The 57671-nt window shown below is 69.5% G+C and carries 49 protein-coding genes and 1 riboswitch (2 of these 50 only partly in view); of the genes, 26 read left to right on the top strand and 23 right to left on the bottom strand.

What is annotated here, in order from left to right; translation table 11 throughout:
- Together EV648_RS23805 and EV648_RS23800 are read right to left on the bottom strand one after the other, a co-directional pair.
- Positions 1-919, bottom strand: partial view of an O-antigen ligase gene (locus EV648_RS23805; RefSeq protein WP_132295852.1) — the 5' portion only. The gene continues 383 nt to the left of window position 1, outside the view; only the first 919 of its 1302 coding nucleotides appear in the window; the start codon lies at positions 917-919; the stop codon falls past the left edge of the window.
- Positions 920-929: 10 nt separating this feature from the next.
- Positions 930-2552, bottom strand: coding sequence for a Wzz/FepE/Etk N-terminal domain-containing protein (locus EV648_RS23800; protein WP_132295849.1), 1623 nt, complete (start codon positions 2550-2552; stop codon positions 930-932).
- Positions 2553-2829: 277 nt separating this feature from the next.
- Here EV648_RS23800 and EV648_RS23795 point away from each other — a divergent pair, with 277 nt between their 5' ends.
- The 3 genes from EV648_RS23795 to EV648_RS23785 all read left to right on the top strand — a co-directional run bounded on the left by EV648_RS23795 (position 2830) and on the right by EV648_RS23785 (position 8927).
- Positions 2830-5028, top strand: coding sequence for a LamG-like jellyroll fold domain-containing protein (locus tag EV648_RS23795; protein WP_132295846.1), 2199 nt, complete (start codon positions 2830-2832; stop codon positions 5026-5028).
- Positions 5029-5153: 125 nt separating this feature from the next.
- The gene (locus tag EV648_RS23790) at positions 5154-6674 is read left to right on the top strand and encodes a fibronectin type III domain-containing protein (RefSeq protein WP_132295843.1); all 1521 of its coding nucleotides are present in this window, start codon (positions 5154-5156) and stop codon (positions 6672-6674) included.
- 75 nt (positions 6675-6749) lie between these two features.
- Positions 6750-8927, top strand: a complete 2178-nt coding sequence (locus EV648_RS23785) for a LamG-like jellyroll fold domain-containing protein (protein ID WP_241995589.1) — start codon at positions 6750-6752, stop codon at positions 8925-8927.
- 44 nt (positions 8928-8971) lie between these two features.
- On the opposite strand, the gene EV648_RS23780 is transcribed toward EV648_RS23785, so the two are convergent.
- Genes EV648_RS23780 through EV648_RS23760 form a run of 5 tightly spaced genes read right to left on the bottom strand, consistent with a single transcriptional unit; the run spans position 8972 to position 14570 of the window.
- Positions 8972-10228, bottom strand: coding sequence for a hypothetical protein (locus EV648_RS23780; RefSeq protein ID WP_132295837.1), 1257 nt, complete (start codon positions 10226-10228; stop codon positions 8972-8974).
- On the bottom strand, positions 10225-11037 hold the full coding sequence (locus tag EV648_RS23775) for a WecB/TagA/CpsF family glycosyltransferase (RefSeq protein WP_132295834.1): 813 nt from the start codon (positions 11035-11037) through the stop codon (positions 10225-10227). Before EV648_RS23775 ends, EV648_RS23780 begins: the two co-directional genes overlap by 4 nt.
- A 4-nt stretch (positions 11038-11041) precedes the next feature.
- Positions 11042-12025: a GDP-mannose 4,6-dehydratase gene (gene gmd / locus EV648_RS23770; protein ID WP_132295830.1), complete on the bottom strand. Its 984-nt coding sequence runs from the start codon at positions 12023-12025 to the stop codon at positions 11042-11044.
- Positions 12022-12966 (bottom strand): GDP-L-fucose synthase, encoded by a 945-nt coding sequence (locus EV648_RS23765; RefSeq protein ID WP_132295827.1) that lies wholly within the window; start codon positions 12964-12966, stop codon positions 12022-12024. Before EV648_RS23765 ends, gmd begins: the two co-directional genes overlap by 4 nt.
- Complete coding sequence (locus EV648_RS23760) at positions 12966-14570, bottom strand: sugar transferase (protein ID WP_241995540.1); 1605 nt, start codon at positions 14568-14570, stop codon at positions 12966-12968. Before EV648_RS23760 ends, EV648_RS23765 begins: the two co-directional genes overlap by 1 nt.
- Positions 14571-14951: 381 nt before the next feature.
- On the opposite strand from EV648_RS23760, the gene EV648_RS23755 reads away from it, so the two are divergent.
- Complete coding sequence (locus EV648_RS23755) at positions 14952-15638, top strand: phosphatase PAP2 family protein (RefSeq protein ID WP_132295821.1); 687 nt, start codon at positions 14952-14954, stop codon at positions 15636-15638.
- A gap of 107 nt (positions 15639-15745) precedes the next feature.
- On the opposite strand, the gene EV648_RS23750 is transcribed toward EV648_RS23755, so the two are convergent.
- The 11 genes from EV648_RS23750 to EV648_RS23700 form a co-directional block, all read right to left on the bottom strand.
- Positions 15746-16690, bottom strand: a complete 945-nt coding sequence (locus tag EV648_RS23750; RefSeq protein WP_199234781.1) for a phytanoyl-CoA dioxygenase family protein — start codon at positions 16688-16690, stop codon at positions 15746-15748.
- Between the two features lie 120 nt (positions 16691-16810).
- Entirely contained in the window at positions 16811-18136 is a 1326-nt protein-coding gene (locus tag EV648_RS23745) for a glutamate-1-semialdehyde 2,1-aminomutase (protein ID WP_132295818.1), read from the bottom strand.
- Positions 18133-18681 carry a dTDP-4-dehydrorhamnose 3,5-epimerase gene (rfbC, locus tag EV648_RS23740; protein ID WP_132295815.1) on the bottom strand — a complete coding sequence of 183 codons (549 nt, stop codon included), beginning with the start codon at positions 18679-18681 and terminating at the stop codon, positions 18133-18135. The genes EV648_RS23745 and rfbC overlap by 4 nt, the downstream gene beginning before the upstream one ends.
- Positions 18681-19943, bottom strand: coding sequence for a polysaccharide pyruvyl transferase family protein (locus EV648_RS23735; RefSeq protein ID WP_132295812.1), 1263 nt, complete (start codon positions 19941-19943; stop codon positions 18681-18683). The genes rfbC and EV648_RS23735 overlap by 1 nt, the downstream gene beginning before the upstream one ends.
- Before the next feature lie 2 nt (positions 19944-19945).
- A complete protein-coding gene (locus tag EV648_RS23730) occupies positions 19946-20887 on the bottom strand; it encodes a glycosyltransferase family 2 protein (protein ID WP_132295809.1) in 942 nt (313 codons plus the stop codon).
- Positions 20884-22185, bottom strand: a complete 1302-nt coding sequence (locus EV648_RS23725) for a hypothetical protein (protein ID WP_199234780.1) — start codon at positions 22183-22185, stop codon at positions 20884-20886. The genes EV648_RS23730 and EV648_RS23725 overlap by 4 nt, the downstream gene beginning before the upstream one ends.
- Before the next feature lie 2 nt (positions 22186-22187).
- Positions 22188-23312 (bottom strand): class I SAM-dependent methyltransferase, encoded by a 1125-nt coding sequence (locus tag EV648_RS23720; protein WP_158294055.1) that lies wholly within the window; start codon positions 23310-23312, stop codon positions 22188-22190.
- Between the two features lie 26 nt (positions 23313-23338).
- Complete coding sequence (locus EV648_RS23715) at positions 23339-23986, bottom strand: PIG-L deacetylase family protein (RefSeq protein WP_132295803.1); 648 nt, start codon at positions 23984-23986, stop codon at positions 23339-23341.
- The gene (locus EV648_RS23710; protein ID WP_199234779.1) at positions 23986-24927 is read right to left on the bottom strand and encodes a glucose-1-phosphate cytidylyltransferase; all 942 of its coding nucleotides are present in this window, start codon (positions 24925-24927) and stop codon (positions 23986-23988) included. Before EV648_RS23710 ends, EV648_RS23715 begins: the two co-directional genes overlap by 1 nt.
- A 40-nt stretch (positions 24928-24967) precedes the next feature.
- On the bottom strand, positions 24968-26200 hold the full coding sequence (locus EV648_RS23705) for a class I SAM-dependent methyltransferase (RefSeq protein ID WP_132295800.1): 1233 nt from the start codon (positions 26198-26200) through the stop codon (positions 24968-24970).
- Positions 26200-27276: an NAD(P)-dependent oxidoreductase gene (locus EV648_RS23700; RefSeq protein WP_132295797.1), complete on the bottom strand. Its 1077-nt coding sequence runs from the start codon at positions 27274-27276 to the stop codon at positions 26200-26202. The genes EV648_RS23705 and EV648_RS23700 overlap by 1 nt, the downstream gene beginning before the upstream one ends.
- 162 nt (positions 27277-27438) lie before the next feature.
- Between EV648_RS23700 and EV648_RS23695 the strand changes: the two genes are divergently transcribed.
- From EV648_RS23695 to EV648_RS23645, 11 genes are all read left to right on the top strand, one after another.
- A complete protein-coding gene (locus EV648_RS23695; protein WP_132187822.1) occupies positions 27439-28761 on the top strand; it encodes a nucleotide sugar dehydrogenase in 1323 nt (440 codons plus the stop codon).
- Entirely contained in the window at positions 28758-30002 is a 1245-nt protein-coding gene (locus EV648_RS23690) for a glycosyltransferase family 4 protein (RefSeq protein WP_158294054.1), read from the top strand. The genes EV648_RS23695 and EV648_RS23690 overlap by 4 nt, the downstream gene beginning before the upstream one ends.
- Position 30003: 1 nt before the next feature.
- Positions 30004-31914: an asparagine synthase (glutamine-hydrolyzing) gene (gene asnB / locus EV648_RS23685; protein ID WP_132295791.1), complete on the top strand. Its 1911-nt coding sequence runs from the start codon at positions 30004-30006 to the stop codon at positions 31912-31914.
- A 37-nt stretch (positions 31915-31951) separates the two neighbouring features.
- Positions 31952-34150, top strand: a complete 2199-nt coding sequence (locus EV648_RS23680) for a bi-domain-containing oxidoreductase (RefSeq protein ID WP_241995539.1) — start codon at positions 31952-31954, stop codon at positions 34148-34150.
- Between the two features lie 41 nt (positions 34151-34191).
- The gene (locus EV648_RS23675) at positions 34192-36111 is read left to right on the top strand and encodes an alginate lyase family protein (protein ID WP_132295788.1); all 1920 of its coding nucleotides are present in this window, start codon (positions 34192-34194) and stop codon (positions 36109-36111) included.
- A 79-nt stretch (positions 36112-36190) separates the two neighbouring features.
- Positions 36191-37408, top strand: coding sequence for a Wzz/FepE/Etk N-terminal domain-containing protein (locus tag EV648_RS23670; protein ID WP_132295785.1), 1218 nt, complete (start codon positions 36191-36193; stop codon positions 37406-37408).
- Positions 37405-39039 (top strand): hypothetical protein, encoded by a 1635-nt coding sequence (locus EV648_RS23665; protein ID WP_132295782.1) that lies wholly within the window; start codon positions 37405-37407, stop codon positions 39037-39039. The genes EV648_RS23670 and EV648_RS23665 overlap by 4 nt, the downstream gene beginning before the upstream one ends.
- Entirely contained in the window at positions 39036-40271 is a 1236-nt protein-coding gene (locus tag EV648_RS23660; protein WP_199234778.1) for a hypothetical protein, read from the top strand. The genes EV648_RS23665 and EV648_RS23660 overlap by 4 nt, the downstream gene beginning before the upstream one ends.
- A complete protein-coding gene (locus EV648_RS23655) occupies positions 40268-41470 on the top strand; it encodes a glycosyltransferase (RefSeq protein ID WP_132295779.1) in 1203 nt (400 codons plus the stop codon). The genes EV648_RS23660 and EV648_RS23655 overlap by 4 nt, the downstream gene beginning before the upstream one ends.
- Positions 41471-41505: 35 nt before the next feature.
- Positions 41506-43131: a right-handed parallel beta-helix repeat-containing protein gene (locus tag EV648_RS23650; protein WP_132295776.1), complete on the top strand. Its 1626-nt coding sequence runs from the start codon at positions 41506-41508 to the stop codon at positions 43129-43131.
- Positions 43132-43136: 5 nt separating this feature from the next.
- Positions 43137-43514 (top strand): hypothetical protein, encoded by a 378-nt coding sequence (locus tag EV648_RS23645; protein ID WP_132187814.1) that lies wholly within the window; start codon positions 43137-43139, stop codon positions 43512-43514.
- Between the two features lie 135 nt (positions 43515-43649).
- Here the strand turns inward: EV648_RS23645 and EV648_RS23640 are convergent, their stop codons facing one another.
- From EV648_RS23640 to EV648_RS23625, 4 genes are all read right to left on the bottom strand, one after another.
- Positions 43650-44234 (bottom strand): RNA polymerase sigma factor, encoded by a 585-nt coding sequence (locus tag EV648_RS23640; protein WP_132295773.1) that lies wholly within the window; start codon positions 44232-44234, stop codon positions 43650-43652.
- Between the two features lie 121 nt (positions 44235-44355).
- The gene (locus tag EV648_RS23635) at positions 44356-45798 is read right to left on the bottom strand and encodes a sugar transferase (RefSeq protein ID WP_241995538.1); all 1443 of its coding nucleotides are present in this window, start codon (positions 45796-45798) and stop codon (positions 44356-44358) included.
- Positions 45799-46120: 322 nt separating this feature from the next.
- Positions 46121-46396, bottom strand: a complete 276-nt coding sequence (locus tag EV648_RS23630; RefSeq protein WP_132187811.1) for a hypothetical protein — start codon at positions 46394-46396, stop codon at positions 46121-46123.
- Positions 46396-47205, bottom strand: a complete 810-nt coding sequence (locus tag EV648_RS23625) for a PspA/IM30 family protein (protein ID WP_132295767.1) — start codon at positions 47203-47205, stop codon at positions 46396-46398. Before EV648_RS23625 ends, EV648_RS23630 begins: the two co-directional genes overlap by 1 nt.
- Before the next feature lie 204 nt (positions 47206-47409).
- On the opposite strand from EV648_RS23625, the gene EV648_RS23620 reads away from it, so the two are divergent.
- From EV648_RS23620 to EV648_RS23605, 4 genes are all read left to right on the top strand, one after another.
- Entirely contained in the window at positions 47410-48000 is a 591-nt protein-coding gene (locus EV648_RS23620; protein WP_132295764.1) for a DUF3043 domain-containing protein, read from the top strand.
- A gap of 88 nt (positions 48001-48088) precedes the next feature.
- Positions 48089-48778, top strand: a complete 690-nt coding sequence (locus EV648_RS23615; protein ID WP_132295761.1) for a TetR/AcrR family transcriptional regulator — start codon at positions 48089-48091, stop codon at positions 48776-48778.
- A 38-nt stretch (positions 48779-48816) separates the two neighbouring features.
- Positions 48817-49908, top strand: a complete 1092-nt coding sequence (locus tag EV648_RS23610) for a hypothetical protein (RefSeq protein WP_132295758.1) — start codon at positions 48817-48819, stop codon at positions 49906-49908.
- Positions 49909-50178: 270 nt separating this feature from the next.
- Complete coding sequence (locus EV648_RS23605; RefSeq protein ID WP_241995537.1) at positions 50179-50958, top strand: inositol monophosphatase; 780 nt, start codon at positions 50179-50181, stop codon at positions 50956-50958.
- A gap of 38 nt (positions 50959-50996) precedes the next feature.
- Here the strand turns inward: EV648_RS23605 and EV648_RS23600 are convergent, their stop codons facing one another.
- Complete coding sequence (locus tag EV648_RS23600; RefSeq protein ID WP_132295752.1) at positions 50997-51341, bottom strand: YciI family protein; 345 nt, start codon at positions 51339-51341, stop codon at positions 50997-50999.
- Between the two features lie 196 nt (positions 51342-51537).
- Between EV648_RS23600 and EV648_RS23595 the strand changes: the two genes are divergently transcribed.
- From EV648_RS23595 to EV648_RS23565, 7 genes are all read left to right on the top strand, one after another.
- Positions 51538-52551 (top strand): aldo/keto reductase family protein, encoded by a 1014-nt coding sequence (locus tag EV648_RS23595; protein ID WP_132295749.1) that lies wholly within the window; start codon positions 51538-51540, stop codon positions 52549-52551.
- Positions 52548-52757: a hypothetical protein gene (locus tag EV648_RS23590; protein ID WP_132187801.1), complete on the top strand. Its 210-nt coding sequence runs from the start codon at positions 52548-52550 to the stop codon at positions 52755-52757. The genes EV648_RS23595 and EV648_RS23590 overlap by 4 nt, the downstream gene beginning before the upstream one ends.
- Positions 52758-52884: 127 nt before the next feature.
- Positions 52885-52952, top strand: a riboswitch (cobalamin riboswitch).
- Between the two features lie 116 nt (positions 52953-53068).
- A complete protein-coding gene (locus EV648_RS23585) occupies positions 53069-53797 on the top strand; it encodes an SCO2322 family protein (protein WP_132295746.1) in 729 nt (242 codons plus the stop codon).
- The gene (locus EV648_RS23580; RefSeq protein ID WP_132295743.1) at positions 53797-54894 is read left to right on the top strand and encodes an energy-coupling factor transporter transmembrane component T; all 1098 of its coding nucleotides are present in this window, start codon (positions 53797-53799) and stop codon (positions 54892-54894) included. Before EV648_RS23585 ends, EV648_RS23580 begins: the two co-directional genes overlap by 1 nt.
- Positions 54891-56501, top strand: coding sequence for an ABC transporter ATP-binding protein (locus EV648_RS23575; protein WP_132295740.1), 1611 nt, complete (start codon positions 54891-54893; stop codon positions 56499-56501). The genes EV648_RS23580 and EV648_RS23575 overlap by 4 nt, the downstream gene beginning before the upstream one ends.
- Positions 56498-57328 (top strand): ECF transporter S component, encoded by an 831-nt coding sequence (locus tag EV648_RS23570; protein ID WP_132295737.1) that lies wholly within the window; start codon positions 56498-56500, stop codon positions 57326-57328. The genes EV648_RS23575 and EV648_RS23570 overlap by 4 nt, the downstream gene beginning before the upstream one ends.
- Positions 57321-57671, top strand: partial view of a bifunctional adenosylcobinamide kinase/adenosylcobinamide-phosphate guanylyltransferase gene (locus EV648_RS23565; protein WP_132295734.1) — the 5' portion only. The gene runs 348 nt beyond the window's last position; the window shows 351 of its 699 coding nt (coding positions 1-351); it begins with the start codon at positions 57321-57323; its stop codon lies beyond the right edge, outside the window. The genes EV648_RS23570 and EV648_RS23565 overlap by 8 nt, the downstream gene beginning before the upstream one ends.

Below are 57671 nucleotides of genomic sequence, written 5' to 3'. Positions count from 1 at the left end.
TCTGCAGCGACACCTCTTCGTCGAGCACGTACTGCCAGCTGGTGGTCCGGCCGCTCAGCGAGCTGATCTGCTTCGCGCCCTGCCCGCGCAACAACCAGGTGTGCAGCGAAGGGATGATCAGGAACGCCAGCCCCATCAACGCCGGCACGGAGATCGACGCTATTCGCCCCCACCAGGTCTTCCGGGTCAGCAGCAGCGCGAGCACCAGCCCGAAGGCGACGGCCGCGGCCGCGGTACGGGTGCGGCTCAGCGCGACCAGTACCAGGCCGAGGCCGATGCAGGCGCTCGCCGGAAAGAAGGTCAGCTTGCGGGACACGAATGCGATGATCGCCAGGCCCAGCAGGATCGCGCCGACCTCGCCGACGCGCGGCGGCAGCATCGGGATGAGGACGCCCTGCAGGCGGTAGCCGGTGCCGAAAGCGCTCAGCGGCCGCCAGGCCACCTCCGGTCGCCAGATCAGGCTCAGCACGACCGTCAGTGCCAGCAGCAGATGAGCCAGCAGGTGGGCCCGGATCAACCGCTCCGGCTCCCGGATCAGTGGCCGCCACAGCATGAACAGCAGGAACAACCCGATCATCAACCGCGCCAGCCGCAGCAGCGGACCACCCGGATCGGCCAGCAGGAAGGCCGTGGCGCTCGCGAACAGCACATAGCCGACGTAGATGCTCGTGGTCGGGCTCAGGCGGGTCCGGAAGCCCGGCTTGGTCGCCGCCAGCGTGACCAGGAAGATCACCCCGAGCAGCACGCCCTTCATCAGGCTGTTGGTCGACCCTGTCGTTCCTTGCGGAGTAGCGGCCCTGGACGACCACGGCTGCACGCCGAGCACCAGCAGGCACCACATGACCATCCACAGCCAGCTCGACTTGTCGCCCTCGGCCTGGGGTGTGGTTCCCGGCACCGGCGGTGCCGTCAGGGTCATCGGCGCACCGTCAGCGGATCGGCGGCGCGGCGGGCTCGGCCGGGCTGAAGTTCAGCGGGATACCCAAGGTCTCGTCGTGCCGCGAAGCACCGATCAGTACTACGCCCAGGACCGGCGCGCCCGCGAACTTCAGGGCGGCGGTGAGCCGGGACAGGTCGGTCTCCTTGTCGTGGCCGACCTGAACCACCAGGACCGAGGCATCGACGGCGGCGGCCAACGGAGAGATCCCGTGCCTGCCGACAGAGGCCGGGCCGTGGATCACGACGGAGTACCCCGGGGGTAGGTCCGCCACGATGCCCGGCACCAGCGACGGGCCGACGGCGAGCGCCGACTCCTCCTGGCTCAGACCGGGCGGCAGCACGTAGAGGTCGGCCACCGTGCCCGGGCGGAACAGCTTGCGCGCCCGGACCGCACGGGTCGCGGCCGGCTCGGTGACGAGGTCGGTCAGGCCCTCGTGGTCGGTGACGTGCGAAAGCAGCGGCGTGCCGCGCAGATCGGCCAGCACCAGCAGGGTTTCCCGGCCGTCGCGGGCACTCGCCTCTGCCATCGCGAGCGCGATACCGGCCGAGTTCGGCGTCGGCGAGGCCGACACGACGAGCAGTGCGCCGGCGCCACTGGCACCGATCCCGCGTGGGTTCAGCTCGCGACGCGCCAGCGCGCCACTCGCCTCGGTGCCCAGCGAGGTGACTTCTGAGGGCGGCAGTTGCGGCGCGGCGCGGCGCCAGAACCGGCGGCGCCCGATGGAGGCGGTGATGACCGGCGAGCCGGCGGCGCGGGCGGCCTGGTCGCGGGTCAGCACGAACGGGCTCAGGTGCGTGAAGAGCAGAGCGACGCCGAATCCGAGCACGAGGCCGAGGATCGCGCCGACGGTGATGTCGCGCATCACCAGCGGCGACGAGGTCGCGGTGTCCTTGGTGGCCGGCGTGACCAGTTGGCTGCTCGCGCCGACGCCGGAGAGCGCCTTGTTCATCGCGGCGGCGTCGTCGGCGGCCTGCCGGGCCTCGGTGGCCAGGCCGACCCGCTGGTCGCGCAGCGCCGCGGCGGTCTGGGTGTCGCCCCGGTCCACGGCCTCGGAGATCTGGCTGACCAGCGTCTTCGACTGGGCCGTCGCGGTCTTGGCTCGGTCAGACGCCTGGCTGGCCAGCGTGATCAGCAACTGCTTGGCCTCGGTACTGCGCTGGGCCAGGTAGATCCGCGCGATCGCGTTCGCCCGGCGGACCGCCTCGTCGGCGGTCGGACCGTCGATGGTGATCAGGTACGCGTTGTCGGTGACCGCCTTCACCCGGGTCACCCCGGCGAGCGCCTGCACCGAGTCGTCGGTGGTCGGCAGCTCGAGGGACTTGGCGACCTCACGCAGGATCGTCGGGCTCGCCATCACCCGCGCCTGCGTCTCGGCCGGCAGGTCCAGGCCCAGCGGGCCGGTCTTGTCCGCGCCGGTCGGCAGGTTGCCGACCAGAGCCGGCGGCACGGCCGGACCGATCACCACCTGGCTGGACGCGGTCCACCGCTCGGTCTGCGACAGCGAGAAGACAGCGGCTCCGACGGTGCCAAGCAGGATGCAGCCGATGATCAGCCACTTGTGCCTGAGCAGCGCCTGGGCGGTGTCCCGCCAGACCACGGTGCCCGGTTCCATCCGGCCCCCCAATTCGAGTTCGACGGCCCAGGATATAGGCATCAGCAGGCCGTCGTTACCGGCCCCGGGCCGGGTCCCCGGACGACCGGATTCCCGGCCGTCGGAACGGCAATCGTCCGTAACGCTCACGCACGGTCACGCTTGTTGACAATTTGCTGAAATGAGGCCTGAACAGACTGGTCAAACACTCACCTGGTGTGGCCTACTCTCCTGTCGGGGGATTCACGAACCATGTGCGGCGCCGGGATGGCGCCTGTCCGAGGGGGGACACCGCGGTATGAAGAAGAGATGGCTGCTCGCGCGCCTGGGGGTGGTGGGCATCCTGCTGGCGACCACGCTGGCACCGACGCCCGCCCAGAGCATCAGCGCCTCGCTCTCGGCACAGGACAGCCCGGTCTGGCAGACCAACGCAAGTGTCCAGGGCATCGCCGTCGCGGCCGGGAAGGCCTATGTCGGCGGTCGTTTCACCAGCGTCCGCCCGCCGGGCTCGGCGCTGGGCACCAACGAGGTCGGGCAGGCCTACCTGGCCGCGTTCGACGCGAGCACCGGCGACCTGGTCGCCGCGTTCAACCCGGTCCTCAACGGCCAGGTGTACGCCGTGGCCGCGTCGGCCGACGGCTCCCGGCTCTACGTCGGCGGTGACTTCACCACCGTGAACGGCGTGACCCGCAACCGGATCGCCGCCTTCGACACCGCCACCGGCGAGCTGGTGACGAACTGGAAGCCCTCGGTCTCGTACCGGGTCAAGACCATCTCCGTGTCCGGCAGCACCGTGTACTTCGGCGGCTCGTTCGGCCTGGTCAACAACGTGGAGCGGCTCCGGCTGGCAGCGGTCACCGGCGACGTCGGCACACTGTTGCCGTGGGCCCCGGCCGTCAACGGCGACGTGTACGCCGTGGACGTGGCCGACGACGCGTCCAAGGTCTACGCCGGCGGCCAGTTCAGCACCGTCAACGGCACCAACCAGAACACCGTGTCGAGCCTCGACCCGACCACCGGCGCGGTGCTCCCGTTCCCCGCCGCCTCGGCGGTCCCGCCGCCGAACGGCTCCTGCACCACCCGGGTCAAGGCGATCGACGCCAGCGGCGACACCGTTTACTTCGGTAACGGTGGCGACGGCGGCGGCTGCTTCGACGGTACCTGGGCGGCGGACGTCGCCACCGGCGCGCTGAAGTGGAAGAACCAGTGCCTGGGCGCGACCGAAGCCCTGAAGGTCGTCAACGGCTGGCTCTACAAGGGTTCGCACGCGCACGACTGCGCCAACGCCGGCGCGGGCGGTTTCCCGCAGGGCGCCGGTTACCGGTTCCTGCTGACCGAGTCCCTCGAGGACGGCACGCTCGGCCCGTGGTACCCGAACACGAACGCCGGTCCGCCCACCGAGGTCGGTCCGCTGGCCTTCGCGACCGGCGGCTCGGACCTGTGGGTCGGCGGCGACTTCACCCAGACCAACGGCCTCGGCCAGCAGGGTCTGGCCCACTTCACCAACGCGGGCCCGGGCGCGGCTCCGGCCAAGCCGGCCAAGGTCCTCCCCTCCAGCGTCCAGCCGGGCGCGGTACAGGTGCATTTCCAGACCGTGGTGGACAACGACGACACCACGCTGACCTACCGGTTGCTGAAGGGCTTCAGCAACACCACGATCGCGACCTGGACGGCGAAGTCGACGTTCTGGGACCGCCCGTGGCTGCACTACACCGACACCGACGTGACGCCGGGCGAAGTGACGAACTACCGGGTCGAGGTGACCGACGGCAGTACGACGCTCCGGGGCAACTACTCCGACCCGCTCACGGTGGCGACCACCGCGAGCACGGCGTACGACCAGATCATCGCCTCCGACGGCCCGCAGGCGTACTGGCGGCTCGGTGAGCCGGTCGGCGCGACCACGTCGGTGGACACCTCCGGCCAGAGCAACAACGGCACCTTCACCGGGATGACGCTCGGCAGCGCCGGCGCCATCGCCGGGAACACCGCGGCGACGATCAGCACCAGCAGCGGCCGGATGGTCGGCGAGAAGGCCTACAGCATGCCGCAGCAGTTCACCGTGGAGGCGTGGGTCAAGCAGTCCGTCACCCGCGGCGGACGGATCATCGGCTTCGGCAACTCCAAGACCGGCAACAGCAGTTCCACCGACCGGATGCTGTACATGCGCTCGAACGGCCAGGTCACGTTCGGCGTCAACGACGGCGTCAAGCAGACCATCAACAGCGCCTCGAACAAGAACGACGGACAGTGGCACCACGTCGTCGGCACCTTCGACAACGGCGCGATGACGCTGTACGTCGACGGCGTGTCGGCCGGCAGCCTGACCACCGGACAGGCGTCGCTGTACTACGGCTGGTGGCGGATCGGGTACGACAACATCAACAGTTGGTCCGGCGGTGGCGCGACCCAGACGAACATGGCCATCGACGAGGCCGCGGTCTATCCCTACGCACTGACCGCGGCGCAGGTGCAGGCCCACTTCAGTGCCCGCTGAGCGGACGGCTAACCTCCTATAGCACAAAGTCATAACGCCGGTGGGAAGTCGCCTTCCTGACGACCTCCCACCGGCGCTAGATTCGCGTGCTAATGGCCCCGCCCGCCCCAGTCCGAAGGACTTTGATGAAAAAGCTAGTTCTGGCAGTCGTGACGGCTGCCGCCGTACTCGCCGCTGCCCTGATCCCGTCCGGAGCTCCGGTGGAGGCCGCCCAGCCGGGCTTCGCCTCCGCGGTCTCGGCGGTCAAGCAGACGTCGTGGCAGACCAACGCCAGCGTGAACGCTCTCGCGGTCTCGGGAAACACCGTCTTCGCGGGCGGTCTGTTCACCCGGATCCGCCAGCCAGGCAAACCGGCCGGACAGGGTGAGGCTGTCCGCACCTACATCGCGGCGTTCAACCGGACCACCGGCGCGCCGACCTCGTTCGCGCCGAAGCTCAACGGCGCGGTGTGGAGCATCGCGACCAGCCCGGACGGCAACTGGGTCGTGATCGGCGGCGACTTCACCACCGTCAACGGCCTGCCCCGCAAGCACATCGCGATGTTCAGCGTGGTCACCGGCCGGATCGTCTCGGCCTGGGACCCGGTAGTCAGCTACCGCGTCAAGGCGCTGGCCATCAACCAGTTCAACCGGGTCTTCCTGGGTGGCTCGTTCACCACGGTCGACGGCCAGGTGCGCAACCGGCTGGCGGCACTCCGGCTGATCCAGGGCGATCTGCTGGCGTGGAACCCCAACGCCAACAAAGACGTGTACGCGATCGACGTGTCCGACGACGGCAACCGGGTGTTCGTGGGCGGCCCCTTCACCACGCTGCGCGGCATCGACCACTACTCGCTGGGGATGGTGAACACCACCACCGGTGCGGCCTACACGATGCCTGCCGCCGCGGCGATCCCGAAGCCCACCTCGACGTGCACCACCCGGGTGAAGGACATCGACACCCTCGGCACCAAGGTCTTCGTCTCCAACGGTGGCGACGGCTCGGGCTGCTACGACGGCGTCCTGGCCGCGGACTCGACCACCGGCAAGCTGCTGTGGAAGAACAACTGCCTGGGCGCCACCGAGGCGATCAAGGCCATCGGCAACTGGGTGTACAAGGGCTCGCACGCGCACAACTGCAGCTCCAGCGGCGGATTCGGCGACGGCACCGGCACGCACTACCTGCTGGTCGAGAGCGCCGTCAACGGCCAGCTCGGCCCGTGGTTCCCGAACACCGACGCGGGCGGCACCACCAAGGTCGGACCGCTGGCGATGGCGTCCGGAGGCAACGACCTGTGGGTCGGCGGCGACTTCAGCAAGGTCAACAACAAGGTCCAGCAGGGCCTGACCCGGTTCACGAACGTGCCCGGAGGCGCGTTCCCGTTGACGCCTAAGGCTCCCGTGCTGTCCAGCACGGTGGCCAACCAGGTGACGGTGCAGTTCACCGACGGCTACGACCTGGACAACATCCTGCTGACCTACAACGTGTTCCGGGGCTCGACCCTGGTCAAGACCTACAAGTACTACACGTACTACTGGCGGCAGCGGCTGACCACGACCTTCGTCGACACCGGCGTGAAGAGTGGCCAGACAGTCAGCTACCACATCGAGATCCACGACGGACGCAACATCCGGAAGGGGCCGGCGGTGTCGGTGAAGGTCCGGTGATCCGGGCCGTGTGACCCTTCGCCGCACCAGGCGGCGCACAGGGGTACATCCTTGAGGGGGGATGTTTTGAAGAAGGTGGGGATTCTCGCGCTGGGTGGGGCGCTGGTGGCAGCTTTGCTGGCACCAGCGCCCGCTCAGAGCATCGGTGCTTCGCTGTCGGCTCTGACGAGCACGGCGTGGCAGACCAACGCCAGCGTGCAAGGACTCGCGGTGGCGAACGGCAAGGCGTACGTCGGGGGACGGTTCACCACGGTGCGGCCACCGGGCGCCGCGGCCGGTACCAGCGAACAGGCGCGGACCTATCTGGCCGCGTTCAACCAGAGCACCGGTGCGCTCGACACCGGGTTCGACCACGTCCTGAACGGCATGGTCTGGGCGATCGCGGCCTCGGCCGACGGCTCCCGGGTCTTCGTCGGCGGTGACTTCACCAAGGTCGACGGCCAGACCCGCAACCGGATCGCGGCCTTCGACACCGCGACGGGCGCCCTGGTCTCCAACTGGAAGCCGTCGGTTTCCTACCGGGTCAAGGCCCTCGCGGTCTCCGGCAGCACGGTCTATCTGGGCGGCTCGTTCGGGCTGGTCAACAACATCGCCAGGCCGCGGCTGGCCGCGGTGACGACCAGTACGGCGGCGCTGCTGCCTTGGGCGCCGCAGCTGGACAACGACGTCTATGCCATCGACGTGGCTGACGACGGCTCCCGGGTCTATGCCGGTGGCAACTTCTCGACCGTGAACGGTACGCCGCGCTGGTCCGTGGCCAGCCTGGACCCGGTCGACGGCTCGCTGCAGGCGTTCCCGGCCGCGAGCGCGGTCCCGGATCCGGCGCCAGGCTGCAGTTCGCGGGTCAAGGACATCGAGACCAGCGGGGATCGGGTGTACTTCGCCAACGCCGGCGACGGTGGCGGCTGCTTCGACGGCACCTGGGCGGCGGACGTCGGCTCGGGAAGCCTGCTGTGGAAGAACAACTGCCTGGGCGCGACCGAGGCCATCACGGTGGTGAACGGCTGGCTCTACAAGGGCTCCCACGCACACGACTGCAGCTACCTCGGCGGTAACGGGTTCCCGCAGGGCGCGGGCCGTTTCCTGCTGACGCAGAACCTCGACACCGGCGAGCTCGGCCCGTGGTTCCCGAACACGAACACCGGCGCACCGACCCAGGTGGGCCCGCTCGTGTCGGCGACCGGTGGCAGCGATCTCTGGGTCGGCGGCGACTTCACCACGGTGAACGGCGCCACCCAGCAGGGATTGGTCCGCTTCACCAACACCGGACCGGGTGCGGCTCCGGCCAAGCCCGCCAAGGTGGTTCCGGTCAGCTACAAGGCCGGGCAGGTCAAGGTGAACTTCCAGACCGTCGTCGACAACGACGACATCACCCTGACTTACCGCGTACTGCGCAGCTTCAGCAACACCGTGGTCGCCACCTACACGGCGGACTCGAGGTTCTGGAGCCGTCCGTGGCTGTCCTTCACCGACACGGGACTGACCCCGGGGTCGTCCCAGGTCTACCGGATCGAGGTGACCGACGGGAACAGCACCCTCCGGGGCGACTACTCCCTACCGGTCACGGTGGCTGCCGTCGACGCGCCGTACGACCAGCAGGTGCTGGCGGACGGGCCCACGGCGTACTGGCGGCTCGGGGAACCGAACGGGACGGCCACAGCGGCCGACTCGTCCGGCCAGAACAACACCGGCCCGTACTCCGGGGTCAGCCTGGGCGTCGCCGGTGCGCTGACGAGCGGCAACACCGCGGGTGACTTCACCGGGAACGGACGGATGATCGGGCAGACCGCGATCAGCCAGCCGCAGACCTTCAGCGTCGAAGCCTGGTACCGGACGACCTCGACGCAGGGCGGCAAACTCGTGGGCTTCGGCAACAGTTCGAACGGGACGAGCAGCCAGTACGACCGGCACCTCTACCTGCAGAACGACGGCGCCGTCACCTTCGGGATCTACGACGGGTCCACCCGGACGATCAGTTCGGCGCCGGGCACCAACGACGGCGACTGGCACCACGTGGTCGGCACGTTCGCACCGGGCTCGATGAAGTTCTACCTCGACGGGGTCCTGCAGGGCACCCAGAGCGTGAACAACGCCGAGGGCTACACCGGCTACTGGCGGATCGGCAACGACAACCTGAACGCCTGGCCCAACCAGCCGGCGAGCAGCGGTCTGGCAGGAACCATCGACGAAGTGGCGATCTACCCGGCCGCACTCAGCGCGGACCAGGTGCAGACCCACTTCGACGCACGCTAGAGGGAGCGCTTGGGGTCTGCCTGCAAAGGGGCAGGCCCCAGGCGTCACCGTCGGCTGGCAGCAGCCTTGTGGACGCCGATGGCCCGGTGGGCTTCGTGCCACCACAGCAGCAGAGTGCAGAAGGAAGCGGTGGCAAGTCCCCAGGCAGCACCCGTGGCACCGCCTAGCAATGCCCCTCCGATGCCCGCGACGATCAGGATCACCGAGGACACCAGACGGACCCGCAAACCCCTGGTAGCGGCCGCAAGTGCCCGGATGATTGCGAACGCGCCGGCATTGGAGGCTCCGAACGCCTGCAGCAGGATGACCGGCACCATCACGGCGCTCGCCTGGGCCCAGACGCCCTCGCCCAGCAGCCACTCCCCCACGTCCTCGGGCAGCAGCAGGAAGACCGCTCCCCAAGCCAAGGCCCCCGCGCCGACTCCTAGCGAGATCGCCAGGCCCACAAGCCACAGCCGCCGGTAGGAATGCCTGAGCGCCCTGGCCGCCTCCGGTACTGCGACCACCCGGATCCCCTGGTTCAGCACGTTCACCGGGCCCAGGAGGACCTGCGCGCCGCGGATACCGGCCGTGGCCGCGATTCCCGCTGCGGCAGTGATCCCGAGCATGTACACCTGGATCGTGCCGCTCACGGCGAGCATCTCCCCGACGTACTTGGGGGTGAGGTCCCAGTGGGTCTTCACCCACTCCTGGATCAGTTGCCGGCGCGGCGCCAACCGGGTCTGGAACCGCCCGGCGATCGCGGCCACCACCGCGCCCAGGCCCCACGCCAGCGTCAGCGAGAACGCCGTCGCCGCTTCGGCCAGGTAGAGCGCGGCGAAGAAGACTCCCATCGCGAGCAACCAGATCAGGTCGTTCAGGAAGGCGCGACCGCCCTCACCGACGACGAAGAAGGCCCAGCGCCAGGCGTCCTGCAGAAGCAGGCCCGGCATCGTCACCGCGAATGCGATCAGCACGCCCTTCGACGGAACAGCGGGGACCGCCGCGATCGCCAGCGCTACGAGCATGGAGAGCAGGCCGACGAGCACCGCGGTCGCAGTACTGGCCCTGACCGCTCGTTGCCAATCCGGGTCGCGGTCGCCGGTGTAGCGCACCGCCAGCGGCTCGGTCGCGACGGCCCGCGAGACGTTCAGGGCGATCGTGTAGCCGCCGAACGCGAGGGCATAGACGCCGAAGTCGGCGACAGTGCCGCTGCGGGCAACGAAAACCCCGACGGCCAGGTTGCTCAGGCTGGACAGGCCCTGATCGGCCAGTCCCCAGCCCGCCCGGCCGGCCGGTCCGGCCAGTTTCCGAAACTTCAAGAAACCGGTCGCGGCGGCCGGCGCAGGATGCCGACCCCGAAGCGCGGAATGCCCAGCACGTACCGGCGCCAGAGCCGGCGCGGTTCCTTGTAGAGCCGGTAGCTCCACTCCAGCCCGGACCGCTGCATCCAGCCCGGCGCCCGGTCGAGCCGGCCGGTGTGGAAGTCGAACGCGGCGCCGACGCCGATCAGGATCGCGGCGTCCAGCCGGTCCCGGTGCTCGGCCATCCAGCGCTCCTGCTTCGGCGCGCCGAGCCCGACCCAGATGATGTCCGGCTCCGCCTCGTTCAGCCGGTCGACGATCTCGGCGTCCTCGGCCTCGGTCAGAGCCCGGTACGGCGGTGAGTACGCGCCGGCCACCTGCAGGCCGGGGTGCCGCGCGACGAAGTTCTCCCGCAACTGCTCGGCGACCCCGTCGGCACCGCCGTAGAAGTACTGCGACCAGCCGCGCTCGGCCGCCTCGGCCATCACCCGCTCGAGCAGGTCCGGTCCGCAGACCCGGGCCATCCGGTCGAAGCCGGCCCGCTTACCCGCCCAGACCAGCGGCATCCCGTCCGCGACGGTGAGCCCGGAGTTGTTGTAGACCTCGGTGAGGTGCTCGTCGGCGCGGGCGTGCAGCACGGAGTTCATGTCCGAGACGCAGACCAGGTGCCGCTCACCCCAGTCGATCCAGCGCGCGAACGTCTCGACCGTCTCGTCCATGTCGGTGACGCTGACATGGATCCCGAGCACGTCGACCCGGGGATGCGGCCGGTCGGCAGGGCGGGCCGATCCCTGCGTGAAGTGCTGGTCCGTCAGCTCGGCAGTCATTGCTTCAGTCCTCGCGGGTCAGGATGTCGAGATCGGCATCCACCATGATGCGGACGAGTTCCGGCACGTGGACCTGGGCCTTCCAGCCCAGCTCCTCCAGTGCCTTCGAGGCGTCACCGATCAGCGAGTCCACCTCGGTCGGCCGCTCGTACCGCGCGTCGTAGTCGACGAAGTCCTTCCAGTCCATCCCGGCGTGGTCGAAGGCCAGCGAGACGAAGTCCCGCACCGAGTACGACGTACCGGTGGCGATCACGTAGTCCGCCGGGGTGTCGTGCTGGAGCATCCGCCACATGCCCTCGACGTACTCCGGTGCGTAGCCCCAGTCGCGGCAGGCCTGCAGGTTGCCGAGGTACAGCCGCTTCTCCTGGCCGAGCTTGATCCGGGCCACCGCCCGGGTGATCTTGCGGGTCACGAAGGTCTCGCCGCGGCGCGGGCTCTCGTGGTTGAACAGGATCCCGTTCACCGCGAACATGTCGTACGCCTCGCGGTAGTTCCGCGTCATCCAGTAGCTGTAGAGCTTGGCGGCGCCGTACGGCGAGCGCGGGTAGAACGGGGTGTCCTCGTTCTGCGGTGGCGGGGTGGCGCCGAACATCTCCGAGCTGCTGGCCTGGTAGAACCGGCAGTCCAGCCCGATCATCCGGATCGCCTCGAGCAGCCGGGTGGTTCCCATCCCGGTGGTGTCACCGGTGTACTCGGGCTCGTCGAAGCTGACCCGCACGTGGCTCTGCGCGGCGAGGTGGTAGACCTCGTGCGGCTGGATCGACGCGAGCAGCGTGACGAGCCGCGACCCGTCGGTGAGGTCGCCGTAGTGCAGGAACAGCCGCTTGTCCTGCTCGTGCGGATCCGTGTACAGATGGTCGATCCGGTGCGTGTTGAACGTGCTGGCTCGGCGGATCAGGCCGTGCACCTCGTACCCCTTGCTCAGCAGCAGCTCGGCCAGGTACGAACCGTCCTGACCGGTGATCCCCGTGATCAGGGCCTTCCTCATGCCTCACCCCCCAGGTGCTCGAGGTACCAGGCATACGTGCTCGCGACGCCTCGCTCGAGGTCTCTCGCGGGCTTCCAGCCCAGGGCCCGCAGCCGGCTCACTTCCAGCAGCTTGCGCGGGGTGCCGTCCGGCTTGGACAGGTCGTTGCCGATCGCACCGGTGTACCCGACGACGCGAGCCACCAGCTCGGCGAGCTCGCGGATCGTCACGTCCTCGCCGACACCGACGTTGATGGTCTGCGGGTCGTCGTAGTTCTCCAGCAGGAACAGGCACGCGTCGGCCAGGTCGTCGACGTGCAGGAACTCCCGCCGCGGCGTCCCGGTCCCCCACAGCACCACCTCGGGGGCATCCGCCTGCTTCGCGTCATGGAACCGCCGGATCAGCGCCGGCAGCACGTGCGAGCTGGTCAGGTCGAAGTTGTCGTTCGGCCCGTAGAGGTTGGTCGGCATCGCGGAGATCCAGGGCAGCCCGTACTGCCGGCGGACGGCCTGGACTTGCATGATGCCGGCGATCTTGGCGATCGCGTACGCGTCGTTGGTCGGCTCCAGCTCCCCGGTCAGCAGGCTCGACTCGTGGATCGGCTGGGCGGCGAACTTCGGGTAGATGCAGGACGAGCCGAGGAAAAGCAGCCGCCGCGTCCGGACCTCCAGAGCGGCGTCCATGAGGTTGACCTGGATCCGCAGGTTCTCGCTGAGGAACTCGGTCGGGTGGTCCCGGTTGGCCAGGATGCCGCCGACCCGGGCGGCCGCGTCGATCACCACCGCCGGCCGGTGCTCGGCCAGGAAGGCGAACGTCGCGGCGCGGTCGCGCAGGTCGAGCTCGGCGGACGTCGCGCCGATCAGGTGGGTGAAGCCGTCACCTTCGAGCCGGCGCCAGATCGCCGACCCGACCAGTCCCCGGTGGCCTGCGACGTACACCGGTGACCGTCGGTCGATGACCATCAATAGGCTCCTGCTCCGTAGATCACCGCACGCGCGGTCTTCCAGAGGATGAGCAGGTCCAGCGTCATCGACCAGTTGTCGACGTAGCGGAGGTCCAGACGGACCGACTCGTCCCACGAGAGATCGCTGCGGCCGCTCACCTGCCACAGTCCGGTGATGCCGGGCTTGACCAGCATCCGCCGGGAGTCGTCCGCAGCGTACAGGGCGACCTCCTCCGACAGCGGGGGGCGTGGCCCGACCAGGGACATGTCGCCCCGCAGTACGTTGAACAGCTGGGGCAGCTCGTCGAGCGAGAACCGGCGGATCAGCCTGCCCAGCGGCGTCATCCGCGGATCGTCCCGCATCTTGAAGATCACGCCGTTGCCGTCGCTGAGCGCGTACAGGTCGCCGAGGCGCGCCTCGGCGTCGGCGTACATGCTGCGGAACTTGAGCATGGTGAACTCGGCGCCGCCCTTGCCGACCCGGCGCTGGTGGAACAGCACCGGTCCGGGGCTGGACAGCTTCACCGCGATGGTGAGGCCGATCATCAGCGGTGCGAGCAGGATCAGCATGCCGAGGGCCAGCGTCCGGTCGAAGACCGCCTTCATCAGGTGCGGCCCGCCGCTCACGGACGGCCGCTCCAGGTGCAGCAGCGACAGGCCCGCCACCGGGCGGATCGAGATCCGCGGGCCGGCCACCTCGATGATGCCGGGTGACACGATCAGCTCGACGCCGCGCTGCTCCAGCGCCCAGGACAACCGGCGCAGCGACTGGCCGGCCAGCTCGGGATCGGTCGCCACCGCGACCACGTCCACGGCATGCCGGTCGACCGCGGCCAGGATGTCCGCCTCGTCGAGCTCGTCGGGCTGCAACGGGCCGCTCGAGCGGGAATCACCGCGCGGCCGGCAGGTCGCCACCACCCGGAACCCGTCCGTCGGGCGGCTCTCCAGGTGCTCACACAAAGTGGCGGCCGGCCCTGTTCGGCCGACCACGAGGACGCGGTGCATGCAGCGGCCTCGGAGACGATGCCGGTGCAGGTCCTTGCGCAGCCCGTACCGCAGTACCAGCGCGGTTCCCACGATCACCGGGATGGCGAGCACCACGAAGCCACGAGCGATCTCGGTCTTCGTCGCGTACGACGCCAGGGCGACCGCGGCGGTGAGCCCGACCCCCGAGCGCAGCAGCGAGCGGAACTCGTCCGGCCCGGCGCCGAAGTACCGGGAGTCGTAGCCCTTGGACAGAGCGACCACACCGACCCAGGCGAGCGGGAGCAGGCTGCTGATCAGCAGGTAGCTGCTGCCGACGTGGTACCCGAAGCGGGTCAGCAGGGCGATCGAGATGCCGATCATCGCGGCCAGCAGGTCGCCACCGACCGCGGCCCAGCGATAGACGCCCACCCAGCGCGGCTCGGTCCACCGCGACGAGCGCGGCACGATCGCCGGCACCTCGTGCGGCACCACCCACATGGGCCCGTGCACATCGACGGCGTGGACGTCGACGGCGGGTGCGTCCAGCCGGTCGGAGCCCAGCTCGGCGACCGGCTCACGCACGCTCGCGCCGACGCTGGTGACGTTCAGGGCAGAGGAATTCTCCGGAGCCGTGACCTCGCCGGGCGTCGCGGGCACGCGTCTAACTCCGCTCACACCGGTCCCTCGTCTCACGCTGCTGTCGCCCGGGCACTCTACGCCACCGCCCGGGGCAGTTTGCAGTCTGCCCGTCAGCACTGTCAATCGGTGGGAGCCACGCCTGCGCGACGTACCTGTTCCCACTCCCGATCCGTTGCGGAGTCATCGCACCGGACTCAGACACAGCACACTCCTCCACCGACCGTTTCTCTCCGGCCACCCCCCGGTGAACCAGTCCGCACCACCATGTGTCCGCGACTCCACATCCCCAGAATTCACCAACCCGTCGGCGGCAAGTCACCGCAGGGTACTACGGTCACCGGTCGTCTGCGACCGGCCTCGCCAAAACCTGGGGATAGAATTTGCATCGGGTGGGGGGACATGACGACAGACAACGCAGGTCCCGCGCGTCCGGTCGAGCGTGGACGGAAACCGGCGGTCATCCCCGCGTTGCGGGGATCGGCCGTGGTGCTGATGGTTCTGGGGGCGCTGCTCCTCGTCCTGCCGGCCCTCCTCTACGCCGGCGACCGCGGGCCGAACCGGATCGATCGGTGGATCCAGCCGGCCGTCAACACCCCTGCCGGGCTCTGGCAGCTCGCGCTGGTCGTGGACTGGACCGGTGAGCCGGCCGGCCGGGTGGTGACGGTCCTGATCGTGGCAGCGATCTGCCTGCTCACCGGGCGCCGGCGCCTGGCGATCACCGCGGTCGTGGGCACGTTCCTGACCACTGTGCTCGCTCTGGTGCTCAAGCATCTCGTGGACCGGCGGATCCACGGAGACTTCCTGTCCTACCCCAGTGGCCACACGGCTGCCGCGACAGCGATCGGACTGGTGCTGGGCCTCCTGGTCGCCGACCTGACGAAGGCGGGCCGCCTCGTCGGTACTGCGCTGGTGCTGGGGCTGGCGGTCATCTGTGGCGGGCTGATGGCCTGGTCGCAGATCGACCTGACCGCGCACTACCCCACCGACACCATCGGCGGCTTCGGCTCCGCCCTGCTGATCATCCCGGCGACGGCCCTGCTGATCGACCGGTTCGCCGGGAAACAGCAGCTGAACACACGCCGCTAGAGCCCACACGCCGCAAGGGCGTGCCTCCCGGTCCCGGAATACGCACGAGAGCAAGGGAGGCACGCCCTGGGCCCAGCCGGCGCCGAGGGTTGCGCCGGCCGGAGGACTCACACCGTCGCGGGCCTGGGGGCGTCCGTTCCGGGTTGCGAGCCGTCCGCGCCGGCCGGCGCGGGCTTCGGGATGTCGTACGCCGCGATCAGTCCCTCGGGCAGGTGCTCGAGGTCGCTGGTCCGCAGGTAGTCGCCCATCGTCGTCCCGGTCGACTCCGAGTCGATGTTGGGCGCCGCCCGGTGGGCCGCCGCGTCACCGAGGTGCACGGTGCGCAGGTCGATGCTGAACCGCGTCCGTCCCGAGGTGTTCGGCACGCTGGAGTGCAACTGCGCCCCGGAGAACAGGATGATCCCGCCCGGCCGGCAGATCGGCCGGATCTGCGGCACCAGCTCGACCTCTTCCTCCGGCACCGGCTGCACCCGGGTGTCGGTACCGATCTGGGTCGCCGCGATCAGCCGGCTGGTCGCGTTCCACTCCGCGTAGTTGTAGACCCGCGAGCTGTTCTTCACCGGCGTCTGCCAGTACCGCGGGTGGAAGGCCAGGCCGTTGTCCACGCTGATCGGGAAGATCGGCAACCACCAGTTCAGCTGGCAGTAGGGCGCCGAGTACCAGGTGTCGCGGTGCGGGTGGAAGGCGAACGCGATCCCGGTGGTCAGGTAGTCGTTCGACGTCGAGCTGCGCATCCGCGGCACGTCGAAGTACACCTGTTCGGGGTCGCAGCCGAGATCGACCAGCATGTCCTGGATCAACCGCTTCGACTCCGGGTGGTGGATGAACCGCGGCTTCAGCTCGGCGAGCAGCGCGGCGTACTCCTCGACCGCCATGTCGAACTGCGCGGTCTCCGGATCGAGTGGAGCGAAGGCCTCGCGGGCCAGCTCCGCGGCGAACTCCGTCAACGCCAGCGTCGACGGACGCGGCGAGTAGACGAACAGGTCGCCGTCGTACAACTTCTCCCTGCGCTCATCGTCGGTGATGTCTGCGTCGATGTAGATCGCATGCATTGGTGAAACCCCCTCTGTCACGAGCTCTAGCGCTCAGTCATAGCCCAGGGCAACAGATCGTGCCCGGGCCGTTCCCCCCGGTCAGGTCCGGCGGGGCGGCCGTCCTGCCAAGCTTTCTGGTCACGCGAACCGGCGGAACACCGGCTTGACCGGTCGTCCTCCTGTCCACCCGCTGGGATCACCAGCATCCAGGGCCTTGCGGTAGACAGCGCATGCTCGTGCTACTGCCTCCACGGTGCGGCCGATGTCGTCATCCGTCAATCCGGCGCTGACCACGAAGGACGGGCCGATCACTCCGCCGAGCATCAGTTCGCGGAGGAAGAGCGTGCGGTACTGCTGCGACGGCTGCAGGTCCTCGTCGAGGGTCGCGAAGACCAGGTTGCTCGACCGGCCCCGCACCACCACGTGGTCCGCGACGCCCGCCGAGGCCGCCACCTCTCGTACCCCGGTCGCGAGGCGGTCCCCGATCTCGTGCAGTCGTTGCGCGATGCCCTCTTGCTCGTAGGTGTCCATCACCGCGATCGCCGCGGCCAGGGAGTGCGTCTCGGCGCCGTGCGTGGTGGACAGCAGGAAGACCCGTTCCCGGCCGTCGTGCAGTCCGCCGCGCTCCATCAGCTCGCGCCGGCCGGCCAGGGCGGACACCGAGAAACCGTTGCCCAGGGCCTTGCCGAAGGTGGAGAGGTCGGGCGTCACCCCGTAGATGCCCTGGGCCCCTTTCTCCGACCAGCGGAAGCCGGTGATCATCTCGTCGAAGATCAGCAGCGCGCCGTACCGATGGGCGAGGTCGCGCAGGCCGGCGAGGTAACCCTCAGGCGGATCGTGCTGGGTCGCCGCCTCGAGAATCAGGCAGCTGACCCGCCCGTCGTTCTCCTGCAGGACCTGCTCGGTCGCCGCGAGATCGCCGTACGGGAAGCGGACGGTGAGCTCGGCCACCGCCTCCGGGATGCCGGCCGACATCGCCGTGGTCGCGATGAACCAGTCATCGGTGGAGAAGAACGGCTGGTCGCCGCAGATGGCCACCAGCGGCCGTCCGGTGACGGCACGGGCGAGCTTGACCGCGGCCGTGGTCACGTCGGACCCGCTCTTGGCGAACTTCACCATCTCTGCGGTCCGGACGGTGCTGAGGAACCGCTCCGCCGCGTCGAGCTCGATCACGCTCGGCCGGACGAAGTTGGTGCCACGGCCGAGCTCGCGCTGGACCGCCTCGACGATGCGAGGATGCGCGTGCCCGAGGCTGACCGCGCGCAGGCCGGACCCGTACTCGACGTACTCGTTGCCGTCGGCATCCCAGACGTGCGCCCCGAGCCCGTGCGAGATCACCGGCGCCATACCCGCGGGGTACTGGTCCTCGCCCTTCGCGTAGGTGTGCGCACCACCGGGGATGGCCGCGTGCAACCGGGAGTTCAGGTCACCGGATCGCTTGAAGGACTTGGCGCGCGTGGTCATGAGAGCCTCCTGGTCGCCTCGGCGAGCGAGGGCGCCGCCTTGTCCCGGTCGGACATCAGCGAGACCGGGAGCGGCCAGGCGATGTCCAGGTCGGGGTCGTCGAACACGATGGACACGTCCTCGCTCGGATCGTGCGCCCGGTCGATCCGGTACGAGACGTCCGCCGGGTCGGTCAGCGCCTGGAACCCGTGCGCGCATCCGGCCGGTACGTAGACCGTGACCTGGTTCTCGCCGGTGAGGTCGAAGTACTCGCGATTGCCGTACGTCGGGGAGTCGGGCCGCAGGTCGACGACCACGTCGAAGACGGCGCCGTACGAGCAGCGCACCAGCTTCGCCTCGCCGTCGCCGGAGCGCACGTGCATGCCGCGGACGACGCCCTTCCTCGAGCGGGAGACGCTGTCCTGCTGGAACGCGTCGGGATCGAGACCCGCGGTCCGGACGATCTCGCGGTCGAACGTGCGGCAGAAGAAGCCGCGCTCGTCCACGTGCGGCGTCGGCAGGAACATCAGCGCTCCTGCGATCCGCGGTACCTGGATGACGTCCATCAAGCCCTCCCCCTAGTCGCTGTCCGCCCCGACCCGGTCCGGCCGGAGCCGAACAGGGTCGCGGTCAGAACGGCGTTCTGCTGCTCGAGTTGTTCCACGTACTCCGCGTTCTTGTCGTGCATGTCGCTCTCCAGCCGGGAGGCCCGGGCCTCGAGCGCCCGCACCTGCTCGGTCAGCCGCTGGACGTCCAGGCTCTGGATGGGCTGCCGGAACTCCGCCAGCCGCATCCCCTCCATCAGGATGTCGTTCTTGGTGGCGTAGCTGATCGAGATCGTCGGCTTCGACAACTTCAGCGCGGACAGCACGTTGTGGTAGCGCGAGGCAACCACCAGGTCGACGCCGGTGAGTTGTTCCATCAGCTCGCCGAGCGTCTCGGCCGGCTCCCGGACCAGCCGCGCGTCGGCCAGCTCCGGCCGGGTCCTGCGGAGGTCCTCGACCACCGCGGTCACCACCGCCTCGTCGGACGGATCGCCGGTGAGCAACTGGATCCGGTAGCCCTCGTCCACCAGCCACCGGCTGAACTCGATCATCTTCTCGACGTAGCTCGTGTAGATCTGTTCCGAGCGGGCCCGGTCGGCGTTGGTACCGCGATACGCCATCACCCCGAGCCCGACGGTTCGTAACGATGGTCCCGACGACACCGGTGCCTCCGGTCTGGCCGGCAGCGGCAGCGCGAAGGCGAGGTCGGGATAGATCTCGTCGCGACTCGTGTCGAGGCCCATCTGCCGCATCGCGTCCCGCGAGTAGGCGTCGCGGTACGAGCGGTAGGTCGCGTTTCTCGCCGTGCCGACGAACAGCCACCGGATCGCGCGCTCGCGGGCCACGTTCGCCCCGACGCTGATCAGCGCGGTCTTGGCGCCGAAGATCCGCGCCGAGAAGAAGACCAGGAAGAGCGCGTACGGCCAGCCCCACGGCCGCAGCTGCATCGTCGTCTCCAGGACCCCCATCCCGGGCACGATGACGATGTCGTACCGGCGCACCCACCGGGGGGTGCGGACCAGGTCGGCCACCTTGCCGAACATCTTCAGCGCGGCGGTCTTCAGGCGTGACCCGCCGGCCCGGTGCGGCTGGTACCAGGTGATGGAGAAGGACGGGATGCCGTACTGCTTCTCCACCTCCTCGGGCCCCGGGCAGACGCAGCTGATCGGGGAGTCGGGGTGCTCCTTGCGGAGGAACTGAAGCATCGCGTCGAACGACCCGTGGTTGCCCAGGTTGCCGGAACCCAGCAGGCCGAAGATGGCGATCCTTGGGGGTCTTGTCATTCCTACGACACCCTCCGGTGTCCGGCGACCGCGGCGTCCTCGGGAATCGTGGTCGGTGCGGCCGGCGGAGCGCTGTCCTCGATCCGGTGTGACGAGCCGGGCAGTGCGCGGCTCGCCAGCCACTGGGTCAGGTAGAAGTGGCACTTGCGCCGGTCGGCGGACGACAGCGGCGCGCGCCGGATCGCCCCGACGAAGCCCGCGATGTACTCCGCGAGCAGCCGGGCGGTCGGGTTGCGCCAGTCACCCCGGCGTGGGTCCATGTTCGCGGCGCGGGACCGGATCGTCGGCTTGGCCCGCTCCGCCCGGTCCGGGTGGTCGCGCCGGAAGTACAGCAGTTCCGGCACCTGGTGGAACCGCCCGTGCAGGGCGAGCTCGGCCATGATGGTCCGGTCGGCGTGGTGGTAGCTCGCGTGCAGCGGCGTCCGGCGCAGTACCTCGGAGCGGATCACCCCGTAGAAGTCGTCGCCGCCGACGGTGAGCAGCATGCTCCTGAACCGCTCGGGCGCGCTCGGGTTGTCGGTGTCCAGCGGGTAGTCGACCTTGAGGACGACGTCTCCGTTCTCGTCGATGATCGCCTGCCAGGCGTGCGCCAGGACCAGCTCCCGGTCGGCGTCGAGCGCCTCGACACAGCGCAGCAGCAGGTCCCGGCCGTACAGGTCGTCGTGCGACGCCCACTTGAACAGCTCGGTCCGGGACTGCTCGAAGACGTAGTTGTGGTTCGGCGCGGCGCCGATGTTCACCGGCTGCTTGACGTAGCTGATCCGCTCGTCGCGGGCCAGGTATTCCCGGCAGATCTCCTCGGTGCCGTCCGTCGAGGCGTTGTCGGAGATGATCAGCTCGTACTCGCCGTAGCTCTGGCCCAGCAGGGCGTCCAGGGACTCCGCCAGGTACTTCTCGCCGTTGTAGACGGGGAGTCCGACGGTCAACCGCGGTGCCGCGTTCATGTGCTCCTCATTTCTGGCATCTCCTCTCGGTCCGTACCGACCTCGGCGACGTACGGCAGGGCTTCAGCTTGCGCTTCGGCCTGCAGACGTTCCCGGATCCCGGCACGGAGGTACACCCACCAGACGATCGCGCCGACCAGGGTCGCGCACGCCGATCCCCAGGCTGATCCTTCGGCGCCGCCCAGGGCGCCTCCGGTGACACCACCGACCAGGTAGGCCGCGGACGCCCACAGCTGCGCCCGCAGACTCCGCCGGGCCACCCCGAGTGCGCGCAGCCCGGCTGCCGCCCCGGTGTAGAAACTGGCGTTCATCACCGACAACGTTGCCGGGAGCAACAAGGCTTCGGCAGAGTTCCAGACCTCGCCGAGCAGCTTGTGGCCCCACTCGTGCGGCAGGAGGAGGATGAGCGCCAGGCCCCAGATCAGTGCCGCGGTCGCCTGAGCGCCACCGAGCAGCAGGCAGAAGGTCCGCAGCTTCTTCACAGATCGCCGTAACACCCGCGCCGCTTCCGGTACCGCCACCAGACCGACACCGGAGAGCACGATGAAGAACGGGCCGAGCAGCATCTCGGCGCCGCGGACGGTACCGACCGCGGCGATGCCGGCGAAGGCCCCCAGGCCGTACATGCGCAACTGGTACGCACTGCTGATCGTCAGGTTCTCGGCCAGGTAGCGCAGACTGAGATCGCGATGTTGGGTGAACCACAGACGCGCCCGGAACAGCCTCGGCAGGATACCGGCCTGCAGACCGCTCACCACCGCCGCGAACGCGCCGGCGGCACCCCAGGCCAGCACGAACATGGTCACGCTGGCGCGATGTGAGGCCAGATAGAGCAGTGGCACCAAGGCGATGGCCCAGGTGATGTCGCTGATGAAGGCCTTGCCGCCCTGGCCGGAGGTGAAGAAGGCGAACCGCCAGCTGTCCTGCAGCGTCAGGGCCGGCAGCACGACGCCCAGCGCGACGAAGGCCGCGCCGGGTTTGCCGCCGAGGGCGAGACCCGCGGCGACGCAGATCGCGCCAGTGCCGAGGCCGACGGCGATCGCCATCCCGGACGCGCTCGCCACCGCCGGCCGCCACAACGCCCGTGATACACCGCTGAAGCGGACCGCGAGCGGGTCCGTGGCCAGACCGCGGGAGATGTTGACCACGACGCCGTACGTCACCCAGGCGAGGCTGAAGGCGCCGAACTCCAAGGCGCCCAGCGACCTGGCGACGACGATGCCGACCACGAAGCTGACCATGCTCGTCACGGCCTGGTCGGCAAGTCCCCAGCTGAGCCGGCGCAGGACCCCTCTCATGGTCAGCCCACGACTTCGTGCGGCTCGGGGAGCGGGACCAGGTAGGTGGCACCCCAGCCGCCACCATCGGCCTCGAGCTGCGAGATCACCTCGTCGGCGATGTCCCAGGTGAGCACCAGGACGATCTCCGGCCGGGCCGCCCGCAGTTCGTCGATCGAACGGATCGGTACCCCGGAACCCGGGATCCGCCGGCCGTGCTTGCCGGGCGCGGCGTCGACCGTGAAGGCGAGCAGGTCCGTGCCGACCTTGCTGAGGTCCAGCAGCACCGGCGCCTTCGAAGGCGCGCCGTAGCCGAGAACGGTACGACCGGCCGCCTTGTGCCGGGCCAGTTCGTCATGCAGCGCACCAGCCGCGTGCCAAGCCGCCTCCTGCAGGCCGGCCAGCTGGATCTCGTCGGAGATTCCGGCCGCGCCCTCGTCCTGCAGTGTCTCGGTGACCGACTCGTCCGGCCGGGCCTCGGCTTCGTGCCGGAGCATCACCCGGAGGCTGCCACCGAACATGTCGATCCGCTGGACCGACTCGACCGCCAGGCCGTACAGCGTGCCGAGGCGGATCACCGCGCCCAGCGAGAGGTACGACCAGTGGCCGTGCCGGATGGTGTCGAACTGGTTGCCGATGAACAGCGGCAGCAGGTGGTGGAACTCGAGCACCAGCAGGCCACCCGGGGCCAACCGGTCCGCGCGAAGCTTCATCATCTCGCCGACGGCCGGCTCGTGGGCGATGCCGTGCACGTCCACCACGAGGTCGGCGAGCTCGGAACCGGTCGCGATCCGGCAGCCCGCGGCCTGCAGATGGTCGAGCCAGGATCCGCCGTGGTGACTCGCGAACTCGAACACGGTCTTGCCGGTCAGCTCGGGGTGATCGCCCAGCAGTTCCTTCACCGACGCCTCGGCGTGGGCCAGGCTGGTCGCCGACTCAACCGCCAGCGGCGGTTCGGGCAGCTGCGGCTCGACCGGTCCCAGCTGCACCAGCTTGCAGTCGCGGCAGAGCCAGAGCTCCAGCGGCCAGCGCGGATCCTCGCCCGGTGTGTCGATGGGTGGGAAGTGGTCCGCACACGGCTGAGCACCGAGATCCACTACCGGCACGACGTCGTCGCCGGCGCATCCACGACAGCTGAAGCTCTCCACTTGTCCCCCTCCGGTCACCATGTCACTCACCATGTCAAGGTCGCCTTGGCCGTCGTGAACGCCTCGGCGTACTGCGCGCGGCACTCCATGCCGCGAAGCCGGGCCAGGCCGGCGAACACTTCCTCGTCGAACCAGTCGTGCTCGACCTGCGACGGGAAGGCCTTGTGCAGCCGCGCGACCTTCTCGCGCAGCTGCTCCTCGGTCAGGGCGACGTACAGCCACGGGCGGCTGAAGTCCCCGTCCCACTTGGGGATCTCGTAGTTCAGCACCAGGTGGTCGCGCCACACCGTGGGCGCCAGCTCGGCGATGGCGCGGTGGTCCTGGTGCGCGTCGGTCCGGCTCGGCGCCAGCACGAGATCCGGCCGGCGCCCCCGCGCCGTCGTCTCGAGCAGTTCCTTGACGTCCTCCCAGTACGTCGGGAGGCGGCCGTCCGGCAGCTCGGCCGACGTGATCGTCACCTCGCACCCGGGCAGGAAGAGCTCCGCGCTGCGGCGGGCCTCCTCCAGCCGGAGCGGACTACCGGTGGCGATCACGAACTCGGCGGTCAGGCCCGGCACCGTCTCGGCGAGCCGGAGCAGCATGCCCCCGCAGCCGATCTCGATGTCGTCCGGATGCGCGCCCAGTGCGACCAGGTGGCTCTGGCGGCCGCTGAGGCCGAGCTGGAACGGCAGCATCAGATCGCCACCACCGCCGGCGCCGGCAGCTCGACGCCGTTGTCCGCGGAAGGCGGAGCCGCAGGCACGGACCCGCTGCGTCCGTTGGCGCTGTGCCCGTTGGCGCTGTGCCCGTTGCCGTTCTGGCCGCTCATGTGGAAGCCGTTGCCCTGGTGGTTGCTCGCCTCGCGGGTCCAGACCGCCCACGGCTTCGTGCCGGACCGGTACAGCTCCTCGAGCTGGCTGCGCTCCTTGAGCGTGTCCATCGGTGCCCAGAATCCGTGGTGCGGGATGGCCTGCAGCTTGTTCATCGCGGCCAGCCGCGGGAACGCGTCGCCGACCAGGTCCTCGCCCGGGTGCAGGACGTCGAAGACCTCCTTGCGCAGCACGAAGTACCCGCCGTTGATCCACAGCGGCAGCTCGGTGACCGAGCGCAGCCCGTTGATCCGGGCGTCGTTGCCGAACTCGACGATGTGGAAGGACGCCTGCGGCGGGACGGCGAGCAGGCTCGCGGTGACGTCGCTGGCCAGCACCTGGTCGACGATCTTGTCCATCGGGGCGTCGGTCAGCACGTCGCCGTAGTTGGCCAGGAAGACGTCGTCGTCCTCCAGGTACGGGCGGACCCGGCGGAGCCGTTCGCCGATGCTGGTGTCGATGCCGGTGTCGACGAAGGTGATCTTCCACTCGCTGATGTCGGAGTCGAGCAGCTCGATCTGCTGCCCGCCCTTGGTCATCACGAAGTCGTTCGAGTGGGTCTCCTCGTACCGCAGGAAGTACTCCTTCACCGCGGCTCCCCCGAACCCCAGACAGAGGATGAACTCGGTGTGGCCGAAGTGCGCGTAGTACCGCATCACGTGCCACAGGACCGGCCGGTCGCCGATCGTCATCATCGGTTTGGGTGCGGAGTCGACTCCGCTGCGCATCCGCAGTCCGAGCCCCCCGCAGAAGATAACGACCTTCATGGAACCCCTCCCTGGTCGTTCGCCGGTGAATGCCGGCTGGTCAGATCACTTCGAGGCGCGGGATCGGGACGACGAACTTGGCGCCCCACTCCCGTGCGTAGCCGAGCTGGTGCACGATCTCCTCCCGCAGGTTCCACGGCAGGATCACGATGTAGTCGGGACGGATCTCGGCGAGCCGCTCCGGCGGATGGATCGGGATGTGCGTCCCGGGCAGGTACATGCCGTGCTTGTACGGGCTGCGGTCGACGGTGAACGACAGCAGGTCCTCGCGGATCCCGCAGTGGTTCAGCAGCGTGTTCCCCTTGCCGGGTGCGCCATAGCCGGCCACCGACTTGCCTTCGCGGGCGGCGCCGACCAGGAACTCGACCAGGTCGGCCTTGATCGCGAACACGTCCTTGGCGAAGCCCGCGTGGCCCTCGACCGTGTGCAGCCCCGCGTCCTCCTCGTTCTTCAGCACCTTGAGCACCAGGTCCGACGGCTCCCCCGCCGTCTCCACCGGTGTCGACATGACCCGCAGCGAACCGCCGTGGCTGACCAGCTCCTGGACGTCGACCACCTTCAGGCCGGCCTTCTCCAGCGCCGCCGAGGCGGTCTTCAAGGTCAGGTACGAGTAGTGCTCGTGGTAGATCGTGTCGTACTGCCGGCCCTCGATCAGCCGGAGCAGGTGCGGGAACTCCAGCGACACCAGACCGTCGTCCTTCACCAGCGCCCGCAGGCCCTTGGCGAAGTCGACGATGTCCGGCACGTGCGCGAACACGTTGTTGCCCACCACCAGGTCGGCCTTGCCGTACCGGGCCGCCGCGTCCTGTCCGGTCTCCTCGCCGAGGAAGTAGCTCTCGGTCCGGATGCCCTTCTCGTTGGCCACCTCGGCGATGTTCGCGGCCGGCTCGATGCCGAGCACCGGGATACCGAGCGCCACCGCGTGCTGCAGCAGGTAGCCGTCGTTGCTGGCCGCCTCGACCACCAGGCTCTCGGCGCCGAGGCCGAGCCGCTCCTGCATGTCGACGACGAACCTGCGGGCGTGCTCCACCCAGCTGGTCGAGAACGACGAGAAGTACAGGTAGTCGCTGAACACGTCGTCAGCCGCGACGTACGCCGGCAGCTGGACGAGCAGGCAGTTGTCGCAGATCCGCACGTGCAACGGGTAGAACGTCTCCCCGTCCTCGAGCTGGTCGGCGCGCAGGTAGCTCTCGCACGGCGGCGACATCCCGATGTCCACGAACGTACGCGTCAAGGGCTCGCCGCACAGGCGGCAGCCGAGAGATTCCCCCATCAGTGCATCTCCTCGAAAACAGGTGACCCGGGTGCCGGGAACTGGTCGTCGGTGGTCCTGCGGAGCTGGTCGTCGACCAGTCCGAGCTTGAGCAGCTGGTTGATCCTGCGCAGCCGGACGAACTGCGCGGAGTTGAAGTCCTCGAGGGTCAGGCCGTGCAGCCGGTACGCCGCGGCGAGCTCCTCGACCCCGGCGCGCACCGTCCACTGCAGCTTCAGCTCGGGGAAGGTGTCACCGAGCTTGGAGAAGTCGACCTTGTAGTTGCGCAGGTCCGGCCCGGCGCCCTCGGCGAACGACACCTTCGAGCCGGGCACCGCCTCGCCCACCATCTCGGCGATGTCGCGCACCTGCACGACGTCCTCCGGCCGGCCCACGTTGAAGGCCTCGTCGTGGATCACCTCGCGAGGTGCCTCGAGCGCGGTGAGGAAGGCGCGGCTGATGTCCTCGATGTGGACCAGCGGCCGCCACGGCGACCCGTCGCTCTCCATCCGGATCTCGCCACTGGTCATCGCGATCGCGGTCAGGTTGTTCACCACGATGTCGAGCCGCAGCCGGGTGGACACGCCGTACGCGGTGGCGTTGCGCAGGTACGTCGGGCTGAAGTTGTCGTCCGCGAGCTTCGAGAGCTCCTTCTCCGCGAGCGCCTTGGTCTCGCCGTACGGGGTGACGGGGAACATGTCGGCGTCCTCGCCGACCGCCTCGGACCCGGCCGCGCCGTACAGGCTGCAGGAGGAGGCGAACAGGAAGCGCTCGATGCCGGCGGCCTTGGCGGCCTCGGCGACCCGCAGCGTCCCGTCCAGGTTCACCGAGTAGGTCGTGTCGCGGTTCAGGTGGCCGAGCGGGTCGTTCGACAGCGCGGCCAGGCAGACGACGGCGTCGTAGCCGTCCAGGTGCTCCGGCCGGACGTCCCGCATGTCCAGCGGCGGGCGGCTGCCGATCGGGTCCGGACCGCCGAGCAGGTCGCAGCCCTCGTACAGGCCGAGATCGAGGCCGTCGACCTGGTGGCCCGCGTCGCGCAGGAACGGAACGAGCACCGCGCCGATGTAGCCGCGATCCCCGGTGACCAGAACTCTCATCGACATCTCCTCGCCGCACTTCCCGCTGGCCGGACCACTTCCGGCTTCCGACTAGAAGAGATCCGCGACAGGGGCGTCTGATACATCGAAAAGTTTCTGTATCAGGCCCGGTGTGCCGTTGCTCTCTTCAGCACTGCCTGGACCGCACACATTGGGGGCGTTATGAAGGTTGCCGTATTCGGCTTGGGCTACGTGGGGTCGGTGACCGCCGCCTGCCTCGCCGCCAACGGCCACGACGTCTGGGGAGTGGACGTCGACACCGCGAAGGTCGATCCGATCACCGAAGGTCGCAGCCCCGTCGTCGAGCCCGGTCTCGACGAGCTGATGGCGAACGGGGTCGCCGCGGGCAGGTTGCACGCGACCACGGATCCACACCTGGCCCTGGAAGGGGCGGACGTGTCCCTGATCTGCGTGGGGACGCCGTCGACCGCCAGCGGCAGCACCGATCTCACCTACATCCGCCGGGCGGTCCAGGACATCGCCGCGGCCGCGAAGGACGTCGCCCCGCCGGACTCCGGCTTCCACAGCATCGTCATCCGCAGCACCGTGCCGCCGGGCACCGTCGACGACGTCGTCGGCCCCGCCCTGGCCGGCGAGCTGTCGACAGGCGGCTTCACCTTTGGCACCGCCATGTGCCCCGAGTTCCTCCGCGAAGGCTCCGGCCTGGCGGACTTCTTCGCGCCGCCGTTCGTCGTGGTCGGCACCGCCGACGCCCGGGTCGGCGACGCGCTGACCGAGCTGTTCGGCTTCCTGCCCACACCGGTCCAGGTGGTCGACGTGCGCACCGCCGAAGCGCTCAAGTACGCCTGCAACGCGTTCCACGCGACGAAGGTGTCGTTCGCCAACGAGATGGGCCGGATCTTCCGCTTCTACGGCGTGGACTCGCGCCAGGTGATGGAGATCTTCTGCCAGGACACCAGCCTGAACATCTCGCCGTACTACCTGCGGCCGGGCTTCGCGTTCGGCGGTTCGTGCCTGCCCAAGGACCTCCGTTCGGTCCTGCACCTGGCCCGGACGAACGACACCGATCTCCCGCTGCTGGCCGGCACGCTGGCCACCAACGAGCTGATCGTCCGCGACGTCGTCGACCGCGTGCTGACCAGCCCCGGGCGCGAGGTCGCGCTGCTCGGGCTGAGCTTCAAGACCGCGACCGACGACCTGCGCGAGAGCCCGAGCGTGGAGCTCGCCGAGCGGCTGATCGGCAAGGGCTACAACCTGCGGATCTACGACTCGATCGTGAACCCGAGCCGGCTGGTCGGCGCGAACAAGCGGCACGTCGAGTCGAAGCTGCCGCACCTTCAACGGGTGCTGACCGGCGACCCGGTCGAGGCACTGCGCGGCGCCGACCTGGCCCTGGTGTCCACCACGGACGCCGAGGCGGTCGAGGCGCTGCTCAGCCACCCGCCGGCCCGGACCATCGACCTCAGCGGCCGGCTCGGCGCGCAGGTCGAGGCGCTGGCCGGGTACGAGGGAGTCGGCTGGTGAAGACGCCACGCGTACTGATCATCATCCAGAACCTGCACATCCCGTTCGACCGGCGCGTGTGGCTGGAGTGCCAGGCGCTGGTCGGCGCCGGGTACGACGTGACGGTGGTCTGCCCGAAGGGGCCGGGCGACCCGGCGTACCAGGTGATCGACGGCGTCGTCGCGCACCAGTACCGCGGTTACTCGCCGGGTGGCAGCAAGTTCGGCTACATCGCGGAGTACGTGTACTCCTTCGTCCAGACGCTCCGGCTCGTACTGCGGGCCCGCCGGGCGGGGAAGTTCCAGGTGATGCAGGCGTGCAACCCGCCGGACATCTTCTGGCCGATCGCGATGCTGCTGCGCCGGATCGACGACACCAGGTTCGTCTTCGACCACCACGACCTCTGCCCCGAGCTCTACCAGTCGCGCTTCCCGGACGCGGCGGGCCTGCCGTACAAGGGCCTGCGGTTCCTGGAGCGGATGACGCACCGCAAGGCGGACCACGTCATCTCCACGAACGACTCGTACCGCAAGATCGCGATCACCCGCAGTGGCAAGGCGACCGACGACGTCACCGTCGTCCGGACCGGCCCGGACCCCGACAAGTTGCGGCGGGGCCAGGCCGACGAGTCCTGCCGGCGCGGCCACCGGTACCTGGTCTCCTACATCGGCGTGATGGGCCCGCAGGACGGCGTCGACATCGTCGTCCGGGCCGCGCACGAGGTGGTCAACAGGCTCGGCCGCACGGACGTGGCGTTCACCCTGATGGGCAGCGGTGACTCCTTCGACGAGGTGGTGGCGCTGCGCGACGAGCTCGGCCTGGCCGACCACGTCGAGTTCACCGGCCGGGTGCCGGACGAGACCGTCCAGCGGGTGATGTCCACCGCCGACCTGGGGCTGTCGCCGGACCCGAAGAATCCGCTGAACGACGTCTCCACGATGAACAAGACGATGGAGTACATGGCCTACGAGCTCCCGGTGGTCGCCTTCGACCTGGTCGAGACCCGGGTCTCGGCCGACGACGCCGCCGTGTACGTCGAGCCGAACGACGTGGAGAAGTACGGCCACGCGATCGTCGAACTGCTGGACGACGAGGTCCGCCGCCGCCGGATGGCCAAGTTCGGGCGCGAACGGGTCGAGCAGGTGCTCGCCTGGGAGCACCAGCAGAAGGCCTACCTGGAGGTCTACGACCGGCTCACCGGTCGGAACAACACCGGGGTCGGCGACAGCGTGGGCGGGGCCGCCCGGGTTACGGGGTCCTGACGTGTGCGGAATCGCCGGCTGCTACCAGCAGCACGACGGGCTCGTCCTGACCGAGACGATGAGCGAGCGGATCGCGCACCGCGGCCCGGACGCGACCGGGGTCCACCGGGTCGAGGACGGCCGCATCAACGCCTACCTCGCGCATCGCCGGCTCTCGATCATCGACCTGTCCGGCGCGGCCGACCAGCCGTTGTCGAAGCAGGGCCTGACGATCAGCTACAACGGCGAGCTCTACAACTACAAGGAACTGCGGGCCGAGCTGGCCGCGTCCGGCTCCACCTTCGTCACCAGCTCGGACACCGAGGTGGTGCTGGAGGCCTGGCGTCGCTGGGGTCCGGCGGCGCTGCCCCGGTTCCGGGGCATGTACGCGTTCGCGATGCTGGACGAGCAGAGCGGCAGCCTGTACCTCGCCCGCGACCCGCTCGGCATCAAGCCGCTGTACTTCCTCCGCCGGCACGGCGGAGTCATCTTCGCGTCCGAGCTGAAGGCCATCGTCTCGGCGGTCGGCCCTGAGCTGCGGACCGATCCCGGCGCGCTGATCGCGTCGATGCTCTACTACTGGCTGCCCGAGCAGCGCTGTGCGATCGAGGGCGTGGAGAAGCTCCCGGCCGGTTCGTGGGCCGAGTTCCGCCCCGACGGCACCAGCCGGCACGAGACGTACTGGCGGGTGGCGGACGTCGCGGCCGAGGCAGCCGCCGGGCCGCCGGCCGACCTGCGGCAGGTGATCGAGGAGTCGGTCGCCGCGCACCTGGTTGCCGACGTACCGGTGTCGACCTTCCTCAGTGGTGGGCTCGACTCGAGCCTGGTCACCGTACTGGCGAAGCGCAGCGATCCGAACATCGACGCCTACACGATCACCTTCCGGGCGGAGGACCAGAAGCTCGAGGCGATGCCCGACGACGCGATCTACGCCCGCAAGGTGGCGGCGCAGTTCGGGGTCGACCTGCACGAGATCGAGATCGCGCCGGACGTGGTCGAGCTGCTCCCCCGGATCGTCGACATCCTGGACGAGCCGATCGGCGACCCGGCCGCGATCAACACACTGCTGATGTGCGACGCGGCCCGCGACGCCGGGGTCAAGGTGCTGTTGTCCGGGATGGGCGCCGACGAGCTCTTCGGCGGCTACCGCAAGCACCTCGCCTGTGTGATGGGCGCCCGCTACCAGCAACTGCCCGGCGTAGTACGCAACGGCATGATCGGTCCCGCGGTCCGGCGGCTGCCCGTCACGGCGAACGGCCGCGGGCTGCGGTACGCGCGCTGGGCGAAGCGGTTCCTCACCTTCGCGGACCTGCCCGAGGAGGCCGCGTTCCGGCGCAGCTACACGATGTACGACGCCGACGAGCTGGCCGGGCTGCTGAACCCGGACCTCGAGCCGTACGTCGGCAAGCTGCTCGCCGAGCACAGCGACCTGTACCACGACACCACGCTCGACGACCACGTGAGCCGGATGTGCCTGGCGGACTCGCGGATGTTCCTGCCCGGCCTGAACCTGGCGTACACCGACCGGTCCAGCATGGCGGCGTCCACCGAGGTGCGGACCCCGTTCGTGGACCCGGAGGTGTTCCGCGCGGCGTTCTCGATCCCGGGCAAGGACAAGATCCAGGGGCGGCAGGGCAAGGTCGCGCTGAAGCGTGCGGCCGAGGCCTGGTTGCCGAAGGAGATCATCTACCGGCCGAAGGCGTCGTTCAGCGCGCCGCTGCGCGCCTGGGTCCGCAACGACCTGCGCGAGCTCGTCGACGACGTGCTGCTGAACGGCGAACTGGTCGGCAGCGGCTTCCTCCAGCGGCAGGCCGTCGCCCGCCTCGTCGAGGACGAACGAGCCGGCCGGCAGGACTACTCCAAGCAGATCTGGCAGCTGCTCACGCTGGAGACCTGGTGCCGGCATCTGAAGGAGCAAGGCGTCAGCACATGAAGAGACGTGCGATAGCTACGAAAAAGACTGTCAGCACATGACCCTCTTACCCGAGCGAGAGACGACCATGAAGCAGGTAGCGCAGAACTACAAGTCCGGTGAGCTCGCGGTTCTCGACGTGCCACCGCCCTCCTGCGCGCCCGGTGGCGTGCTGGTCCGGTCCCTGTACTCGCTGATCTCCACCGGTACCGAGCTGATGAAGGTCGGCGAGGCCCGGTTGTCGATGGTCGGCAAGGCGCGGGCCCGTCCGGACCAGGTGAAGAAGGTGCTGGACTCCGTCGTCCAGCAGGGCGCGGTCAACACCTACAAGAAGGTGATGAACAAGCTCGACTCGTACACGCCGCTGGGTTACTCGCTGTGCGGGGTGGTCGTCGAGGTCGGCAAGGGCGCCGAGGAGTTCAGCGTCGGCCAGCTGGTGGCTGCCGCAGGCAACGAGTTCGCCCTGCACGCGGAGTACAACTGGATCCCGGTCAACCTGTGCGTGCCGGTGCCCGACGGGGTGCCGGCCGAGCAGGCCGCCTTCTCGACGGTCGGCGCGATCGCGATGCACGGCGTCCGGCAGTCGGAGGTCCAGCTCGGCGACACGGCGGTGGTGATCGGGCTCGGTCTGGTCGGCCAGCTCGTGGTGCGGCTGCTGGTCGCGGCGGGAGTGCGGGTGTTCGGCATCGACACGGTCGACGACCGCTGCCGGATGGCGGAGAAGGCCGGCGCGATCGCCTGCTCGTCCGCGGACGAGGCGGGGATCGCAACACTGGAACGGGCCCTGCTCGGCGCGAGCAACGGCCTCGGCGCCGACCACGTCCTGCTGGCCGCCGGCGGCCACTCCAACGGACCGGTCGAGACGGCTGCACGGCTGGCACGCGACCGGGCCCGCATCGTCGACATCGGCAAGACCAAGCTCGACCTGCCGTGGAATGCCTACTACGACAAGGAACTGGACGTCCGGTTCTCCCGGTCGTACGGACCCGGCCGGTACGACGACCGGTACGAGCTCGAGGGCATCGACTACCCGGCCGGGTACGTCCGGTGGACCGAGCGCCGGAACCTGGAGTGCTTCATCGACCTGATCGCCCGCGAGCAGATCGACGTGTCGTCGCTGGTGGCGCGGATCTTCCCGATCGCGGACGCGACCGAGGTCTACCAGCAGCTCAGCACAGGTGCCCTGCCCGGCGTCGGCTTCCTCTTCGAGTACCCGGACTCCGGGCCGCTCCCCCAGGCCACACCGCAACCTGCCCAGCAGCCGGTGAGGCCGGAACGGACGACCACCGGTACTACGGGCAAGGTCCGGCTCGGGTTCGTCGGCGCGGGCAACTACGCGTCGTCGATGCTGCTGCCACACCTGGCGAAGAACGAGGACGCCGCCCTGGCCCACGTCGCCACCAACAAGTCGCTGTCGGCGGCCAATGCCCAGCGCCGGTTCGGCTTCGAGAACATCTCGACCGACGCGAACGCGGTACTGGGCGACGACTCGCTCGACGCGGTGTTCGTGGTCACCCGGCACAGCAGCCACGCCGACCTGACCTGCCGCGCGCTCGAACAGGGCAAGGCGGTCTTCGTCGAGAAGCCGCTGGCGCTGACCGCGGCCGAGGTGGACCGGATCGTCGCCGTCGTCGATGCCACCGGCAACGACCGGCTGATGGTCGGCTTCAACCGCCGGTTCGCCCCGCTGCTCACCGACCTGCGGTCGCGGTACGGCGATCCCGGCGGCGGCTCGTCGCTGCGCTACCTGGTGAACGCCGGCCGGCTGGACTCCAGCAGCTGGTACCTCGACCAGGATCGCGAGGGCACCCGGTTCGCCGGCGAGGGCGGCCACTTCATCGACACGGTGTCGTGGTGGCTCGACAGCCTGCCGACCGAGGTCTACGCGATGCCCGGCCCGGACGCCGGCGACGTGACGGTGAACCTGCGGTTCGAGAACGGCTCGACCGGCACGATCAGCTACCTCAGTGGCGGCAACGCGCGGTTCCCGAAGGAGACGATCGACATCACCGGCAGCGGCCGGAACGCCCGGTTCGACAACTTCCAGAAGGCGTCGCTGTGGACCGGCCGGCGGCCGGCGACCCGCAAGGCTCGCGGTGGCACGGACAAGGGCCAGCGGCACGAGCTCGAGCGCTTCGTGGCCGCGGTGCGCTCGGGTGGGCCGATGCCGATCTCGTTCGACTCGCTGATCGCCACCACTCGCGCCACCATCGCCGTGGATCGGAGCCTGGCCAGCGGCCGTCCGGAGTCCGTGTGAGCCGCCAGTCAGTGGGTTGGTACCTCCGCCGCCTGCGGCGGATGTCGCCCACCGAGCTGGTCTGGCGCACCCGGGACCACGCCCGCCGGACAACCTGGGCGTATCAGCAGGTGCGACCCGGCGAGGATGTCAACGGGCACCCGCCCGGGCGGTACGAGCGGCCCTTCGCCTCGACGCTGCCGCCCGCCACGGTGACCGCCGTACCGGAGGAGGCCGCCAAGGCGGTGATCTCCACGGCGGACGCGATCATGGCCGGCGAACTGGAGGTGCTCGGCGTCGACCGCACCGATCTGCGGTCGCCGGACTGGTTCCGTGACCCGGTCACCAGGCGGCGGTCGGACCCCGCGGAGTACGCGTTCCGCCTGAACCACCGCTCCGAGGAACTCGTCGGGAACGTCAAGCAGGTCTGGGAGTTGTCCCGGCACCACCACCTGACGCAGCTCGCCGCGGCCTGGTGCCTGACCCACGACGACGCCTACGCCGACCGGGTGGCGGAGCAGCTGAACGACTGGTGGCGGACGAACCCGTTCCTGTCCGGGATCCACTGGACCAGCGGGATCGAGGTCGGCACGCGGCTGATCAGCTGGACCTGGATCCGGCGGTTGCTGGAGGACTGGCCCGAGGTCGGGGACCTGTTCGAGCACAATGAGCTCGCGGTCCGGCAGATCCACTGGCACCAGCGCTATCTGGCCGCCTTCCGCAGCCGCGGGTCGTCGGCGAACAACCACGTGATCGCCGAGGCGGCGGGCCAACTCGTGGCCGCCTGCGCGTTCCCCTGGTACGCCGAGAGCAGCCGGTGGCGGCGGGACGCGGCGACGCTGCTGGAGCGCGAGTTGGAGGCGAACACGTTCCCGTCCGGGGTCAATCGTGAGCTGGCCACCGACTATCACCGCTTCGTCTCCGAGCTCGGCCTGTACGCCGCCGTCGAGGCTGACGCATCAGGTCATCCGCTGTCGGCCCGGACCTGGTCCCTGCTGACGCGCACGGTCGACGTGGCCGCGGCGATCGTCGACGAGAGCCTGCGCCCACCGCGCCAGGGTGACGACGACGAGGGCCAGGTGCTGGTGCTCGACCCACCCGATCTGACCAACTGGTCGGCCTTCCTCTCCCTGGGTGCTGCCCTGGTGGGGCGTGCCTCCTGGTGGCCACAGACGCCTGCCACGACGGCCGCAGTACTGGCTGGATCCCTGGTCAAGAAGCGTTCTCAGGTTGATCGGCCGGACGAGCGGCCGGAGCATTTCCCGGACGCGGGCCTCACGATCCTGCACAGCCGCGACGACGGCCCGGAGATCTGGTGCCGCGGTGACGCCGGGCCGCACGGCTTCCTGTCCATCGCGGCGCACGCCCACTCCGATGCGCTCTCGCTCGAGGTCCGGGTCGGCGGGGTGGACATCCTGGCCGACCCCGGGACGTACTGCTACCACGGCGAAGAGGACTGGCGGAACTACTTCCGCTCGACGATCGGCCACAACACCCTCGAGGTTGCCGGTGCCGAGCAATCGGTGCAGGGCGGGGCGTTCCTCTGGCTCCGCGGCGCGACCGGTCGGGCCCAGAACTACTCCGCCGACTGCGACGCCTCCACCTGGAGCGCCGAGCACGACGGGTACCAGGCCTCCGAGCCGCCAGTCACGCATCAGCGAGCGGTCAGACTGGACAACGGAGTACTGCGGGTCGAGGACCGGGTCGATGCGGCAGCGCCCGTACGGCTGGCCTGGCACCTCGGTCCGGAGGTGAGCGTCGAGCTGGACGGCTCCGTCGCTCAACTCCAGTGGCCGACCGGTACTGCGACCGTGGAGCTGCCGGCGGGACTGGTCTGGAGCACGCACCGCGGGGAGACCGAGCCGATCCTCGGCTGGTACTCGCCGCGCTTCGGGCACAAGGTGGCGAGCACCACCCTGGTCGGTTCCGGACGGGCCGAAGCGGGGACTCCGCTGGTCAGCAAGTTCCGATTCCGTCACTGACCGGCCTTTTCCTGTATCAGCCTCCGTTCAGCGCCCTCTATTACAGGAACCAACCGACGGCGTTCGACTGGAGGGGCCTGTGAGCACACAGGAGCTGGACGTCAAGAAGTCCTGGCGAGCGATCCGGCGGCACCGCCGCTGGGTCGCACTGGTAGCCGCGGTGGGTCTGCTGGGAGGGATCGTCTACGCCCTGGTGGAGCCACCGCTGCACACCGCCACGTCTCTGGTGGTACTGCCACCGCCGCCCGCGACCGACGCGGAGAAGGCGGCCGGCACGCAGGCCATCGAGACGCAGGTGTTCATCGCCGACAGCGAGCCGGTGCTCAAGAGCGCCGGCCAGAACCTCGCCCCGCCGCTGGCCACCGAGGTGGTCCGCGACCGGGTGAAGGTCGCCGCAGTCACACAGGACGTCATCAAGATCGACGCACGGGGAACCTCGGCAGCACAGGCGATGCGGTTGGCCAACGCCGTCGCCGAGGTCTATCTGGTCTTCGTCACCACGGACCAGAAGCTCCCCGGCGACCTGGGGAAGAAGACGGGGGCTCGCGTGCTGGAGGAAGCAACGACCGCAAGAGGCGGCAACATGGCGGTCCATCTGGGGATCTTCGGCCTGCTGGGGGCATTGCTGGGGGCCGTCGCCGGCTCGATCGGCGTGCTGGCCAGGGTGCGCGGCGATCGCCGGCTGCGACTGCGGGACGAGATCTCGGACGCGGTCGGGTTGCCCGTGCTCGCGTCGGTCTCCTCCTACCGGGCCGAGGACATCTCGGACTGGGCGTACCTGCTCGAGCACTACTCACCGACGGCGGTCGACGCCTGGAGCCTGCGCAAGACGCTGCACCACCTCGGTCTGGACGTGAAGGGCGGCGCGCCGGTCTCGCTGAGCGTCATCTCGTTCGCCGAGGACGACAAGTCGGTGGCGCTCGGCGCGCAGCTCGCGGCCTTCGCGAACTCGATCGGCATCTCCACCTCGATCGTGGTCGACACCCACCACGAACCCGCCGGCAAGGTGGCCCTCGGCATCCATCTGGTCGTGGTCGACCGGGACGCGCCGCACCTGACCGGCGCCGCCCGCACCACCAGCACGATCGTCGCGCTGTCCGCCGGATCGGTCACCGCCGAGGAACTGGCCCGGCTCGCCGTCGCGGCCGCCGCCGACGACCGGAACATCGACGGACTGGTGGTCACCGATCCCGATCCGTCCGACCGCACGATCGGCCGGGTCTCGCAATCGTCCCGCCGCTCCGGTTCGCGGCTGCCCACCCTCCTGACCGGTACGGCGCGGAGGACGAACAGATGAGCAACCAGCCGTACTCCGAGCAGCCCTACCGCGCCGACCAAGTCTGGGACGATGACGACGACCTGTTCGCCGATGAGCGGTCGAGCGCCTTCCCGCCGGACAGCCTGGTCACCTTTCGGTTCCTGCGGGACGCGATCCGCCGGCACCTGCGGGTCCCGCTCGTGCTCGCGGCCGTCGGGCTGGCGCTGGGACTCGCGATGCCGACACTGCTGCCGGCGGCCAGCGTGTCGTCGGCCCGGATCCTGCTGACCCACCGCGACGGCGACGACCCGGCCCGCGCGATGGCCACGGATGTGAGTCTGGTGACCACGCACACCGTCGCGCTGCGGGTGATCGACCGGCTCAAGCTGCCCGAGACCCCGGACGACCTGCTCAAGCAGTACACCGCGACCGCGCTCACCGACCGGGTCCTCGAGATCAAGGTCGGCGCCGAGACCACTGACGAGGCCACCAGGATCGCAACGGTGATCGCGCAGACCTACCTGACCTTCCGCAAGGAGCAGGTCGCGCAGCAGGAGGTCCCGCTGCGCCGTGACCAGGTCGTGGCGACCACCTTGGTCACCGAGGCCGAAGCCGCCGCCCGGGCTGCCGGCGAGAATCTGAGCGATCCGAAGGACCCCAACAGCGCGGAGATGTCCAAGCTCAACATCGCCAGGGACCGGCTGACGTACATCCAGCAGCAGATCATCGACCAGGAGGTCGCGGCCTCCCGGATGAACAGCAGCCGGCTGCTCGACGAGGCCGCTCCGGTGCCGGTCTCGGCCAAGCGGACGCTGCTCATCAGCGCCGTCTCGGGGCTGATGGCGGGGCTCTTCATCGGGATCGGTTTCGTGGTGGTCCGGGCGCTGCTGTCCGACAAGCTGTGGAAGCGCCAGGACATCGCCAAGTCGCTCGGGGCCCGGATCCGGCTCAGCACCGGACGACCGCCGCGGCTGCGCTGGTGGCCCTTCCCGGCCTATCTGCGCGAGTCCCAGCAGCAGCATCCCGAGATCCGGCTCATGGTGCAGCACCTCGACCAGCGCATCTACTGGGGCAAGGTGCCGACTCCGGCGCTTGCCGTGGTCAGCGTCGACGACGTGCCGGCCTGTGCGCTGGCGGTCGCCTCGCTGGCGCTGTCCGTGGCCCGGGAAGGCAAGCACGTCCTGGTGGCGGACCTGACCGGGACGGGACACCTCGCGGCGACCCTCGGGGTGAAGACCACCGGCGCCCATGAGTCGCGGTTCAGCGAACCGGGCACGCGCCTCGACGTCTATCTGCCGGACCCCGACGTCGGTCCGGTCGAGGGGTGCTACCTGCGCCTGGGCGACAACAACCGTCCGACGGACTCCGGGAACATCTCGCTCGACGCGGCCTGGGACGTGGCCGACCTGGTGCTCACCCTGGCCACCCTGACGCCGGCGCTGGGCGCGGACCACCTGGCCACCTGGGCGTCGCGCGCCGCGGTCGTGGTGACGTCGGGCCGCACCACCGCGACCAAGATCCACGCCACCGGGGAGATGCTCCGGCTGGCCGGACTCCAGATCGACACGGCCATCGTGCTGCGCGCGGACCGTACTGACGAGGGTGTCGGTGTCGCCGAGGCCGAGGCCGGGTCGACCAGGACCGGAGACATCGAGATGTTCGGCCGATGAACCCCATCGCCACGGTCGGCGCGCGGCTGGCCGGCGACGCCGGCGGGCGGCGGGTCGTCTCACCGGAACGCCGGCGCCGCCGCCGGGTCCAGGCGGTGTGGGGTCTGCTGATCCTGAACGTGCTGACGTTCTTCCCCGGCGCGCCGCACCTCGTGCCGATCCCGGGCATGGTGGGCAAACTGATCGCCCAGGCGTCCCTGCCGGCCGCACTGCTGCTGGTGCTGAGCGTGAACCGGCCGGCGCGGATCCGGCCGAGCGTCTGGATCTTCCTGGTGGCGCTGCTGGCCGCGGAGTCGATGCTGGCCAGCATCGGAGCCGAGTTCCTCTTCGGCGCCCTGTTCCGCGCCGTCCGGCTGTTCCTCTTCGTCGCGGTGCTCTGGCTGCTGACCCCGTGGTGGACCCGCCGCGACATGCTGCTGCTGCGTACGCATCTGATGTTTCTGTGGATCGTGCTCGGCTCGGTTCTGGTCGGCCTGCTGGTCGCACCGGGAGTGGCACTCACCGATGACCGGCTCGGAGGCATCCTCTGGCCGATCCCGCCGACCCAGGTCGGTCACTACGCGGCGGTGGCGACCGGTCTGACCACAGTGCTGTGGCTGTCCGGGCTGCTCCGCCGCAACCTGGCGCTGATCAGTGTCCTGCTGGCCGTGCCGGTCCTGCTGCTGACCCATACACGTACGGCGCTGGTCGCTCTCCTGGCCGGCGTCGTGGTCGGCGGGCTGAGCCTGTTCATGTCGCGGGCACGGGTGCGCAAGTCGTTCGCGATCGGCCTCGCCTTCTTCACCGTCGGAGCGCTGACGGTGGGGTCTGTGGTGACCACCTGGCTCGCCCGTGGTCAGGACACGGAGGACCTGGCGGCCCTGACCGGTCGCCGCATGGTCTGGGAGTCGATCCTGGCCGCGCCGCGCTCCAGCTTCGAGACACTGTTCGGCTTCGGGCTGTCCAACAAGTCCTTCAACGGCCTGCCGATCGACAGCAACTGGCTGGGCACGTATTACGACATCGGTCTGGTGGGCGTCGCCATCAACGTGGCGATGCTGCTGTTCCTCCTGACCGCCGCGTGGTTCCAGCCGCAGGGTCCGCGCCGAGCCCTGGCGCTCTTCCTCGTCGTCTACTGCGTGGTCGCCTCCTTCACCGAGAGCGGCCTCAGCGACGCGTCGCCGTACCTGCTCGAGCTCACGCTGGCCGCGTGCCTGGTGTACTCGGGTACCTCCCGCGAAGGAGTGCGATGAAGATCCTGCTGGTGCACAACACCTACCGATCCACCGCACCGAGCGGCGAGAACCGCGTGGTCGAGCAGGAGGGTGCCGCCCTGGCCGCCCTCGGCCACGAGGTCGAGACCTTCGGACGGCTCAGCGACGAGATCGAGAGCTGGCCGGCCTGGCAGAAGGCGACGTTGCCCGTCCGGGTGATCTGGAATCCCACCAGCAAACGGGATCTGGCGCAGACCCTGGCGGAGTACCAGCCTGACGTCGTGCACGTCCACAACACTTTCCCGCTGCTCAGCCCGTCCGTGCTGTATGCGTGCCGCGACGCGGGGGTCCCCGTCGTCGCGACCCTGCACAACTACAAGCTGCTCTGCGCCAGCGGTGACTTCTTCCGCGAGGGCGAGGTCTGCCACGACTGTGCCGGCGGGAACCCGACGGCCGCGCTGGTCCACCGCTGCTACCGCGGCTCGGTGCTCGCCACCGGCCCGACGGTGCTGGCCGCACGCACGCACCGGCGCAGCTGGCGCGACCTCGTCTCGGCGTACATCTTCATCTCCGACTCGCAGCGCCAGTTGCTCGGCGCGATGGGGTTCGAGCCGGAACGGACCTTCGTCAAGCACAACCTGGTCCCGTACGACGGACCGGTCGGCGGAGAGCGGCAGCGGCAGGTGGCCTACGTCGGCCGGCTGGACGCGCCCAAGGGTGCGCCGCTGCTGATGAAGAGCTGGGACGCGTACCGCGCGCTGGCCGGTGACGACGCGCTCCGGCTCGTCATCGCCGGTGGCGGTCCACTCCTGGACGAGGTGACGGCCTGGGCCGCGGACCGCCCGTCGGTCGAGCTCGCCGGGCATCTCAGCAAGGAACAGTGCTTCGAGCTGATCGGCCGGTCCCGGGCGGTGCTCCTCCCGTCGGAGTGGGAGGAGACCTTCGGGCTCGTGGTGGTCGAGGCGATGGCGGTCGGCGTACCGCTGCTCGCCTCCGGCCACGGATCGTTCCCCGACCTGATCAGCGACGGCGTCGACGGCGCACTCTTCGAACCGGGGCAGCCGGACGCGCTGGGGAAGCTGCTGCTCGACGTCGACACGTCGCCCGAACGGTACGAGGAGTACGGCCGCCACGCCCGGGCGACGTACGAGGAAAAGCACGACCCCCATCGCAACATCGAGCAACTGCTCGACATCTACCGGTTCGCCATCAGGCAGTCGGTGTCAGCTCACCACTAGCCCACGCGAGCCGCTCGCCCCCCGAAGGAAGTGTCATGGAACAACGCGATTCGTCCCGGCCGACCGGTCAGGGCCCCGCGTGGTACCGGCGCCGAGGCGTCCTGATCACCGCGGGCCTGGTCCTGGTCGCCGGCCTGCTGGTGGGCGGGTACACCTACGTCACCGACGGTGAGGCGCCGGCGGACGCGGCCCAGACCGGCCCGACCGGGACGGGATCGGCGAAACCCGTCACCGCCCCGACCGCGCCGCCGGCCAAGATCTGCGGCAACACGGCAGCGCTGTCCGGCCCGAGCACCGCACCGGCCGGCGCGGTCACCGTCGCCACGACGCAGAACCTCAACGAGATCACCGAGAGCAGCCCGGCCGGCACCACCTTCTGGCTGGTCGCCGGCACGCACAAGCTCGGCGTCGGCCCGTTCGCGCAGGTGATCCCGAAGGAGGGCAACGTCTACCTGGGCGCGCCCGGCGCGATCCTCGACGGCCAGAAGAAGAACCGCTACGCCTTCACCGGCTACGTGGCGAACGTGACCGTGAAGAACCTGACCATCCAGAACTTCGGCGCCCCGAAGACGAACAGCGACGAGGGCGTGGTCAACCACAACGCCGCCACCGGCTGGAAGGTCGAGGGCAACACGATCCGCGAGAACGCCGGCGCCGGGGTGATGGTCGGCAGCCGCAACCTCATCCGCGGCAACTGCCTGCAGGACAACGGCCAGTACGGGTTCAACGCCTACAGCCCGAACAAGGTCACCAGCATCGTGATCGAGAACAACGAGATCACCGGCAACAACAAGGACGACTGGGAGACCCTCAAGCCGGGCTGTGGCTGCACCGGCGGCGGGAAGTTCTGGGAGACGACCGGTGCGATGTTCCGGAACAACTGGGTGCACAACAACAACAGCGCCGGGATCTGGGCCGACACCAACAACGCCGGGTTCGCGATCGAGGGCAACTACTTCGCCGAGAACACCTCGGAGGCCATCGTCTACGAGACCAGCTACAACGCGATCATCCGCGCCAACACCTTCGCCCGCAACGGGCTCGGCAAGGGACCGGGGAACGGCGGCTTCCCGACCTCGGCCGTGTACATCTCGGAGTCCGGCAGCGACAAGCGGGTGGCGACCGATTTCAACGAGACGTTCGAGATCACCGGCAACTTGTTCACCGACAACTGGGCCGGCGTGATCCTGTGGGAGAACGCGGACCGGTTCGCCGGCTCGCCGGCCAACACCAGTACCGGCTCGGGCACGCTGGTGAACCCGAAGACGGTCACCGTGAAGACCTGCAACGCGACCACCATCAGCAAGCAGCCGTACCTCGGCGACTGCCGGTGGAAGACCCAGAACGTGCGCGTGCACGACAACGTCTTCTCGCTCGACCCGGACAAGATCGGCAAGTCCTGCGCCTCGCGCAGCGGCTGCGGCTACAACGGGCTGTTCTCCAACTGGGGCACCTTCCCCGCCTGGTCGCCGTACAAGGAGAAGACGATCCAGGACGCGATCACGTTCGACCAGAGCAACCGTTTCTACAGCAACACCTACGGCGGCCCGTGGAACTTCGTCGTGCACGGTCAGGGCACCCGGGTCAACTGGTCCGCCTGGCAGGGCGCGCCGTACGACCAGGACCGCGACAGCGTGATCAAGGTCCAAGGGCAGCGCTGAGGACCATGGCCGGCCCCCCGGAGCAGGCGGCAAGCGAGCAGCTCGAGCTGCTGCGCTCCGTCGGCTACGCCGCGTTCGGGCGGCACGAGCGGGATCTCGACGTACTGGACCTGGTCTTCGACAGCCTGGTGGACAGCCCGGGAAGCAGCGGCGACGAGGTACGGCGGCTGCGGTTCGCCGGGCACGGACACTCGCTCGACGTCGCGGTGCGCGGGCAGGCGCACCTGACCGTGGAGCTCAGGGTGTCCCCCGCCGGTCCGGTGCTGGTGGAAGCGCGAGGGACGGACGTGGACGGGCCGCTGGCGCCCCGGCTGGTGAGCTTCCTGCTCCGTTGGCCGGGTGGCGCCCAGCGCCCGGTCCGCACGGCCTGGATCCTGCTCTGAGGCTGCTCTGATCCACCCGCCGTCCCGGGCCGCTGGTGATACTCCGGCCCCTCCGCGGGACTGCCCGGCGGTCGGCGCGCAGAGCAACCCGGCCGTCGGCTCGGGAGGAGCCGGCGGCCGGGCGCCCCGGGGGGATCAGGAGGCGAGCAGCACTCTGAGTTTCTCCAGGCAGCGGCCGCGGATCGGGCCGATGCTGCCGATCGGGATGTCCAGCTTCTCGGAGATCTCGGCGTACGGGGCGGGCGGGTCCGCCATCAGCATGCCGAGCAGCTGCTGCCAGCGGTCCGGCAGGCTTTCCAGCGCACGCCGTACGTCGACCGCCCGCTCGTCGGCCAGCAGTTCCGCGTCCAGCTCCGGCTGGTCGCCGGCGACGACCTCGAAGGCGTCCGACTCGTAGGTGAGCAGCACGCGCTTGCGGAAAGCCAGCACCCGCAGGCATTCGCGCCTCGTGGTGACGACCAGCCAGGCGCCGACCCGGACCGGATCGACCCGGTCGATGTGCTCGAGCAGCCGCAACCACACCATCTGCGAGACGTCGGACGCGTCGCTGTCGGTGAGCCGGAAGCTCCTGGTGACGGCCCAGACGAGCCGGGCATAGTGGTCGACCAGTTTGCTCCAGGCCGCCTGGTCCCCGGCCGCGGCCAGGATGGCCAGGCTCGCGGCCTCGGAACGGGCCTGCATTTCCTTGTCGGTAACGCCGCCGACACTGAGATTCGGCATGGATTCCCCCCTCGGGAACACACATCTGTCTTTGATGCTCGTATGTGGTGGTGCTCGGAGATGTGGTGCGACTTGCGCACAGCCGGCGACCCCCCGCCGGACTGTGGGACAGAAAGTGCGATCAGTAAGCGCCGTCGCGGCCGAACACGGCGCGCGCGGTCTTCCACAAGATGAGCAGGTCGAGCGCGATGGACCAGTTGTCCACGTAGCGCAGGTCGAGGCGGACTGACTCCTCCCAGGTCAGGTCGCTTCGGCCACTCACCTGCCACAGGCCGGTCAGGCCTGGTTTGACGAGCATCCGGCGGGCGTCGTCGATGGCGTACGTCGCGACCTCGGTCGGCAGCGGCGGCCGAGGCCCGACCAGCGACATCTCACCGCGCAGCACGTTCACCAGTTGCGGCAACTCGTCCACCGAGAAGCGCCGCAGGTAACGGCCGACCCGGGTGACCCGCGGATCGTCGCGCAGCTTGAAGAGCACGTCGTTGCCGTCGCTCTGCTCGTGCAGGTCCGCCTTGCGTTCTTCGGCGTCCACCACCATGCTGCGGAACTTCAGCATCGAGAACTCGTCGCCGGCCCGCCCCACGCGGGTCTGCCGGAACAGCACCGGCCCACGGCTGGTGAACTTCACCAGTGCCGCGGCGACGAGCAGGATCGGTGCGGCGAGCAGCAGCATGAAGAAGCCGACCACCCGGTCGAAGATGTTCTTCAGCAGATGCGGTCCACCACTCACCGACGGCCGCTCGAGGTGCAGCAGCGAGAGTCCCGCGACCGGCCGGATCGAGATCCGCGGCCCGGCGACCTCGACGATGCCGGGCGACACGACCAGGTCGATGCCGCGCTGCTCGAGGGCCCAGGAGAGCCTGCGCAGGGACTGCCCCGCGAGCTCCGGGTCGGCGGCCACCGCGACCACGTCGACGGAGTACATGTCGACCGCGGCGAGGATGTCCTCCTCGGTCCGCCCCAGCTTGGCGGAGCCGGCCTCGGGTTCCGCCCTCACGTCACCACGTGGCAGGCAGGTCGCGACGACGGTGTAGCCGTCCGCCGGCCTCTCCTCCAGGTGCTTCCGCAAGGTGGTCACCTGCTGGTTGCGCCCGACGATCAGCACCCGGCGCATACATCGACCGACGAAGCGCCGGCCGGCCAGGCTGCGATGCAGCAGCCAGCGCACCAGCAGCGCCGCCAGACAGGTCATCGGCACGGCCAGCACGACGAAACCACGAGCAACGTTGCTCTTGGTCGCGTACGACGTGACCGCGATCAGCGCCGTCAAGGCCACGGCGGCTCGCAGGATGGACCGGAACTCCTCCGGCCCGGTGCCGAAGTAGCGCGTCTCGTACCCGCGCTCCAGGGCCACACAGGCCAGCCAGGCGACCGGCAGCACCGCCCCCAGCACGAAGTAGCCCTCGTTGATCTGAGCCCCGAACCGGGCCACCAGGGCCAGCGAGACGCCCACCAGCGCGGCGATCAGATCGCCACCCAGCGCGGCCCAGCGGTACTTCGCGACCCAGCGCGCCTCGGTGAACCGGGCGGAGCGCGGCACAATCGCCGGAACTTCGTCCGGCACCACCCACAACGGCCGGCGACGGTCCCCTACCGCTACCGGCCTTCGATCAGCCGAGTCGGCCAAACCTTCGGACACGACAAAATCTGTCACAGAAAGTCACCCCCCACAGGCGAATCGACATCTGCGACATCCCCACACCCCGCCGCAGACCTCGATGTAATGCCGCCCCCACAACGGCAATGACCCAGAGAGTACTACGCCTGGAAGCGTTAGGACAGTAGCGAATCCCAGTGTTTACCCGGGAGCAGTCGACAGGCCCCGGAACGCCAAGACCCCCGGGTCCGTTCGGACTCAGGGGTCTTGAAATGATTACGGAGGGCGATCAGCCGGCGATCAGCCCGTCGCCACTGATCAGCTCACGCATCTCGGCGAGGGTGCTGTCGCCCGGCGGCAGGATCGCGTCGGAGTCGTGCAGTTCGTCGTCGGGCACCCGCTCGCCGCTGCGGACGAACTCCAGCAGCGCCGCGAACGCCGGACCGAAAGCGCCGTCGTCGCCCGCCGAGACAGCCTTCTCGAGGTCGGAGTCGATCACGTTCAGCTGGTCGAGCTTCTCGTCGGGCAGCCGGTACTGGCCCTCACCCATGATCCGGACGATCATCACGCGTCTCCGTCCTGCGGTCGAGCCGGCTGCTGCACGGGCTGCTGGGCTGGTTGCTGGGGCTGGGCCGCGCCAGGCGCGTCCTGGGACAGCTGCTTCGGCGCCTCGGCCGGGGCCAGCTGGGCCTTCATCGCGGCCAGCTCGTCCTCGACGTCGGAGTTCGACGACATCCGCTCGAGCTCGAGGGTGATGCTGTCCTTGCTCGTCCCGGTGGCGTCGTCGAGCGCGCCGGAGGCGAGCAGCTCGTCGATCGCGCCGGCCCGGGCCTGCATCTGCTGGGTCTTGTCCTCGGCACGCTGGACCGCCAGGCCGACGTCGCTCATCTCCTCGGAGATGCCGGAGAAGGCCTCGTTGATCCGGGTCTGCGCCTCGGCCGCCGTGTAGGTGGCCTTGATCGTCTCCTTGCGGGTGCGGAAGGACTCCACCTTCGCCTGCAGCCGCTGCGACGCGAGGGTGAGCTTCTCCTCCTCGCCCTGCAGCTGGGCGTGCTGGGCGGTCAGGTCGTCGATCTGACCCTGCAGCCCGGACTTGCGGGTCAGGGCCTCGCGGGCGAGGTCCTCCCGGCCCATCGAGAGCGCCTTCTGGGCCTGGTCCTGCAGCTTCTGCGACTGGGACTGCAGCTGCGACGCCTGCAGCTCCACCCGCTTCCGGCTGGTGGCAACGTCGGCCACACCACGCCGCACCTTCTGCAGCAGTTCGAGCTGCTTCTGATACGAGTAGTCAAGGGTTTCGCGAGGATCTTCTGCCTTGTCCAGCGCCGTGTTGGCCTTGGCCTTGAAGATCGTCGACATCCTCTTGAAGATGCTCATCGATATCCGTACCCCTTCTGAGCCGGAGAGTGGACCCGGCGTGCGTGTCAACCACCCTATGTCCCTACGGGTCACCACACCATCGGGACCGGCCCCGATAAAGTGGTGCAAAGGTCCGGGGACCACCCCGAGTCCGGAGGCGCCGCGATCCCTGGCGTTCCCGGTGACCAGCGCAGCAAGTTTCCCGAATGAGGTTCAGTCCCCGTGTTCCGTCGTACCAAGTCTGAGACACCGCAGCAAACCGCGACCACGGCCTCCCAGCCGAAGCCGGGCGGCAAGGGACGTCCGACCCCGACCCGCCGGGAGGCCGAGGCGGCCCGCAAGTCCGCCCTGAAGAAGCCGCGCAACCGCAAGGAGGCCTCCGCGTACCGTCGCGAGAAGGTCCGGATCGAGCGCGCCAAGATGCAGGACGCGATGAAGACCGGCGACGACCGGTACCTGCCGGCCGCCGACAAGGGCCCGGTCCGCCGATTCGCCCGCGACTACGTCGACTCCCGCTGGTCGGTGATGGAGTTCGCGCTGCCGGTGCTGCTCGTGATCTCGCTGCTCGGCGTGGTCTTCTCGGGCACCTTCCGCTGGCTGCCCGGCCTGGTGAACATCCTGTTCCTGGTGATGATCCTGGCGATCGCGGCCGACTGGTTCCTGCTCTCGGCCGGTCTCAAGCGCGCGATCGCGAAGAAGTTCGCGAACGAGTCCACCAAGGGCATCGGCTTCTACGCCGTCCGCCGCACCATGCAGATGCGCCGCTGGCGCCTCCCCAAGCCGATGGTCGCCCGCGGCGAGAAGCCCGCGTAGTACGACTTGCACCCAGTTCAAGCGCCCCGGCGACCGAGGTGACTTGAACTGTGTGCAAGTGGATGGGCCGCTGGACTACCTTGGGCGCATGCCGCGTGACACGCTGACCCGCGACCAGATCGTCGACGCCGCCGTCGGCCTGCTCGACGACGAAGGGCTCGAGGGCCTGAACATGCGGGCGCTCGGCAAGCGGCTCGGCTCGGCGGCCACCGCCGTCTACTGGCACGTGGGCAGCAAGAGCAACCTCATCGGGCTGGCCGGGGACCGGGTGTGGGACGAGATCACCCTGCCCGACCTGTCCACGGGCCACTGGCGCTCGGCCGCCACGACGATGGCCACCGACCTGCAGGCGATGCTCGCCCGCCACACCTGGCTGGTGCAGGCCTTCGGCGCGTACCTGATGTTCGGCCCTCGCAAGGCTCGCCACGACGACCACAACCTCGCCATTTACGAGACCGCCGGGTTCACTGCCGCCCAGGCCGACCAGGCGGCGGCCGCGGTCTTCACCTTCGTCCTCGGCAACGCCATCGGTCCGGCTGCCGCGGCATCGCTCCGGAGAGAGCTCAGCCGCGACGGCGGGGACAGCGAGAAGCTCATGGACGCCGGGATGACGGAAGCGACGGAAGTCGCGGCGCAGTTCCCCCGGCTCCGCGCCCGCCTCGAGACAGCCGGCGCGGGCTATGGGGCCGCGCCTGACAGCAGCTTCGAGTTCGGCCTCGAGGCGATCCTCGACGGCATGGAAGCCCGACTCGTCACCGTGACTCCCAAGCAGACGTAATACTCAGCGTGCGGACCGGCTCTGGAAGGATTGGGCCAGTGCCCCCGACGATCGAAGCTCCTCCTGTCCTCCAAGCCCTGTACGGCGCCGCGCTGCGGAACCTGCTCGACACCACCGTCACGGCGGACGGGTTCATCCGCGCCGGCGCCGGGTACGCCGAGCCGTGGACCCGCGACGCGGCGATCAACTGCTGGCACGCGGCGAGCCTGCTCGCGCCGGACACGGCCCGGGCGACACTGCTGAAGGTCTGCGAGACCAGACCCGACGGCAGCCAGGTGGTTGCCCAGGACTACCAGTGGTGGGACCAGATCATCTGGGTGATCGGCGCTTGGCAGCACTTCCTGGTCACCGGCGACACCGCGTTCGCGGCCGCGGCGTACCGGATCGGGTGTGACTCGCTGGAGATCCTCGACCGGGAGCATTACGACGCGGCGACCGGGCTCTATGAAGGGCCCTCGCTGATGCAGGACGGGATCAGCGGGTTCCCGGAGCCGCCGTACGAGGCGGGAAATCGGTCGTCGTTCGTGCTCGACCATCCAGGGGCCGCCGAACTGCGCTGCCTGTCCACGAACGCGATCTACGTCCAGGCACTCCGTTGCCTTGCGCAACTCGGTGATCAGCCGATCTTCAGTGAGCGGGCCGATGCGCTCGCGGAGGCGATCAACCGGCACCTCTGGGACGAGGCGAGTGGGCTGTACGGCTACTTCCTCGGCCCGAGTGGTCTCGATCGTCATCAGGAGACGGCCGGACTCGCCCTCGCCATCGAGTTCGGCATCGCCGGCCCCGAGCGCACGAAGCGGATCCTGGCCAGCGTGCACCGCGAGCCGTACGGCCTGGTCAACGTCTGGCCGCACTTCGACCGGTACGACGAGGCGCACCCCGGCCGGCACAACGCGATCTGCTGGCCGATGGTGATGGGGTTGTGGGGAGCGGCCGCGGCCTCCGTCGGCGACGTCGCGGTCTTCGGGCAGACGCTCGATGACCTGATCCGGCTGTTCCACGCAGCGACGACGACCTGTTCGAGCTCTACAACGCGACCACCGGCGCTGTCGACGGCGGCTGGCAGGTCGATCGCCCCTGGGAATCCCTCCCGGACCAGACCTGGTCGGCCACGGCCCTCCTCCGCCTGATCCACGAGGGCCTCTTCGGCCTCCACTTCACCCCGAGCGGCATCGCCATCCGGCCGACGGTCCCACCCGGTTACGAGAACCTCCGCCTGACCGGACTCCGCTACCGCCGGGCGACCCTCGACCTGACCGTGTCCGGCACCGGAACCAGAGCCGCGGTCTCCCTGGATGGTCATCCCGTGGACCCGACCACCGCCGTGCCTGCGACTTCGACCGGCCACCACACGCTCGACATCCACGTCACCGAAGGCTGATGTGCTGTTGGATGGTGGGGTGGATGTCGAGGTAGCGGTTGAGGCGGCGCTGGCCGGGGCTGGGGTGGTTCGGAGGAAGTACGGGAGGCCGGTGGGGCGGTACGACAAGTCGGCCACTGACTTCGCGACCGATGCCGATCTCGAGGCGGAGCGGGCGATCGTCGACCTGCTCCGGCGGGCCCGGCCGGACGATGCCGTGGTGGGTGAGGAGTACGGCGCCAACGGCGGTTCTGGTGACGGGCAGACCCGGACCTGGCTGGTCGATCCGCTGTGCGGGACGCTCAACTTCGCGGCGCAGACTCCCCTGTTCTGCACGAACGTCGCGCTCCAGGCGAGTGGTCAGCGCCTCGTGTCAGCGGTGGCGGATCCGCTCAGTGACGAGGTGTTCTGGACCGACGGGACCACGGCCGCAGTACGGCGTGGCGGTTCCGACTCACCGCTGGAGCCTTCGGCCGGTTCGCGGATCGTGGACATCGACGTCGATGCGCCGCCGGACGCGGAGCTCATGCCGGCGAAGATCCTGCTCGACCCGGAGTTCCGGGACACCTTCGGGCCGCGGGTGTCGTCGACCACGCTGGCGCTCGCGTGGGTGGCGGCCGGGCGGCGCGCGGCGTACGTGACCAACGGTCAGTTGCGCGACAGTGTCCACTTCACCGCCGGCATCGCCCTCTGTCAGGCGGCCGGCTGCGTCGTCACCGACCTCCGCGGGCAACCCCTGCACACCGGCCCGGGCCTGCTCGCGGCCGCCGATCCCGCCACCCACGCGAAGCTCGTCGAACTCATCGCCCGGAACCCCTGACCGACTGCCGCGGTCAGCCGGCGGTCAGCAGGCGTTGGTCACGCCACCTCGTCGTCGAAGGGGGTGACCTCGACCGGCTGGCGGCAGGCCTTGGTCGCCTTGGTCGCCCAGACGAGGGCGGCGTCCAGGTCGGGCACCTTGATCACCCAGAACCCGGCCATGTACTCCTTGCTCTCCGCGAACGGCCCGTCGGTGATCAGCACCTCGCCACCGTCGGCCCGCACCACCGAGGCCGTCGACCGCGGCTCCAGCCCGCCGCCGAACACCCAGACACCCTCCGCCACCATCTCGCGGTTCAGGGCGTCCACGTCGCCTCCCTCGTCCGGAGCTTCCGGCGCCTGGGATCCCTCGACCAGCTGCACTGCCAACAGATACTGCTTCATCTCGTCACTCCCTGGTCAGCAATCGTCCGGCCCGCAGGCCGCTTCTCACCACCAACACGAACACGCATGGTCCGGATCGACACCCACCCGAAGTTTCCCGCACCCCCGGCTCACCCGCGCCCGGCGTCCCGCAGTACTGCGGCTGTCCGGCGACGCGGGCGGGTGTGGGAGGAGCCGGGGAAGTAGGGTCGGGGTCATGGACTTTCGGTATCTCGGCAACAGTGGATTGAAGGTCAGCGAGATCTCCTACGGGAACTGGCTCACCCATGGCTCGCAGGTGGAGAACGAGCAGGCGAAGGCCTGCGTGAAGGCGGCCCTGGAGGCCGGGATCACCACGTTCGACACCGCGGACGTCTACGCCAACACCAAGGCGGAGACGGTGCTGGGTGAGGCGCTCGAGGGCGTGCGGCGGGAGTCGCTGGAGATCCTCACCAAGGTGTACTGGCCGACCGGGCCGGGCGGACCCAACGACGTCGGGCTGTCGCGCAAGCACATCCACGAGTCGATCAACGGGTCGCTGAAGCGGCTGAAGACCGACTACGTGGACGTCTACCAGGCGCACCGGTTCGACACGGAGACGCCGCTGGAGGAGACGATGGAGGCCTTCGCCGACGTCGTCCGGGCCGGCAAGGCGCTCTACATCGGTACGTCGGAGTGGACGGCCGAGCAGTTGCAGGAGGGCCACCGGCTGGCCCGGGAGCTGCGGATCCCGCTGGTCTCCAACCAGCCGCAGTACAGCATGCTCTGGCGGGTGATCGAGGCCGAGGTGGTGCCGGCGTCGGAGGAGCTCGGGATCGGGCAGGTGGTGTTCTCGCCGATCGCGCAGGGCGTCCTGACGGGCAAGTACAAGCCGGGCGAGCAGCCGCCGGCCGGGTCGCGCGCCACCGACGAGAAGGGTGGCGCGGACATGGTGAAGCGCTTCCTCACCGACGACGTGCTGACCCGGGTGCAGGAGCTGAAGCCGATCGCGGACGAGGTCGGGCTGAGCCTGTCCCAGCTGGCGATCGCCTGGGTGCTGCAGAACCCGAACGTCTCCTCGGCGATCACCGGCGCCTCCCGGCCCGAGCAGGTCACCGAGAACGTGAAGGCCGCGGGCGTGAAGCTCGAGGACGGGCAGCTGAAGCAGATCGACGAGGTGCTCGGCACGATCGTGGTCCGCGACGCCGCGATGACCGCGCGCAACTCGCCGCAGACCCGGCCGGGCTCGTGAGCTGGACCTGGCGGTTCGAGACCGCCGCGGGCGAGCCGGCCGACCCGGGTGACCTGACCGGCGCGGAGTTCTCCGCCCAGGGTGACGCGGAGAGCTGGCTGGGCGAGATCTGGCGCGAGCTGTCCGAGAAGGGCGTCGGCCAGGTCTTCCTGCTCGAGGACGGCCGCGAGGTCTACGGCCCGATGAGCCTCGCCGCACCGGAGTAGACACCGGCCCTGGCACCGCTGAGAGCCCGTACCGCGAACTGTGGCCTGCCGCACGTTCGCAGTACGGGCTCAACTCTGTCCGGATGCTCGGCGGTAAGCTGCGGCGAGAACCAACTCCTGTGGCGCAGGGAAGCCGGTCCGAAGCCGGCGCTGACCCGCAACCGTAGGCCGCGTCCCGCCGCGGCGAGCCGGACCACTGCGCCTCAGGTAGACAGGCTCACCTACCCGCCGAGGTCCGCGGGTGGAGCCCGGCTCCCGCCTGCGCGCGGACAGCCCTCCTCCACCGGGTCCGGCCCGATCGAGGACACGAGATGACTGCACACAGGACCGCACGGGTGGTTCTCAGCCTGCTGGCCGGGCTGCTGCTCGCCGGTACCGTCACGACCACCGCCAGCGCCGAGGACGGCTACCGCTTCTGGGGCTACTACCAGTGGACGAACGGTCAGTGGGCCTTCTCTCAGAAGGGTTCCGACGCAGTGGTCCCGGCCGACGGCAGCGTCGAGGGCTGGCGGTACGCCCTGGGTGGCGCGAAGCCGCGGGTGCCTCGTGCGGCGGGTGACTTCGAGGCTGTCTGCGGCAAGACGCCGGCCGAGTCCGGCAAGAAGCGGGTCGCCCTGGTGATCGACCCGGGTACTGCGGCGGACTCCAGCACGGGCGAGGCGCCTCCCCCGGCCAGCGGGACCTGTGTGGTCACCGATGTGAAGGCGACCGGCGCCAAGATCCTGTCCGCAGTGAAGCAGGTCCGGATCGAGAAGGGTCTGACCTGTGGCATCGCGGGCTACCCGGCCACGGGCTGCGGTGACCCGGTCAAGAACATCAAGGTGCCCGCCACTGACGAGCCGGTGCAGCTGGAGATCGGTGCTGCCGTCGGTGCGGCGAACACGCCGTCGGCGGCGCCGGCCAACTCGGCGCAGGTACCCACCGAGCAGAGTGACGATGGAGCGCCGTGGACCGGCATCATCATCGCCGCTGCGGTCGTTCTACTCCTAGCCGGCGGCGGCTTCGCTCTCAGCCGTCGGCGCGCGGGTCAGCGCGCCTAGTGCGTGCCGCCAATCACCTGACGCTCCCCCGGGCACTCCACCCGGGGGCCTGGTGGTTATGGGCGCTGGGGCTCGCAGTAGCCGCCAGCAGGACGCGAAACCCGGTACTGCTGATCCTGATCCTGGTGATAGCCGGCTTCGTGGTCGCCGCGCGCCGCAGCGACGCTCCCTGGGCCAACAGCTACGTCGCCTTCCTCAAGCTCGGCCTGGTCGTCATCGCGGTCCGGGTGGTCCTGCAGGCTCTCCTGTCGACCAGGTCCCAAGGCAACACGATCCTCTTCACCCTGCCGCTGATCCCGCTGCCCGCGTGGGCCACCGGAGTGAAGCTCGGCGGCGAGGTGACCGCTGAAGCCCTCCTGACAGCCCTGTACGACGGACTCCAGCTCGCGGTGATGCTGTGCTGCATCGGCGCGGCCAATGCGCTGGCCAGCCCGCGGAGGTTGCTCAAGTCGTTGCCCGGGGCTCTCTACGAGATGGGGGTCGCGTGCGTGGTCGCGTTGACCTTCGCCCCGCAACTGGTCACCGACGCCCGGCGGATCCGCGCGGCTCGCCGGCTGCGCGGACGCACCAGCGGGTCGTTCCGCACCACCGCGATGCCTGTCCTGGAGGGCGCTCTCGACAGGTCCGTCGAGCTGGCTGCTGCGATGGATTCCAGGGGCTACGGCAGAACCGCCCAAGTGCCTCGCAACCAGCGTCGGATCACCGGCGGTTCTGTACTTCTTGGCCTGCTCGGCATCGCTCTCGGCGTCTACTCGCTGCTGACCGACGCGATGTCCTTCCCAATCGCTGCGACGGCCCTGGCGGTCGGCCTCTTGCTGGCGGTCGGCGCGATGACCGTGGGACACCAGCGGGTCGCGCGTACGCGGTACCGGCCGGATCCGTGGGCTCTGCCCGAGTGGCTCGTCACTCTGTCGGGTGCTATCGCCGCGGGGACGATGATCGTCGCCGCCAACCGTGGAGTGGAGGGGCTCGTGCTGGCCGGGCCTCTGGTTGTGCCGCCGGTCCCGCTGGTGCCGGTGCTCGGCCTGCTGGTCGGGCTGGCTCCCGCCATCGTCGCGCCGCCCTTGACCCGACGACGTGAGCTGGTGGCCGCATGATCGAGTTCGACCGGGTGTCAGTCACGTACGACGGTGCTGCCGGGCCCGCGCTGCGTGAGGTGAGCTTCAGCGTCCCGGAGGGCGAACTGGCGCTGGTGATCGGCCGGACCGGTTCCGGCAAGTCCACCCTGCTGCGGGCCATCAACGGCCTGGTCCCGCACTTCACCGGCGGCACGCTGGCAGGCCGGGTGCTGGTGAACGGCCGCGACACCCGCGACTTCCGTCCCCGCGACCTCGCGGACGTGGTCGGCATCGTCGGACAGGAGCCGATGGCAGGTTTCGTCACCGACACGGTCGAGGACGAGCTCGCCTACAGCATGGAGTCCCTCGGGATCGCGCCGGACGTGATGCGCCGCCGGGTCGAGGAGACGCTCGACCTGCTCGGCCTGGCCGACGTACGGGATCGCGCTCTGACCTCCCTGTCGGGTGGCCAGCGGCAGCGGACCGCCATCGGTTCGGCGCTCACCTCGCACCCTGCGGTGCTGGTCCTGGACGAGCCGACCTCGGCCCTGGATCCCCAGGCCGCCGAAGAGGTCCTGGCTGCGCTCCAACGGCTGGTGCACGACCTCGGCGTCACTGTGGTGATGGCCGAGCACCGGCTCGAGCGAGTCATCCAGTACGCCGATCGGGTGATCGAGGTGCCTGGTGGCTCTGCGGCCGTCTCCACCGGGCTCCCGGTCGATCTGATGGTCACTGCGCCGGTCGCTCCTCCCGTGGTCGAGCTCGGACGGCTTGCCGGGTGGTCGCCGCTGCCGCTGTCCGTCCGGGACGCACGGCGCGCCGCGGTCGCCCTGCGAAGCCGGCTGACCGACCTTGCCCCGCGGCGGCTGATTGCCGTGGAAGGGCCTGAGCTGGCGCACTGCGAGGACCTGGTGGTTGCTTATGGCAACATCCCGGCGTTGCGTGGTGTCTCGGTGAGCATCAGGGCCGGCGAGGTGGTCGCTCTGATGGGGCGGAACGGCGCCGGCAAGTCCACCTTGCTCAATGCGCTCGTCGGACTCGTCCAGCCCCGCTCTGGTCGTGCCACCGCCGCCGGTGCCGACCCCCGGCGTACCAAGCCGTCCCAGTTGGTCAAGGCAGTCGGACTGGTACCGCAGGAGCCTGCCGACCTGCTGTACGCCGCCACTGTGGCTGACGAGTGCGCCGGGGCCGATAGCGACTTCCGGGTGCCGGCTGGGAGCTGCCGGGCGCTGCTGGATCGGCTGGCGCCCGGCATCGACGTACAGATGCACCCGCGTGACTTGTCCGAGGGACAGCGGCTCTGCCTGGCGCTGGCCGTCGTACTGTGCGGCGCTCCTCCGCTGTTGCTGCTGGACGAGCCCACGCGCGGTCTGGACTACGGCGCGAAGCGTCGGCTGGTCGAGATCCTGCGCGAGCTCGCCGCTGGCGGGCATGCGGTCGTGCTGTCGACCCACGACGTCGAGATGGTCGCCGAGGTCGCCTCCCGGGTGTTGGTGCTGGCGGAGGGCGAGTTGGTGGGTGACGGCGAGACCGCGACCGTCATCGCGGGCTCCCCTGCCTTCGCGCCGCAGGTGGCCAAGATCCTCGCGCCGCTGCCCTTCCTGACTGTCGGAGAAGTCGCCACCGCCCTGGAGCAGGCCTCATGAGGCTCAAGCCCCGCAGTACTCCGCGACTCGTTCAGCTGAGGCCGCGTAGTACTGCGACGTTGCTGCTGGCGTCGATCGTCGGGGTGCTGGCCTTCGGCTGGCCCCTGCTCTGGGCAACCTCGCAGGTGGGCGAATCGGCCATCGGGCACACCACCGACGCTCCCTGGCTGTTCGTGCTCCTCCTGCCGCTCCTGGTCGCCGTAGTACTGGCCGAGCTGGCCGAGTCCGGGATCGACGCCAAGGTGATTTCCCTGCTCGGCATGCTCGCGGCTGTCGGTGCAGCGCTGCGTGCACTCGGCCCTGGTACCGCGGGACTCGAGCCCGGGTTCTTCCTGCTGATCCTGGCGGGGCGTGCCTTCGGGGCCGGGTTCGGGTTCGTGCTGGGCGCTGTATCGCTGCTGGCCGGTGCACTGGTCAGTGGCGGGGTCGGGCCGTGGATGCCGTTCCAGATGTTCGCCTGCGCCTGGGTGGGCTGCCTTGCCGGGTTGCTGCCGCGTTTGGGCGGTCGGCTGGAGATCCTGCTGCTTGCCGCGTACTCCCTCTTCGCCGGGGTGCTCTACGGGCTCGTGATGAACCTGTGGTTCTGGCCGTACGCCACCTTCGCCAGCGACTTCTCGTTCATCCAGGGCGACTCGCTGGCGGAGAACCTGCACCGCTACCTCCTGTTCGTGGCGGCCACGTCGCTCGGGTGGGACATCCCGCGCGGGATCCTGTGCGCAGTACTGGTGCTGGTGCTGGGACGGCCGATCCTGGTGGCGTTCCGGCGTACTGCGCGGAAGGCGGCGTTCGACGTACCGGTGACGTTCGAGAGAGGTACCCATGGCTGAACTGGTGACCGGGCCCGACGGCGCGGTGGTGGACGGCGTACTGCGGCTGGGCGCTGACGGGATCACTATCGCCGGGTACGAGGTCACAACCACGCGGACTGCCCGGGGACTCCGGTACGACGTACTGACGCCTGACGGGGAGCAGGTGTCCTGGACGGCGCCGACCTCGTCGCAGCGGACGCTGATCCTCGGTGGAGCACGCTCCGGCAAGTCCACCGAGGCCGAACGTCTCCTCGCCGATAGTGCGGACACCCTGTACGTCGCGACGGGTGGCGATGGGTCCGCCGATCCCGAGTGGGCCTCGCGGATCGCGTTGCACCGCGCGCGCCGTCCTGCCAGCTGG

The sequence above is a fragment of the Kribbella sp. VKM Ac-2568 genome (assembly GCF_004345365.1).
Lineage (GTDB): Bacteria > Actinomycetota > Actinomycetes > Propionibacteriales > Kribbellaceae > Kribbella > Kribbella orskensis.
The sequence above is the reverse complement of the archived record's forward strand: the minus strand, read 5'-3'. Positions and strand labels throughout refer to the sequence as shown.

Excerpts from the sequence above, each read along its gene's own strand:
- EV648_RS23800 (WP_132295849.1), bottom strand. The coding sequence starts at position 2,552 with ATGGAACCGGGCACCGTGGTCTGGCGGGACACCGCCCAGGCGCTGCTC.
- EV648_RS23795 (WP_132295846.1), top strand. The coding sequence starts at position 2,830 with ATGAAGAAGAGATGGCTGCTCGCGCGCCTGGGGGTGGTGGGCATCCTG.
- EV648_RS23790 (WP_132295843.1), top strand. The coding sequence starts at position 5,154 with ATGAAAAAGCTAGTTCTGGCAGTCGTGACGGCTGCCGCCGTACTCGCC.
- EV648_RS23775 (WP_132295834.1), bottom strand. The coding sequence starts at position 11,037 with ATGACTGCCGAGCTGACGGACCAGCACTTCACGCAGGGATCGGCCCGC.
- gmd (WP_132295830.1), bottom strand. The coding sequence starts at position 12,025 with ATGAGGAAGGCCCTGATCACGGGGATCACCGGTCAGGACGGTTCGTAC.
- EV648_RS23765 (WP_132295827.1), bottom strand. The coding sequence starts at position 12,966 with ATGGTCATCGACCGACGGTCACCGGTGTACGTCGCAGGCCACCGGGGA.
- EV648_RS23755 (WP_132295821.1), top strand. The coding sequence starts at position 14,952 with ATGACGACAGACAACGCAGGTCCCGCGCGTCCGGTCGAGCGTGGACGG.
- EV648_RS23750 (WP_199234781.1), bottom strand. The coding sequence starts at position 16,690 with ATGCATGCGATCTACATCGACGCAGACATCACCGACGATGAGCGCAGG.
- EV648_RS23745 (WP_132295818.1), bottom strand. The coding sequence starts at position 18,136 with ATGACCACGCGCGCCAAGTCCTTCAAGCGATCCGGTGACCTGAACTCC.
- rfbC (WP_132295815.1), bottom strand. The coding sequence starts at position 18,681 with ATGGACGTCATCCAGGTACCGCGGATCGCAGGAGCGCTGATGTTCCTG.
- EV648_RS23735 (WP_132295812.1), bottom strand. The coding sequence starts at position 19,943 with ATGACAAGACCCCCAAGGATCGCCATCTTCGGCCTGCTGGGTTCCGGC.
- EV648_RS23730 (WP_132295809.1), bottom strand. The coding sequence starts at position 20,887 with ATGAACGCGGCACCGCGGTTGACCGTCGGACTCCCCGTCTACAACGGC.
- EV648_RS23725 (WP_199234780.1), bottom strand. The coding sequence starts at position 22,185 with ATGAGAGGGGTCCTGCGCCGGCTCAGCTGGGGACTTGCCGACCAGGCC.
- EV648_RS23715 (WP_132295803.1), bottom strand. The coding sequence starts at position 23,986 with ATGCTGCCGTTCCAGCTCGGCCTCAGCGGCCGCCAGAGCCACCTGGTC.
- EV648_RS23710 (WP_199234779.1), bottom strand. The coding sequence starts at position 24,927 with ATGAAGGTCGTTATCTTCTGCGGGGGGCTCGGACTGCGGATGCGCAGC.
- EV648_RS23705 (WP_132295800.1), bottom strand. The coding sequence starts at position 26,200 with ATGGGGGAATCTCTCGGCTGCCGCCTGTGCGGCGAGCCCTTGACGCGT.
- EV648_RS23700 (WP_132295797.1), bottom strand. The coding sequence starts at position 27,276 with ATGAGAGTTCTGGTCACCGGGGATCGCGGCTACATCGGCGCGGTGCTC.
- EV648_RS23695 (WP_132187822.1), top strand. The coding sequence starts at position 27,439 with ATGAAGGTTGCCGTATTCGGCTTGGGCTACGTGGGGTCGGTGACCGCC.
- EV648_RS23680 (WP_241995539.1), top strand. The coding sequence starts at position 31,952 with ATGACCCTCTTACCCGAGCGAGAGACGACCATGAAGCAGGTAGCGCAG.
- EV648_RS23675 (WP_132295788.1), top strand. The coding sequence starts at position 34,192 with ATGTCGCCCACCGAGCTGGTCTGGCGCACCCGGGACCACGCCCGCCGG.
- EV648_RS23665 (WP_132295782.1), top strand. The coding sequence starts at position 37,405 with ATGAGCAACCAGCCGTACTCCGAGCAGCCCTACCGCGCCGACCAAGTC.
- EV648_RS23660 (WP_199234778.1), top strand. The coding sequence starts at position 39,036 with ATGAACCCCATCGCCACGGTCGGCGCGCGGCTGGCCGGCGACGCCGGC.
- EV648_RS23655 (WP_132295779.1), top strand. The coding sequence starts at position 40,268 with ATGAAGATCCTGCTGGTGCACAACACCTACCGATCCACCGCACCGAGC.
- EV648_RS23650 (WP_132295776.1), top strand. The coding sequence starts at position 41,506 with ATGGAACAACGCGATTCGTCCCGGCCGACCGGTCAGGGCCCCGCGTGG.
- EV648_RS23645 (WP_132187814.1), top strand. The coding sequence starts at position 43,137 with ATGGCCGGCCCCCCGGAGCAGGCGGCAAGCGAGCAGCTCGAGCTGCTG.
- EV648_RS23640 (WP_132295773.1), bottom strand. The coding sequence starts at position 44,234 with ATGCCGAATCTCAGTGTCGGCGGCGTTACCGACAAGGAAATGCAGGCC.
- EV648_RS23630 (WP_132187811.1), bottom strand. The coding sequence starts at position 46,396 with ATGATCGTCCGGATCATGGGTGAGGGCCAGTACCGGCTGCCCGACGAG.
- EV648_RS23625 (WP_132295767.1), bottom strand. The coding sequence starts at position 47,205 with ATGAGCATCTTCAAGAGGATGTCGACGATCTTCAAGGCCAAGGCCAAC.
- EV648_RS23615 (WP_132295761.1), top strand. The coding sequence starts at position 48,089 with ATGCCGCGTGACACGCTGACCCGCGACCAGATCGTCGACGCCGCCGTC.
- EV648_RS23600 (WP_132295752.1), bottom strand. The coding sequence starts at position 51,341 with ATGAAGCAGTATCTGTTGGCAGTGCAGCTGGTCGAGGGATCCCAGGCG.
- EV648_RS23595 (WP_132295749.1), top strand. The coding sequence starts at position 51,538 with ATGGACTTTCGGTATCTCGGCAACAGTGGATTGAAGGTCAGCGAGATC.
- EV648_RS23585 (WP_132295746.1), top strand. The coding sequence starts at position 53,069 with ATGACTGCACACAGGACCGCACGGGTGGTTCTCAGCCTGCTGGCCGGG.
- EV648_RS23575 (WP_132295740.1), top strand. The coding sequence starts at position 54,891 with ATGATCGAGTTCGACCGGGTGTCAGTCACGTACGACGGTGCTGCCGGG.
- EV648_RS23570 (WP_132295737.1), top strand. The coding sequence starts at position 56,498 with ATGAGGCTCAAGCCCCGCAGTACTCCGCGACTCGTTCAGCTGAGGCCG.